This window comes from Mastigocoleus sp. MO_188.B34 (assembly GCF_030065675.1).
Classification (GTDB): domain Bacteria; phylum Cyanobacteriota; class Cyanobacteriia; order Cyanobacteriales; family Nostocaceae; genus Mastigocoleus.
In genome coordinates this window covers 1-44,625 of record NZ_JASJDK010000069.1, presented here as the reverse complement: position 1 = coordinate 44,625, position 44,625 = coordinate 1, and the positions used below count along the sequence as shown (strand labels likewise).

The 44,625-nt window shown below is 36.4% G+C and carries 42 protein-coding genes, 2 tRNA genes, 4 pseudogenes and 1 riboswitch; of the genes and pseudogenes, 23 read left to right on the top strand and 25 right to left on the bottom strand.

The window, feature by feature from the left end:
- Window positions 1–1,058 precede the first annotated feature (1,058 nt).
- The 5 genes and pseudogenes from QNJ50_RS16965 to murA form a co-directional block, all read right to left on the bottom strand.
- A tRNA-Leu gene (locus QNJ50_RS16965) sits at window positions 1,059–1,143 on the bottom strand.
- Window positions 1,122–2,000: a M48 family metallopeptidase gene (locus QNJ50_RS16960; protein WP_300637288.1), complete on the bottom strand. Its 879-nt coding sequence runs from the start codon at window positions 1,998–2,000 to the stop codon at window positions 1,122–1,124. Before QNJ50_RS16960 ends, QNJ50_RS16965 begins: the two co-directional genes overlap by 22 nt.
- Before the next feature lie 336 nt (window positions 2,001–2,336).
- Window positions 2,337–2,576, bottom strand: a complete 240-nt coding sequence (locus QNJ50_RS16955) for a hypothetical protein (RefSeq protein ID WP_300637286.1) — start codon at window positions 2,574–2,576, stop codon at window positions 2,337–2,339.
- 776 nt (window positions 2,577–3,352) lie between these two features.
- Window positions 3,353–4,571, bottom strand: a pseudogene (locus tag QNJ50_RS16950) (IS4 family transposase).
- 821 nt (window positions 4,572–5,392) lie between these two features.
- Complete coding sequence (murA, locus tag QNJ50_RS16945) at window positions 5,393–6,784, bottom strand: UDP-N-acetylglucosamine 1-carboxyvinyltransferase (protein WP_300637284.1); 1,392 nt, start codon at window positions 6,782–6,784, stop codon at window positions 5,393–5,395.
- 638 nt (window positions 6,785–7,422) lie between these two features.
- On the opposite strand from murA, the gene QNJ50_RS16940 reads away from it, so the two are divergent.
- The 3 genes from QNJ50_RS16940 (at window position 7,423) to QNJ50_RS16930 (ending at window position 9,448) form a co-directional block, all read left to right on the top strand.
- Window positions 7,423–7,507 (top strand) — tRNA-Leu (locus tag QNJ50_RS16940).
- 417 nt (window positions 7,508–7,924) lie between these two features.
- On the top strand, window positions 7,925–8,716 hold the full coding sequence (locus QNJ50_RS16935) for an RNA methyltransferase (RefSeq protein WP_300637282.1): 792 nt from the start codon (window positions 7,925–7,927) through the stop codon (window positions 8,714–8,716).
- Window positions 8,717–8,959: 243 nt separating this feature from the next.
- Window positions 8,960–9,448: a hydrogenase maturation protease gene (locus QNJ50_RS16930; protein ID WP_300637280.1), complete on the top strand. Its 489-nt coding sequence runs from the start codon at window positions 8,960–8,962 to the stop codon at window positions 9,446–9,448.
- Window positions 9,449–9,458: 10 nt separating this feature from the next.
- Here the strand turns inward: QNJ50_RS16930 and QNJ50_RS16925 are convergent, their stop codons facing one another.
- The 13 genes from QNJ50_RS16925 to nifK form a co-directional block, all read right to left on the bottom strand.
- The gene (locus QNJ50_RS16925; protein ID WP_300637278.1) at window positions 9,459–9,830 is read right to left on the bottom strand and encodes a hypothetical protein; all 372 of its coding nucleotides are present in this window, start codon (window positions 9,828–9,830) and stop codon (window positions 9,459–9,461) included.
- Window positions 9,831–10,214: 384 nt separating this feature from the next.
- Window positions 10,215–10,637: a hypothetical protein gene (locus QNJ50_RS16920; protein ID WP_300637276.1), complete on the bottom strand. Its 423-nt coding sequence runs from the start codon at window positions 10,635–10,637 to the stop codon at window positions 10,215–10,217.
- Window positions 10,638–11,911: 1,274 nt separating this feature from the next.
- Complete coding sequence (locus QNJ50_RS16915) at window positions 11,912–12,514, bottom strand: CBS domain-containing protein (protein ID WP_300637274.1); 603 nt, start codon at window positions 12,512–12,514, stop codon at window positions 11,912–11,914.
- Window positions 12,515–13,183: 669 nt separating this feature from the next.
- Complete coding sequence (locus QNJ50_RS16910; protein WP_027842155.1) at window positions 13,184–13,483, bottom strand: 2Fe-2S iron-sulfur cluster-binding protein; 300 nt, start codon at window positions 13,481–13,483, stop codon at window positions 13,184–13,186.
- Window positions 13,484–13,752: 269 nt separating this feature from the next.
- Window positions 13,753–14,121 carry an iron-sulfur cluster assembly accessory protein gene (locus tag QNJ50_RS16905; protein WP_300637271.1) on the bottom strand — a complete coding sequence of 123 codons (369 nt, stop codon included), beginning with the start codon at window positions 14,119–14,121 and terminating at the stop codon, window positions 13,753–13,755.
- Between the two features lie 272 nt (window positions 14,122–14,393).
- Window positions 14,394–15,188 carry a HesA/MoeB/ThiF family protein gene (locus QNJ50_RS16900; protein WP_300637268.1) on the bottom strand — a complete coding sequence of 265 codons (795 nt, stop codon included), beginning with the start codon at window positions 15,186–15,188 and terminating at the stop codon, window positions 14,394–14,396.
- Between the two features lie 10 nt (window positions 15,189–15,198).
- On the bottom strand, window positions 15,199–15,516 hold the full coding sequence (gene nifW, locus QNJ50_RS16895; protein WP_300637266.1) for a nitrogenase-stabilizing/protective protein NifW: 318 nt from the start codon (window positions 15,514–15,516) through the stop codon (window positions 15,199–15,201).
- Window positions 15,513–15,734: a CCE_0567 family metalloprotein gene (locus QNJ50_RS16890; RefSeq protein WP_300637264.1), complete on the bottom strand. Its 222-nt coding sequence runs from the start codon at window positions 15,732–15,734 to the stop codon at window positions 15,513–15,515. The genes nifW and QNJ50_RS16890 overlap by 4 nt, the downstream gene beginning before the upstream one ends.
- A gap of 353 nt (window positions 15,735–16,087) precedes the next feature.
- Window positions 16,088–16,564, bottom strand: a complete 477-nt coding sequence (locus QNJ50_RS16885) for a NifX-associated nitrogen fixation protein (RefSeq protein WP_300637262.1) — start codon at window positions 16,562–16,564, stop codon at window positions 16,088–16,090.
- Window positions 16,561–16,974 (bottom strand): nitrogen fixation protein NifX, encoded by a 414-nt coding sequence (nifX, locus tag QNJ50_RS16880; protein ID WP_300637260.1) that lies wholly within the window; start codon window positions 16,972–16,974, stop codon window positions 16,561–16,563. The genes QNJ50_RS16885 and nifX overlap by 4 nt, the downstream gene beginning before the upstream one ends.
- A gap of 75 nt (window positions 16,975–17,049) precedes the next feature.
- Window positions 17,050–18,363 (bottom strand): nitrogenase iron-molybdenum cofactor biosynthesis protein NifN, encoded by a 1,314-nt coding sequence (gene nifN / locus QNJ50_RS16875; RefSeq protein ID WP_300637258.1) that lies wholly within the window; start codon window positions 18,361–18,363, stop codon window positions 17,050–17,052.
- Between the two features lie 192 nt (window positions 18,364–18,555).
- Window positions 18,556–19,935 (bottom strand): nitrogenase iron-molybdenum cofactor biosynthesis protein NifE, encoded by a 1,380-nt coding sequence (nifE, locus tag QNJ50_RS16870; protein WP_300637256.1) that lies wholly within the window; start codon window positions 19,933–19,935, stop codon window positions 18,556–18,558.
- A gap of 246 nt (window positions 19,936–20,181) precedes the next feature.
- Window positions 20,182–21,714: a nitrogenase molybdenum-iron protein subunit beta gene (gene nifK / locus QNJ50_RS16865; RefSeq protein ID WP_300637255.1), complete on the bottom strand. Its 1,533-nt coding sequence runs from the start codon at window positions 21,712–21,714 to the stop codon at window positions 20,182–20,184.
- Window positions 21,715–22,371: 657 nt separating this feature from the next.
- On the opposite strand from nifK, the gene QNJ50_RS16860 reads away from it, so the two are divergent.
- The 5 genes from QNJ50_RS16860 to def all read left to right on the top strand — a co-directional run bounded on the left by QNJ50_RS16860 (window position 22,372) and on the right by def (window position 26,415).
- Window positions 22,372–23,721, top strand: a complete 1,350-nt coding sequence (locus QNJ50_RS16860) for a site-specific integrase (RefSeq protein ID WP_300637253.1) — start codon at window positions 22,372–22,374, stop codon at window positions 23,719–23,721.
- Between the two features lie 66 nt (window positions 23,722–23,787).
- Window positions 23,788–24,033: a dodecin domain-containing protein gene (locus tag QNJ50_RS16855; protein WP_300637251.1), complete on the top strand. Its 246-nt coding sequence runs from the start codon at window positions 23,788–23,790 to the stop codon at window positions 24,031–24,033.
- A gap of 436 nt (window positions 24,034–24,469) precedes the next feature.
- Complete coding sequence (locus QNJ50_RS16850) at window positions 24,470–25,363, top strand: hypothetical protein (RefSeq protein WP_300637249.1); 894 nt, start codon at window positions 24,470–24,472, stop codon at window positions 25,361–25,363.
- A 196-nt stretch (window positions 25,364–25,559) separates the two neighbouring features.
- Window positions 25,560–25,820, top strand: a complete 261-nt coding sequence (locus QNJ50_RS16845) for a hypothetical protein (RefSeq protein ID WP_300637247.1) — start codon at window positions 25,560–25,562, stop codon at window positions 25,818–25,820.
- Window positions 25,821–25,920: 100 nt separating this feature from the next.
- On the top strand, window positions 25,921–26,415 hold the full coding sequence (gene def, locus QNJ50_RS16840; RefSeq protein WP_300637245.1) for a peptide deformylase: 495 nt from the start codon (window positions 25,921–25,923) through the stop codon (window positions 26,413–26,415).
- A 24-nt stretch (window positions 26,416–26,439) separates the two neighbouring features.
- On the opposite strand, the gene QNJ50_RS16835 is transcribed toward def, so the two are convergent.
- Together QNJ50_RS16835 and QNJ50_RS16830 are read right to left on the bottom strand one after the other, a co-directional pair.
- Window positions 26,440–27,393 carry a carbon monoxide dehydrogenase maturation protein gene (locus QNJ50_RS16835; RefSeq protein ID WP_300637243.1) on the bottom strand — a complete coding sequence of 318 codons (954 nt, stop codon included), beginning with the start codon at window positions 27,391–27,393 and terminating at the stop codon, window positions 26,440–26,442.
- Between the two features lie 303 nt (window positions 27,394–27,696).
- On the bottom strand, window positions 27,697–28,110 hold the full coding sequence (locus tag QNJ50_RS16830) for a Fur family transcriptional regulator (protein WP_300637241.1): 414 nt from the start codon (window positions 28,108–28,110) through the stop codon (window positions 27,697–27,699).
- A gap of 337 nt (window positions 28,111–28,447) precedes the next feature.
- Here QNJ50_RS16830 and QNJ50_RS16825 point away from each other — a divergent pair, with 337 nt between their 5' ends.
- From QNJ50_RS16825 to hemB, 8 genes are all read left to right on the top strand, one after another.
- A complete protein-coding gene (locus tag QNJ50_RS16825) occupies window positions 28,448–29,509 on the top strand; it encodes a GTP-binding protein (protein WP_300637239.1) in 1,062 nt (353 codons plus the stop codon).
- 155 nt (window positions 29,510–29,664) lie between these two features.
- Window positions 29,665–30,444, top strand: a complete 780-nt coding sequence (locus tag QNJ50_RS16820) for a GTP-binding protein (protein ID WP_300637237.1) — start codon at window positions 29,665–29,667, stop codon at window positions 30,442–30,444.
- The gene (locus tag QNJ50_RS16815; RefSeq protein WP_300637234.1) at window positions 30,441–31,250 is read left to right on the top strand and encodes a metallophosphoesterase family protein; all 810 of its coding nucleotides are present in this window, start codon (window positions 30,441–30,443) and stop codon (window positions 31,248–31,250) included. The genes QNJ50_RS16820 and QNJ50_RS16815 overlap by 4 nt, the downstream gene beginning before the upstream one ends.
- A 371-nt stretch (window positions 31,251–31,621) precedes the next feature.
- On the top strand, window positions 31,622–32,272 hold the full coding sequence (gene folE / locus QNJ50_RS16810) for a GTP cyclohydrolase I FolE (RefSeq protein ID WP_300637232.1): 651 nt from the start codon (window positions 31,622–31,624) through the stop codon (window positions 32,270–32,272).
- A gap of 16 nt (window positions 32,273–32,288) precedes the next feature.
- Complete coding sequence (locus tag QNJ50_RS16800; RefSeq protein ID WP_366914280.1) at window positions 32,289–32,894, top strand: GTP-binding protein; 606 nt, start codon at window positions 32,289–32,291, stop codon at window positions 32,892–32,894.
- A gap of 29 nt (window positions 32,895–32,923) precedes the next feature.
- A complete protein-coding gene (cysS, locus tag QNJ50_RS16795) occupies window positions 32,924–34,387 on the top strand; it encodes a cysteine--tRNA ligase (protein WP_300637230.1) in 1,464 nt (487 codons plus the stop codon).
- A gap of 50 nt (window positions 34,388–34,437) precedes the next feature.
- Window positions 34,438–35,187 carry a metallophosphatase gene (locus QNJ50_RS16790; RefSeq protein WP_300637228.1) on the top strand — a complete coding sequence of 250 codons (750 nt, stop codon included), beginning with the start codon at window positions 34,438–34,440 and terminating at the stop codon, window positions 35,185–35,187.
- A gap of 105 nt (window positions 35,188–35,292) precedes the next feature.
- Window positions 35,293–36,321 (top strand): porphobilinogen synthase, encoded by a 1,029-nt coding sequence (gene hemB, locus QNJ50_RS16785; RefSeq protein WP_300637226.1) that lies wholly within the window; start codon window positions 35,293–35,295, stop codon window positions 36,319–36,321.
- 455 nt (window positions 36,322–36,776) lie between these two features.
- Here the strand turns inward: hemB and QNJ50_RS16780 are convergent, their stop codons facing one another.
- Window positions 36,777–36,971, bottom strand: coding sequence for a hypothetical protein (locus QNJ50_RS16780; RefSeq protein WP_300637224.1), 195 nt, complete (start codon window positions 36,969–36,971; stop codon window positions 36,777–36,779).
- Window positions 36,972–37,431: 460 nt separating this feature from the next.
- Window positions 37,432–37,582, top strand: a riboswitch (cobalamin riboswitch).
- Between QNJ50_RS16780 and QNJ50_RS16775 the strand changes: the two genes are divergently transcribed.
- The 6 genes and pseudogenes from QNJ50_RS16775 (at window position 37,540) to QNJ50_RS16750 (ending at window position 40,292) form a co-directional block, all read left to right on the top strand.
- Window positions 37,540–37,671: a hypothetical protein gene (locus QNJ50_RS16775; protein ID WP_300637222.1), complete on the top strand. Its 132-nt coding sequence runs from the start codon at window positions 37,540–37,542 to the stop codon at window positions 37,669–37,671. (Overlaps the previous riboswitch by 43 nt.)
- Window positions 37,672–37,675: 4 nt before the next feature.
- Window positions 37,676–38,239, top strand: a pseudogene (locus tag QNJ50_RS16770) (IS630 family transposase); the annotation flags it as partial.
- 121 nt (window positions 38,240–38,360) lie between these two features.
- Window positions 38,361–38,846: pseudogene (locus QNJ50_RS16765) on the top strand (IS630 family transposase); the annotation flags it as partial.
- A gap of 59 nt (window positions 38,847–38,905) precedes the next feature.
- The gene (locus QNJ50_RS16760) at window positions 38,906–39,028 is read left to right on the top strand and encodes a hypothetical protein (RefSeq protein ID WP_366914279.1); all 123 of its coding nucleotides are present in this window, start codon (window positions 38,906–38,908) and stop codon (window positions 39,026–39,028) included.
- Window positions 39,029–39,103: 75 nt separating this feature from the next.
- Window positions 39,104–39,985, top strand: coding sequence for a (2Fe-2S) ferredoxin domain-containing protein (locus QNJ50_RS16755; RefSeq protein ID WP_300637220.1), 882 nt, complete (start codon window positions 39,104–39,106; stop codon window positions 39,983–39,985).
- A 40-nt stretch (window positions 39,986–40,025) separates the two neighbouring features.
- The gene (locus QNJ50_RS16750) at window positions 40,026–40,292 is read left to right on the top strand and encodes a hypothetical protein (protein WP_300637218.1); all 267 of its coding nucleotides are present in this window, start codon (window positions 40,026–40,028) and stop codon (window positions 40,290–40,292) included.
- Between the two features lie 414 nt (window positions 40,293–40,706).
- Here the strand turns inward: QNJ50_RS16750 and QNJ50_RS16745 are convergent, their stop codons facing one another.
- The 3 genes from QNJ50_RS16745 to thrC form a co-directional block, all read right to left on the bottom strand.
- Window positions 40,707–41,036 carry a hypothetical protein gene (locus tag QNJ50_RS16745; protein ID WP_300637216.1) on the bottom strand — a complete coding sequence of 110 codons (330 nt, stop codon included), beginning with the start codon at window positions 41,034–41,036 and terminating at the stop codon, window positions 40,707–40,709.
- A gap of 213 nt (window positions 41,037–41,249) precedes the next feature.
- A complete protein-coding gene (locus tag QNJ50_RS16740; protein WP_300637214.1) occupies window positions 41,250–41,525 on the bottom strand; it encodes a MoaD/ThiS family protein in 276 nt (91 codons plus the stop codon).
- 89 nt (window positions 41,526–41,614) lie between these two features.
- Window positions 41,615–42,919 (bottom strand): threonine synthase, encoded by a 1,305-nt coding sequence (gene thrC / locus QNJ50_RS16735; protein WP_300637212.1) that lies wholly within the window; start codon window positions 42,917–42,919, stop codon window positions 41,615–41,617.
- Between the two features lie 346 nt (window positions 42,920–43,265).
- On the opposite strand from thrC, the gene QNJ50_RS16730 reads away from it, so the two are divergent.
- Window positions 43,266–43,901 carry a Uma2 family endonuclease gene (locus QNJ50_RS16730; RefSeq protein ID WP_300637210.1) on the top strand — a complete coding sequence of 212 codons (636 nt, stop codon included), beginning with the start codon at window positions 43,266–43,268 and terminating at the stop codon, window positions 43,899–43,901.
- 369 nt (window positions 43,902–44,270) lie between these two features.
- Here the strand turns inward: QNJ50_RS16730 and QNJ50_RS16725 are convergent.
- Window positions 44,271–44,625, bottom strand: a pseudogene (locus QNJ50_RS16725) (photosystem II q(b) protein); the annotation flags it as partial.

The following is a 44,625-nucleotide window of genomic DNA, read 5'->3' as shown; positions in this document are numbered from 1 at the left end:
GATTATTTTTATCTCTTAACTCTAGTAATTTAATTGTAGATAGAATAAATAATATTGTATTTGTGTAATTAATCATAATAACTCATACAAGATATGCATATATCGGTTTTATTGCAAATATGATAATTTTAATTTTTGTTGATATTTTAATAATAAAACAGCAAAAAAAAATTATCAATAGTAAGTTTTTTTTTTATCAATAAATTTTGTTGTATAAATAGTCGGAAGATGTATTTATATTCGCCAAGTATATTTTTTTGCTCTATATAGTATTAGTACTTACATTTTCCAGTTTTATTTCTAATATCCGGACAGTTTAGAGTAAAAAATATCCAATGGTTCGCTTAAAAAAATAGATATAAATAGCTCCAAACAGAAAATAATTTGTATTCAAAAGGAGAAAAAAATACATATATTACATCTTTTATTTTGATTTAGGTGCCTAGAGTACAAATAAAATAATAGAAGATAATTTATCAATCTCAGTCTCTTAGTACACATATCAATTACATATATATATATAATTAATATGTCTCTAAATAAGATTAAATTATCCAGACGAGCATCAATTTAATCCCATAAAATATTTAATATCAACGCGATCAGGGCACACACATATATTCTTTCACACGAGAAAAATATCTCTATTTAACTAAAAGCGATTACCTTCAAAATCTATGATTAACTTTTAGTTAGACACAACAAAAAGTAGTATAAGTCAATATTTATAATCTAACCCGCATAAAGACATAAAGTTTGAGTTCGATCGCAAGCGCAGAATATCCTAATAGCTCTGGAGGGTGGGGAGCTTTAATTGATTAATCCACAAGCACAGCACCAGATTTATCAGTGAGAATATTTCTTCCTTTTTTTCCTATCTCCTATTTTTCCTGAGGTTGTTTTTTTAAAGAAACTTGTGAATTTCAAACTGCACTCTTGGTTTTATGCAGGCACTCTAAATAAGAATTTAACTGAGAAACTGAAAAAATATTTGGCTTACCTAACGAAATGTAAGATAAGCCAAATTAACATCCATGACGGATTTATTTTGTTTTAAGTGGGCGGAGAGAGACTCGAACTCTCACGCCTTTATAGGGCGGCAGATTTTGAGTCTGCTGCGTCTACCAATTTCGCCACCCGCCCGCAGAGGCAACTTGGTTATTATAACCCCCAACCTTGTGATTTTGCAACAACTTTTGATATTCTTTGCTGCTTGCCCACCGATCTATTTCCCGCGCCCGTAATACTGGTACCGGATGAGTCAATTGAGCGGTACGTGCAGCCTTAACCATCTCTCCTAGTTCATCTTTACTAATTTCATCATAAGCACGGGCTTGGGCAATAAAAGCATCAAGATTTAACTGGGATGATAATTTGGGTGAACCACCTGCCAATTTCATTAATACTGACATAACTACCTTGGGGTTTTGGGTCGCCAGCAAAGCTGCGCGATCGCAAGTAAATTCTGCACAGCGGATCCATTCTAAAAGTTGGGCTTGAATTGTTTGAGCAATAACTACACCTACGGTGGGTAGGTTCGCAGCAGCCAAGATCAATAAATTTACAGGGGTTAAATAAAGACTGTGGTCACATTTAAGGTGACCCAATTCATGAGCAATTACTGCCTGAATTTCCTCTGGTGTAAGAATATCTATCAGGGAAGTATGCAGCATAACAAAGGGTTGTTTGCCGCGCATTGCAAAAGTATAAGCATTGGGAGCCGGATGCTGTCTTACGTACAATTGGGGTGGTTCAATATCTAGAGTTTGACAAGCATCCAGCAATAAATTGTGTAGATCCGGTAATTGGTTTTTACCAATTAAAATACTAGAAGCGATATTTTCTACATAAAAAACCTGCTCCGCTACCGGTCCTAAAAGATTTCTAACGATCAAATCTATTCCTGGTATTTGCTTGAGTGCTTTTGTTGCCTCTAAGTCTAATGGATGACGAAAGGAATCGGCTCTTAAACCAACCAATTGAGTGTTTAAAGGGTTCATAGCGAAACAAGCTCCCAGTTGTGGAATGTGTTTAATAATAATCCGCCCAATATATTTCGGGAGAAATTAGATACTGCTTGCCAGTCAAGTACAAGTAGTATGTGCATTTTTATTTAGTTTAACTAAATTCTGTAGTTCGCTATGGATGATGTAGCTCAGCGATGAAATCTAAGGGCTGTTTCGTAGTTTTTTCCTAACGATTCTTACCATGATAGATGTATGGCATTGAGAGTGCGATTGCTTTGCACATGCATTTCGTAATTGTCGCAACGGACAAATATATAGCGATTTCTTTTAGAGATGTGAGTTCTGAAGGCACCTCATCAATAATTTATGTTATTTGGATTCATTAACTTGCTCAATTAGTGGCGGTACTTGTGTCCCTTTTGTTGTGTTAGTGTAGGGCTTTTGTGAAATTAATAATCCAAAAACCCCTAAAATACCAGTCACCAAAAAACTTAGAAAACTTAAATAAGCAATAACTAGACCTGTATTCTCGCTGCTATTTTGGCTAATTTGAGACATTTGGCGGAATAACCGCCTCAGTTGGTTATCTGTAGTGTTAGGTTGCTTCATTACTTTTATAAATAAACCAATTGTTGACTATTTTTGCTTGCATGATTTACCAGAATTAGTACCTGTCGCAAAGGTGAGAGAGTCAGGCATATTGCTCATTTGGCGATCGAAATTAGGTGGATAGGGAGAGCCAAAAATTTATTAGTCAAAAGGTAAAGCTATAACTAAGAACTCTAAGACCTTTCGAGTCGGAAAATAAACAAACTCCGCCATCACTTGCCAATATTTAAGTTGCACACAAATCAATACGAAGGTCAAAACATATTTAGTATCAATCACAAATAATTACTTCAAATGTGATTGATTTTAAATCTTAAAGCATTACCAAAACTTTCTTGGGTAAATTTCTTATATTTGCTGGTATCAATTCCATCTTTTCCGCCTGTATCCTATCCTACTTTTACTTAAGATCCCAAGTTTTGTATAAACTTCACGGTTTTTTAATAATTACTTTTTGTTTTTTCATAAATACTGTAAAGACAATATCAATAAATATAAGAAATTAACTAAACAAAGATATAAAATTACCCATATTTAAATCACTCAAGTATATAAAAATAATTTTCATCGACAATATTTTAAGGTTTATTTATGTTTTTATTTTATTGTTACTTCAGCGAATATGTTCTAATCAATAACAAATCCGATTGAACTAATGTTCAAAAAATAAAGTTTTTACAACTTATAAAAGTTTCAGTGAAAAGAAATAATCCTTTTATATCAAGTATTTCAAAGGCTGTAAAAGTATACTTCTTCTGAAGGGGCGACGAAATTGGTTAAAACGTAGATTCTATGAGCCTCATAGCACTTATACCTTTTTGATAATACTTCTGCTTATTGCGATTTAATTTCATTAATTTGATTACTAATTCTATGCAATCATCCTTGAAAGTAACCCAGTTTTGACCATATAAACCAACATAAAAACTACTATGTCTTCGCTCCAAGCGACCATATTCTTTGATACGAGCCACATATTTCTGTATTCCTTTACGTTTAATTTGTTGACCTTGAATAGTTGCCGAAGTGTAAGCGATAGCGAAGCGCTGCTGCAAGCAGAACGCTATCAATAAAACTAATGTTATAAAGCGTTGATTTTGAACGTTAGTGCCTTCTAAGTTGTAACCACATTTTTTGAAATCTCTAAACATTTCTTCTATATCAAATCTTTGCTTGTAGGCTAAAATAGCAGATTCTAGGCTGTCAAAATTGGTTAAAATAAACCATCCTTCTTTTGGTGCCACACCATCAATTTTACGCTTCCACTTACCAGCAACATTAAAACTTATAAAACCACGGGTCTTTGTTACCTTAACCCCTTTGATAAAAAAGCAAGTTCCTGGTACTAATCCCAAATTATTTAATTCAATCCAAATTCCTTCTTTATATTCTACAAACTCATTCTTTTTTAAACGCAAACAAAAATATACACCCGAGCCCTGGAGGTAGTTTGCTAATTTAACAGAACAAAATTCTCTATCTCCTAGTATGCATACTTTATAGTTATTAAAAATCGGGATAACTTTCGATAAAATACTTTGCTGTTCCGTTAGATTGCTACTACCCAATTTTGGCAATAAAGTAAAGTATATTGGAAATGCTCTGTCTTGATGCAGTCGCTCATGGGGGAAACCCCCAAGACCGCGCTGCATCGCTTTTATCCCAAATAACGCTAACCATAAATAAATTTATGCGACACCAACTTGTTCTATCAATTGCTACATAAATTATTTTTCCATCTGTAAAATATGCTTTTAACCATTCTTCAACTATTGGAAACCAAACTTTTTCAATTGTTAGGTTTGGTAATGACAAAAATCTTTGTATTCTTTTTCTTCTACTTTCAAATTTGATTGGTAAAGGTAAAGCACTAGCTAACTTTTCTAGATTTACTTTTTTAATTGACTGTAAAAGGTGAAGCAGAATTTTTAGAAAAATATAATCTGCTAGACTCAATTGACTTTTTAGGTGCGTCTGGTAAAATTTAGGTAACATTTTCAACTGGTAGGTCTTATTGCAAATATAAAGACCTATCTTTTTTACCACACAATGTTACTTGCTATATAAAATAAGGGTTTCAGGCTGTTTCTTCGCCCCTTCAGATACTTCTTACATGGAAATATACATAATAATCATTTTTTAACCATAATAATTATGATAAAATCAATATCTTATTTTTACATATTAGTATTATGGGAGTTTGAGCTTTAAATAAAGTTTATTGATTTTACTTATTGAGTAAAAAATAGTGTGAATTACTTAAGTGAAAATAATTTATAATAGTACAATTTAATCGCTGCAAAAAATAGTCTATACTCGCTATATGCATCCATTTTTTCTTGTAAAATATGAATATATGATATTTTCTATTATCAATTCGGCTGTTGAGTCACAAATGTAATTATAGAAATAAATTAATTTATCTCCGTGTCCTAATACACATATTAATCACATATATATATTTAATTAATATGTCTCTAAGAAAGATAATTAACATGCGTCTGAAAAGACCTGTAAACCTTCGGATATAGTAGGTTATTGTTTAATCCCTAATCACGGGAGTAAGAAGTCTAGCAAGATGGCGATGATTGACGAAATTAATCCTAAAATAGGTTGCCAAAATATATAAAAATAAATAAAAAATATTAAGTTTATTCTGAAAAACATTTGTTCTTTTCTTTTAACCATTCCCTATTACTCATGACCCATACATAAAATAAAAGAGGCAAAAATTGAAGTAAAACCAAATACATAGTTTTACCCCAACAATTTGCCCCTAGATTTCTTGACAATTTATTACTAATAGCTTGTGAATGTTAAGCGGATGTTTTAGAGTTACCGTTAACACTGGCAGTAAATTCTGGTTGTGTTCCAGTTACATTCAAACGCTCAACTTTCGCACCCAATTTATTTAGCTTTTCGTCTATCAGTTCATAACCACGATCTAAGTGGCTTAATCCTTGAATAGTAGTTTTTCCTTCTGCTGCTAGCGCTGCTATTACTAATGCTGCAGTTGCGCGTAAATCAGTACCTAATACTGGTGCACCTGACAATGTTTTTACTCCATGGATCAGAGCGGTATTACCTTTTACGCGAATATCTGCACCCAAGCGATTTAGTTCTGAAGCATGACGTAAACGATTTTCAAAGACATTTTCTTTGATAATGCTTTCACCCTCAGCTAATGCAAGTAAGGACATAAATGGCGCTTGCATATCAGTAGGAAAACCAGGGTGAGGTGAAGTTTCAATATTTGTCGCTTGGAATTTATCTACTGGTAGAATACGTAAAGTATTAGCCGTTTCCTCAACTACAGAAATTCCCATTTCTTGCAGTTTCGCAGTAACTGGAATTAGGTGCTCTGGTATTACTGGAGACAAAATAATTTCTGAGCGAGTAATAGCTCCAGCAACTAAAAAAGTTCCTGCTTCGATGCGATCGGGAATAATTGTGTAGTCCAGAGAATGTAACTCAGGAACCCCATCAATGACGATTTTACTGGTTCCTGCCCCAGATATTTTAGCTCCCATTGCGTTACAGAAGTTTGCCAAATCAACAACTTCCGGTTCGCGAGCAGCATTTTCAATAATGGTTTCACCCTCAGCCAGAGTAGCTGCCATCATTAAAGTTTCTGTTGCTCCTACACTGGGACTATCCAAATAAATCTTTGCCCCTTGAAGTCGACGGCGATTTCCAGGAATGTGAGCATTACAGATACCATGTTCGATTTGAACTTCGGCACCCATTGCTTGTAATCCCCGGACATGAAGATCTACTGGTCGTGCACCAATTGCACAACCACCAGGTAAAGGCATTTGTGCCACTCCTAGGCGAGCCAAAATTGCACCAATTGCAAAAAAACTAGCCCTTAGTTGGGTAACTAATTCGTAAGGAGCTTTGGATGTAGAAAAATCTCTAGCGTTAATATCTAAAACATTACCATTAAGTTTCAGATCCACGCCTAAAGCTGATATAACCTGCATCATTCGCTTGACGTCCGCTAGTAAAGGGACATTGCGAATGCGACAATCTCCCGAACAGAGCAAAGCTCCAGCCATAATTACTAATGCGGAGTTTTTAGCCCCGTTAATTGTGACTCGACCTTGCAAAGAATGCCCACCCCAAATTTCCAAGACTGAGGAGTCTTCTGGTACTGAAGATTTGGCATCTGGTAAGCTGCGAGAAGAATTAATCTGCCTACCCTCCAAAAATACTTAATTTTACATCTTTCAAGTTGGTTTTGATTCTACAGTAAAGATTTTATTTGTCCACATTTTTCTATTACATATTCCTGTATTTAAATAATTTCAAGCTTCTATTTTTGGCTCCATATAACTTAAAAACACTGAAATAATCAAGGTTTTACCTGTATTATTACTTCTCGGTATTCCAGGTTTTTTTCTTGTTAAGGTTTGGCAAAATTTCAGGTAATATTTTTGTGTTTGATGGGAAGGAAAAAGATCCCACCCTTATTGAGATTTTGCTTTTAATACAAAATGTAAATAATCATAATTCATATTTAATCTAGTTAATTCTGTACAAGACCAGTCCCAAGGGAGAATTCATCAGTGACAACTTAGTTTATTCTTAATAGGTTTTAGACCAAATTAAGAACTCAATAAAAACTTATAAAAAAGTACTTCTTGCTTGGAGGCGACTCACTTTACTTGCATGCTCTCCTTAAAACACATGTCCATGACAAAAAAACTATTTCAGCTTGACAAAAATCGATTTTTTTAGTAAAAATAAAAAGTTATCAAAAAATAATAAGTATTTATTTCCAAATTTTACTACTGACAGTTCAGTAAGCAAATTTGTTCTAAGTTGAGGCTATTTATTGTATTCAGCGGGACTGGCGGAATTGGTAGACGCGCTAGATTCAGGTTCTAGTGCCCGTTTAGGGCTTCCGGGTTCAAGTCCCGGGTTCCGCACTATGTAAGAAAAATAAAATCATCCGTTTTTCGGCGTGGAGGCTCCCGCTATATCGTAAGATTAGCAGTGAGAGGAAGCGCCGCTCCTATATAACATTATTGAAAGCTGTTGATTAACCTTTTCTGTTCTTAGGAAGGTAAAGATATTATATTCTTGTGCACAAAAAGTCTCCTGATTTTAGCATTAATTCGCAATGGTGCGGCTTAACAGAACTGGGAGAGTATCAAATTTTTGTAAAGTATTTTGATATTTCTCTAAATTCAAATGTTTATTTTCAAATGTTTATTTATTTTTGTACCTATTTGAATTAAAAGGGTAAATTTTTAATATTCAAGCTACAAGCTAAGCATACTAGCCAAAACATTAAGCTCAAAAATTTCTTATTCCTTAACTCGCAGGTCCTGCTAAATATTCTCGTGTTAACTAGTTTCAAAAATCCTCTGGTCAAACAAGTTCGAAAACTGCATTCAGCAAAAGATAGACATAAACAGCAATTATTTCTTCTGGAAGGAACCCATCTCCTGGAGGAAGCTTGTGCAATGAATTATCCTTTAGTTGCAGTATGTTGTACCCCACAATGGCAAAAAGATCATTTACATTTGTGGAACTTAGTTTCTAGTCAATGCGAACGTGCCGAAGTTGTCAGTGAGGAAGTTTTAAAAATGATGGCGACAACAGTACAGCCTGATGGAATTATAGCAACCGCTAGGCGAGGTTTGCGTTCCCAAGAAGTACCCTTTACTGGTTTACTGCTTGCCTTAGAAACTATTCAAAATCCTGGTAACTTGGGAACAATGATCCGTACAGCAGCAGCTGCTGGTGCATCAGGACTATTACTCAGTGAAGATAGTGTTGATTTAGATAATCCAAAAGTATTACGTGCCAGTACCGGACAGTGGTTTCGTTTACCAATGAAAACAACTTCTAATTTAGAAGCTACTATCCTAAAAGCTAAGCAGGCTGATATGCAAGTGGTGGCGACTCTACCTACCTCATCTTTAAGCTATTGGGATGTAGATTGGCGTAAACCAAGTCTAATCTTGTTGGGAAATGAGGGAGCAGGTCTATCGGATAGTTTAGTTGCAGTTTCAGATATCCAAGTCAATATTCCTTTGGCTTTAGGAGTTGAATCATTAAACGTGGCGATCACAGCTGCTCTAATACTATACGAAGCACAAAGGCAGAAAACACATCATCTCAGGAAATAAGATTACCTCAGGGAGTAAATTCAAGTATTTTTTGCGTCTTAGTTAATAAGAATACAAAAAATATTACTTCAGAGGCGTTGTATTGCAACGCCTCTGGCTTTTAAGAATAATCCTCATTTGATGATTCTGATTCATTTTAGTAGGTAAAACCAAAATCATTTATGGTATTTGGTTTGCAGCTAACACTTATATTTTTCAACTGCTCATATATTAGATATCCACGCATAAAGGAATCTGACCAAAATGTTAACCATCATTGGTTGTGGAAACCTTAACCGCAGTGATGACGCAGTAGGCGTCATCATTGCCCAACGCTTACAACAATTTCTGATTAAATACCCCTACCCTCAAGTACAAATATATGATTGCGGTACCGCAGGTATGGAAGTTATGTTCCAAGCCAAAGGTAGCAAACAGTTAATTGTTATTGATGCAAGCTCAACAGGTTCCGAAGGAGGTACCATATTTAAAGTCCCAGGTTCAGAACTGGAAGCTTTACCGGAACCAACTTATAACTTGCATGATTTTCGTTGGCACAATGCTTTAGCTGCTGGAAGGAAAATATTTCAAAATAATTTTCCCGAACAGGTCGCGGTTTACTTAATTGAAGCAGTAAATCTTAGTTTTGGTTGGGAATTAAGTTCTGCTGTACAAAATTCAGCGGACTTAGTATTTGAGGAGCTAACCGCAACCATTGAAAAAAGGTGTGAAAGCTATGAGTTACAGTTTTAAAGCCTCTGCATTACCAGTAACGATATACCGAAACCTCATCAACTCTGATCTCATGAGGGGTAGTTTTACTATCTGGAGGACAGATACGGATTTTAGCACTGCTTGCCATATTTTTTAGTAAAGATGCCATTGGTGCTACTTTTTCTAAGATCAACCAGTTTGTATTGTGGTTGGGACATTCAATAACTAAAGTCATCGCATTAGCATTATTTTTCATGTACCAACGACAGCTAGATAGTAAGTCTTTGATGGTATCGTCACATTTCTCAAAAAAGAATTTGCCTAGGGAAGACTCTAACTGTTGGCGCAAAACTATATCTGCTGAAGAAAGCTGTGAAGGACACTCATCTTCGTTTTGCCAAAAGTAATTTTGCCAAGTCATTGTCGCTAATATCTCCTTACTAGTGGTTAATTACAATGGTATAAAGGACATGTTTACAGGCCCTAAAAATTTTTAACTTCGTAATCCTAGCATGCACTAGGCTATAGCTGAATCCAAAAAAGACCTGCCAAGAAAAATTTTTCCCTATACGGCGAACTAATTATTCATTTAGCAGTTGGAAACTTTTTCTAGACCGGTGCAGAAAATTCTAGTTTGGTGCAGAAAATAAAGTTATAGCACTATTTTTAGCCTCTGGAATCATTCTAAACACGAAAATTTGTTAGTTAATAAAAATTAACTTTCCGAACCAAGATTTGCACCTACTTGGACTTCACCAATTTTTCAATTTTTGGCAAAGTTTTAGATAAAACACACTTCAGCTTATTAATCGAACAAATACCTAGCTGCTAGTGGCTGCTTTAGCACAGTCATACAATAGCAGCAAAGCCTTCTCCAGTTTAAGAAGCTGGTGAAATCTTTAAACCAAGCATGAATGAAACTTGCGTGGTCAAATATTTTATTACTAAGCTCTGAGCTACTAAACTCTAAATTTCCTAGAAAGCTTGGTAATACAACTTTCTTATTATAATCACCTATAATACATTCATTTTGTTCGATACGATCGATCCCATATCTTAAATCTAAGTCTTTGTTTAAATTCTTATTGTATTTAATGCTAATTTTTATAAACTTTTGATGAATTACTCGGCGAATATGTTGATTTTTATTAATGGATTGTAAATTTGTACCTGGGGAATCACATATAAACCATAAGTACAGCTGATTGTTGATTTTATTTGTAAGCATTTATATCACTAAATTTTCAAATTTATTGGTCGATATCAATTTACAGAAAATCACTCAATTTTGTAGTTTGTCTTGAAGGATCGGTTCGCTTGGAGTTCTGTACGGGCTCTGTTATAAGTTTATGTAATGTGTGATTTGTCAGTTATTGTAATTTGCTTAACAATATTAGAATCATGATTTTCAACTAACCTATCTTCAAATAGTTGTACTAGATTAATTTCTTGTGATTCATGTCAAGCATAATTAATGTGATTCATAGTCATTACTTATTTACTTTGCACAAAGTTATAACTCTATATCAGACGTATGTAACTGATTTTTCAATTCGGAAGTTCATGATTTTTATCCTCTATTCTATTTCCACAAGTTTGGGATTTTCTGGTTCAGAAACTTGACTCTATACTGACCCAAAATTTGACAATCTTGATTTTTTAATTCCCCTATCTAAATCTAAGTCTAGAAAATTTACTTCATATAAACTGTGGAGGTGAAATTAGTGACATAAAAACAAGTGACAATGCCAGTTTTTTTCCTTAAAAGCTATTTGATTCAAAAAATATTTGATAATTATTGGTGATGAAGAATTTTGTGTTTCCTTTCTGAGGAAATTTTGAAAATACACCCAATCTTTAGTATTAGTAAATCTAAAATCCTTACAGATTCATGTAAGAACCTGATTTTGATTCAATATCTACCCTTAAAATTTTCAAGCGAAAATAAACTGAAGTAACTAGAGATAAAACTCGGTAAATTTATATGTATATCCCCTATGAGGAGAGCCAAGGATAATTACTCATTTCTTGCGAAATGACAATATTCACCTTTGAACTTCTCATTTAGTTGAAATATTGAGAACGGCAATTAGGATACTAGGATACTTTTTGTTATTTTATTACTACAAAATTGAGTAGTCTAGAGCAACAGATTACATTATTCTATGAATAATGCTTCTTAGTATAAATAAATTTTTATTATGCCAGTCTTGTAAGTTTTTTCTTTATCACGTATTACTGATATCTGGGAAATAACCTAACTGTATTTTATTTAACTTTTTATCTTACTAATTGAATATAAGTCCTTTGGATAGTAGATAATATATTCATTAAATTGATGATTAAGCAGCTTTTAGAATAAAACAGCAGTACAAAAATGTTGCTTAAACTAAAGTAAAATCTCCTTTTGATTTAAGCAACATTTATAAAAATTATTTTTGGGACAATAAGGAATTTAAACCTCTCTCCAATCAACTCAATTTATTTTGAGGAGGAGAAAATCTAATTTGTTTTTACTAGTTCTCGTTCCTTTTCTTGCTGGAATTTATTTCTAGCTGATATTTCAGGTTTTGGTGCTCCATGGAAACATGCTTCAGCTTGGATCTCATCTACTAAATCCCAAGCTTCGATAGCTTCTTTTGACTCTATTCCTTTGCTGGTAGCAGTTGAACGAGCTTTCAAGATAGCTTTTTCTAGTTCTGCTAATAAGTGAGTTAATTTTGGTTTTTCAAAAATATTGCTCTTGGTAATGATATCGGTAATAGAGACAACTCCTTGTATCTCACCTTGAATCACTGGTGCGCGCCAAATTCCAGTAGTTGCGAAAAGACGTGCTATGTATTCCACCTCTAAATCTGGGTTAACAACAATGCAAGGTTTAGACATTATTTCATAAATGTGTACTTCCTTGGGGTCTTTCCCAAGAGCAATCACTTTAGAACCAATATCAGTTTCGGTAACTATACCGTAAGCATCATCAGAAGTTCTAGGTTCAACAATTAAGGATCTTAATTGTTTGAGTCTCATTAATTTAACTGCTTCTGCTACAGTCGCAGAAGAACGAACTGTAGCAACATTTAAAGTCATAATATCTTTAGCTTTCATAGTCTGAACCCTCTCATTATTGGACAGCAAGTAAGGAAATTAATTAAAGCTAAAAAGTTATGATTGCTCTAAATTTACTCATGAGATATATACATTATTTTGAGTATTTTGCCGAACTGATTAATCTAAAAATAATCCGAATATTACCAATAGATTAGCCATGTGTATTTACAAATATTTTATTTTTATCAATTTAATGAATAAGCAAATACACTAATTCGTAAATCAAATCAAAACTCATCCATAATGTATATATTTAATACCCCTGTGAACTACGTATTCTTCAATTACAAATCACAACATTTAAGCGCAAATACATATTAGCATTGATGAAATGTCCAACACGTCAAACGTTTATGTTTTCTTCCAAAGCTCTACAATATATGACAAAAACATTAAATAAATTACTATTTAAAGATTAATAAGGTATTAGATATAAAAAAAGATTTTTTTGAAAGTAAATCATAAATAATAGATTTTTTTCATGATAAAAATGCTCATAAATACATAATTTTTTTATTGACAAGTGAGTAATTAATAGCAAAAAAAGTCATAGCCTATTACACAAGCCATGACTGAGAAATATTTTTAGGAAAATTTCAGAAATACTCTAGAAAGATTCCAGAAAAAATACATTTAAGCTTTTATAGCCTCAGAGCACAAACTCACTTAGATGAGATAAGGCTCTTGATGAGTCTTAACTGTACAGTTAGAACGAGGATATGTAACGCATAGAAGAGCAAATCCTTTTTCTACCTGTTCGTCATCGAGAAAAATTTGATCGGACTGATCGATTTCACCTTCGACTACTTTACCTACACAACTAGAGCAAGAGCCAGAATGACAAGAGAAGGGTAATTCAATACCACTTTCTTCGGCTGCATCTAGAATGGTAGTTTCTTCATCAACTTCAATGGTGGTGTCAAGGTCTTCTTTTTTGTTGATTAATCTAACTTGGTAAGTAGCCATTAATGAGTTCTCCTCGAATTAGATAGTGTTTGCTTGAATAGATTTAGGAAATTAAGCTCACTATTTCCAATAGTGTTAATTAATCTTGTTTTCCTTCTTCGCTTTGATTGCAGTGAGCGCACATATAGCTGTGATGTACTATCAAAAAGAATTGTGAGGAATAATTATGCTCACTTTTTCTAGTACAGTAAAGCTAATTATTGAATAGTCTAAATAGACAATCAATCTTGGTATTTTGGGAGTACTACTTGAATTGTAGAGAAATAGCTTTAGCTACAAGGTACTCCGTTAGAAGAACAATCTCCTGTTTTAAATGATTTTCCACAGCCACAGGTATCGCTTGCATTTGGGTTGGTAAATTTAAAACCACCTTCCATCACCCCATCTACAAAATCGATGATTACCCCTTCTAATAACGGTGCGCTGTTTGCATCAACATAAACTACTACCTGTCCTTGCTGGATAACCAAATCTTCTGGTTGAGGAGAGCTAGTAACTTCCATTTGATATTCATAGCCACTACAACCACCATTATTCACCCAAACACGGATACCCTTTGATGTTTGGGCATTGGTGTTAGAAGTTTGCAGAAATGACTGCAAACGCGATTGTGCTTTTTCAGTCAGAGTAACAGTCATTGGATATTTACCACTTCAAGGATAAGGATTATGAATTACAATCGCAGGTACAAATTTTAATTTCGTATTTGGGGAGATGTTAGCAATTGTTTGCAAGCAAACTTAAAAGTAAACCTTATTTCAACTAATTCACTCCAACTATTTCCACTTAATTGCTTCAACTTAGTGACTTTATGTAACTCGGTTAATTCAGTCCAATAACTTCAAACCGATGGAGGCTCTTTGTAAGTTGAGTTTGAACAAGTAGTTACTCCCACAACAAATATATTTATTTAAGTACACTTGCTGGTGGTTTCTTCCTCGGAATGTAAATATCTCCAAGGTGCATTATTACCGCATACCTGACAGGAGCGATCACGATAAGAACGACGCTTAGCAAATTCCATCCGAGATAAATCAATGGTGAGTAATTGTGATAATAAAGGTTGGGAAAAACCAGTTATAAGTTTGATTGCTTCCAAAGCTGTAAGACAGGCTAAAGTTCCAGATACTGCGCCAATCACTGAAAAAGCGCGTCTATCCCAATCAGGTTTTTCTGGAAACAGACAAGACAAACAAGGAGTTACACCAGGAATAATTGTGGTTAAGTAAGCTTCCATACTGTCCATTGCTGCTTCTACCATCGGTTTTCGCCAACGCACACAAGCTTCATTTAATAGATTCCGTTCGGTAAAGTTGTGAGCGCAGTCGAGAGCCATATCAGCAGATTGCACCAAAGAATCTACATTTTCTGGGGTGATATAGTCAGAAACTGCTTCTATTTGGACGTCGGGATTAATGGCTTGTAAAGTTTCTTTTGCTTTGGTAACTCTTGGTTTACCAACCCAATCGTGACTCATCAAAATTTGACGATTCATGTCATCCAAGCGTAAGTCGCCACCCCGAACCAGAATCAGCTTTCCAACACCTGCTACCGCGAGATAAAGTGCTGCGGTTCCACCCAATCCTCCCACACCTGTTACCAGAACCGTTGCTGATTTCAGGCGCTTTTGTGCTAGTTCGCCAAAGTTAGGGAGTGTCATTTGGCGACGATAACGTTCTAACTCGGTAGGCGTTAAGTCTACCACTTTGTACCTCCTAATCAGAAGACAGTTCTGTCAGCGTGATTACATTTTTTGGCTTTTGTTTAAACACTTTGAACAGCTTTTGTTCAAGAGGTGTTGAATCTAGAAATATTTGATATGCCTGTTCTAGGGCATCACGATATATACTTAGTTTGTCCGAATTACTAAGTTCGGGATTATTCTCATCAATTTGTTGAATAAATTCTGAGAATTTTTTCAAAATATGTAAACGATTTACATTAATTACTTTTTGATCGTAAGGGAGTTGAAAAAATTCAAAATACTCCTCTGCATCAGAAAGCTGAACGAACTTTTCATAATCCCAACTCATTTGCTTTTCTCCAATTGTTTGAGTTGTTGCTTGAGTTCGGCTAACTGACAATATATTTTATGAGTAGCTTCGGCAACACCCATTAATTTATCGTTATCTGTTGGTAATCCTTCTGCTATATCGTGCAAGTCCATTTTCATTTGACCTGCTTTACTATTGAGGCGTTTTATTTTTGTTTTTAACTCCTCAATATTTATTGGTTCTCCAGCTTTAGTCATAGGCGTCCTAGTTAACACATTTTAGACTCAAATATTTGGGATTTAAATATTTGGATTTCAAATGTTTTCACTTCTATTTAAGTGTTTTGATATCAAACAATTTAAATCAAAAATTTTGAGTTAAAGTAAGTTGCAATATTTAAGTTGCAATATTGAGTTATAAGTTTTGAATTATGAGCTTTGAATTGTTAACTAATTATTTTTATTACACAATTATGATTAATTAATAGTTCAAAACTCATAATCAATAACTCATAACTTGTAAATTACAATATGTAACTTAAGATTTCTCACTCATTCTTTGTAATCGATCAAATTGAGTGTAAAATCTACTAATCATGAGATATAAATACTTATGATTTTCCAACTTCTGGAAATTTTTGTGCTAATTCAACACCTTTTGTGACTAGTTTTTCTCCTTCTTCAGATAATTTTTCCAAAGATTCAAATCCAAATCTATGGGCATCACGTAAAGTTTTTACAACTAATAAAAGACGACCAGCAAATACTAGTGCCCAGCCGAATCCTTCATGACTTAAGTCAACTACAACTTGAGATAATAAACCTGTTTCTTGTTCGATTCTAGCCGCAATAGCTCGGTAAAAAGCGATAATTCTCCCCTGAGTTATTGGGTCAACCTGATCTTGAACAGAAATTTCTCGTTTTTTCTGCTTGCTAACAATAAAAGGTTTAAGCACTAATTCATCTGACCAATTTCGGTAAACTCCATAGGCATCTTGACCGCGAATTTGTTGCACTATTGCCTTAAGAAAAGGACTATTAATAACTTGGTTTTGAGCAGTTCCATTAGTACTATTCACTGAACTCATAAAGTTGCTTCCTCTTCTAATTCTTCTTCAATATTGCGTTTTGTCTTTTTAAGTGCTTTACGCAACCAAGGTGGAGGATTACCTTTTAAGGTTTCAACTAACCTATTAAGTATTTCTTTAATTTCTTCGTCATCTGAGCGTGCTTTGACAGGAGTTACACCTTTTTTAATTAAACGAGCAGCAGCACTCCCACCGATGGCGGAAACATAGAGGATAGTACAATCAACAAGTGCATCTAACTTGGGTACTAATTTATCTTCATTTCCATCTTGTTTGAGATTTCCCTCAAACTTTAATGTTTCCAGAAATGAATATCCCTCATCAGATATTTCGTAAACATCAATCATTTTTGCCCAACCAAAGTGAGCATTAACATGCACCCGATCGCTCGTAGTAAAAGCTATTTTCACTTTCTTCCTCCATCCTGTTTGGGAGTTGTTAACAGTTACCATTGACGATTTACCATTTAGTAGCTAACTGTTTTTTTACCCATTTAAATAATTACTTTTGGCTTCCTCTACTTTTAAGAAGAGATTACCAATTTCAAATAAAATTTGCATTGTTCCGAAATAACCAACTTTGGTATATTGACCAACACCTAAGCGGTCATAAATTGGTAGACCTTGACGATATAAAGGGATTCTTAAATTTTTTGCAATGTTAGCTGCATGGGAATTAGAAACTAATAAATCCGAACCAACAGCTGATTTTTCAAAGTCTTCAAAGTCACCTATAACTACTTGTTCTGTAGATATTTTTTCTAATAAGGGGGAGCGTGTTGTTGTTACTGCTGAATGAATTTCAGTTCCCATAGACTGGAAAAAACAGGCTGTTGACCACAATAAATCTGGTTCTAAAGCTAGAGCAACTCGCTTACGACCAAAGAAAAAGTGAGTATCTAGCATCGCATCTTGGAGCTGACGACGTTGACGCCGATATTTTTCGGGAACGGGATTACCGCTAATATCAACTAATGCTTGGAGAAAATGATCTACTGCTTCAAGTCCTGTTAACTCTGTAAATACCTCATAAGGTATTGCAAAAGCTTCTTCTAAAATCTCTGCTCCACCCCTCATGCTTTCACCCAAAGCTAAAGTAAAAGCAGAACTCCCGATTTTTCGCAGTTGTGTTAATGTGGTTCCACCACCTGTGATTGGACTGTAGGATTCATCGAGATGACCGTCAAGTGAAGCGGAAAGGTCAGGTACGACAACTGGTATCAGTCCAAAAGCAGAGACGATTTCTTTGATTTGCTGTATATCTCCTGGAGTAAATGCCGAACTCACTAATATTGTAATTTGAGACGGGCGAGTTTCTCCAGCAACTGGAAGTTCTTTCAAGGTACTTTCAACAGCTGCAGCATAACCATCCTGTAATGCACCTTTAAAATCCGGTGAAGAAACTAGGATGATTGGTAATTCTTTTAGTTCGGGATGGGACTTACGAAAATCTTTGAGGATACCATCCATGTCGTCTCCTCTAGTTTCTGTCAGTCCTGTGGTACACAAACCAATAATTTCTGGTTCTACTTTTTCCACTAAAGTCAAAATGGCTTGCTCGACATTATCTTCCCCACCCAAAATTGTGGTGACTTCTGTCATCGCTGTGGTGGAAAGAGGAATTGCTTCGCGAAAATGTCGTACGAGTATAACTTTTGCAAAAGCTGTACAGCCTTGGGAACCATGTAATAACGGTATCATGCCTTTTAAACCCAAGAAGGCTAAAACTGCACCCAAAGTTTGACTTTGTTTGAGGGGATTGACAATAACTGGTTTATTAGGAGTAATGACGGTAGCCATTTTTATTTCTTGAAATGAGTGAGTGAGGGGAGATGGTGAGATAAGGGAAAGGTGGGAGATAGGGAAGATAGGGAGGTAAATTAATTACTGAACTGAAATTCTAGTTTCTAACTCCAGAATTTTTACTTCTGACTTCTGCTTGTCTGTCAAGACGTTGTCTGTTCTGAATTCTGACTCCTGACTTCTTCTTCCTTAAACTATTTCTACATCCCAAGGCGCAGGTTTACGTACTTGTTCCCATATGGGACTATAGAGAGCCTCGTCTATTTCCTGTGCCATTTCGATCATACCTTGATACCCTGCATAAGCATGATGTCGTTCTTGGTTGATATCTAAAAATGGGATTCTGGCTTTAAGAGCTGTGTATTGATTTCGACCACCAGCGATTAGCATATCAGCTTGAGTTTCGCGAATGATGCGGAGAATTTCTTGAGGATTACCTTTTTCTAGGGTAATACCATCTTTGCCTAGTAATTCTTTAATTCTTGCTTTGTCTTCTTCCGTACTTTTCTTCGTACTGGTAGCAACTACCTCCATTCCCAAGTCTTTTGCAGCAGAAACAATTGACCAACTCTTAACACCACCAGTGTAAAGAACAACTCGCTTACCCTTGAGGCGATCACGAAAAGGAGCTAATTCAATATCTAATTTAGCGGTTTCTTCGGCAATTAGTTGTTCGGTACGCTCTTTTAATAGAGAATCTCCCAACTTCGCCGCAATATTACGCAAGCATCTATTTATATCTTCAATACCATAAAAAGATTCTTCAATATAAGGGATACCGTAGCGCTCCTCCATTTTTCTCGCTACATTTACCAAGGCTTTAGAGCAAATCATCACATTCAATTTTGCTCGGTGAGCTTGACAAATTTCTTTATAGCGAGCATCACCTGTCATTTTTGCTAAAACTCGAATGCCAAGTTTTTCAAATAAGGGTAAAACGTTCCACATCTCACCAGCGATATTGTATTCACCAATGAGATTAATATCATAGGGTGTGGTAAATTCCGGTTCTGCAGTACCGATTACATGCTGCAATAAAGCTTCACCACCCAAACGGTTTCCTAAGTTTTTGCTACCAACAAAACCAGGGGAATTTACTGGAATGATTGGGATACCAATCTTTTTTGTCGCGACCTTACAAACAGCATCTAAATCCTCACCAATTAATGCTGTGACACAGGTAGAGTAAACGAAAATAGCAGCTGGATTATAGTTTTTATGAATTTCGTGAATTGCTTTATAAAGCTTTTTTTCTCCCCCAAAGATTACATCATTTTCACTTAAATCTGTGGTAAAGCCTTTTTTATAAAGCATGGGACCAGAAGAAAGACTACCGCGACTTCCCCAGGAATTCCCAGCACAGGCGATAGGTCCGTGAACCAGATGAGCCACATCGGTAATTGGTACCAGGGTAATCATGGAACCATCAAAGGAACAACCTCCTTGAGCAGCACCTGGTTGGGCTTGTTGCTTACAAGCTTTATTTTTTTGTTGTTCGTTTTTATGATGATTATGTTCGCATCCTGGCTCATTGAGCAGCTCGTTGATTTTAATTTGGGTAGTATTCATTTCTTTATAAAAGTGCTCGATGGAAGTTGTTCGCCGTTAAATAATATAGTCACAATTTAATCGTTTTTTTACTGTTAGCAGTTAACTAAAATAAGGCAGTTGTCTACTCTGCCTTAAGATTAGAAAAAAGGAGAAAGGAAAAAGGATTTTGCAAATAAATTTTTAATTTTTATTAGTCTTAATTTTTATTTGCGACCTTTTCCTTTTCCTCAAACGACACGCCGCGAGTAGGATTTAACTTAATTCCTAACGAATCAAGTCGAAAGAAATATCGGTCTTAGAAGGAATGTTGGTGTTGCGGTCAATTTCTTCGAAGATCGCGTTAACAACCCAGGTCAAGAGGTTAATTGTACCTTGGTAACCGATAGTTGAATAACGATGTAAGTTGTGACGATCCATGATTGGATAACCAATTCTGATTAGAGGAGTCTTGGTATCACGCTCTAGATACTTACCGTAGGAGTTACCAATCATAAAGTCTACAGGTTCGGTGAACAACAAGGAGCGCATGTGCCACAAGTCTTTTCCGCCCCAGATGGTTGCACCTTTACCGTATTCGCAAGAATCGAGTAACTCTTGCATATCTTTTTCAAATTCTTTATTGGTGTTATGAACCAATACGTGTACAGGTTCAGCACCCAACTCCATTAAGAAGCTGGTTACACCGTATACTAAATCGGGGTCACCGTAGATAGCGAAGCGCTTACCATGGAGCCATGCATGGGAGTCAGTCATGGCGTCAACAGCACGACCACGTTCTTCTTCTAATTCTGCAGGGATGGGTTTACCTGTTAATTCGCTGAGTTGCATTAAGAACTCATCGGTACCGCGAATACCCCAAGGACTAGCAATTTTAACTTCTTGTTTCCATGTCTTGCTAATGAAGTCGCAAGTTTTAGTGGTAGAGTGTTTTTGTAAGGAAACGGTAGCCTTAGCATTACAAGCATCAGCAGCATCTTCTAACTTTGTACCCTTTTGGTACATGTTGAAGTGACCGTCGTTGGGTGAATCAACATAGTCAGAGTTATCTGCTAATAAGGTATAGTCAATACCCATTAATTCAGCAATACGTTTGATTTCCCGGAGGTTACCAACATAGGTATCAAAACCAGGAATCAAGTTAATCTTACCGTTGCTCTTACCTTTTTTACCTTCACTTAAGTTAGCAAGAATGCTCTTGAGCATGTTGTCATATCCAGTGATATGGGAACCAACAAAGCTAGGAGTATGAGCAAAAGGTACGGGATAATCTTCAGGAATTGCACCAGCATTCTTGGCGTTACCGATGAATGCACCTAAGTCATCACCAATAACCTCAGCCATACAGGTGGTGGAAACAGCAATCATTTTGGGCTTGTACAAGGTATAAGCGTTGGTCAAGCCATCAATCATATTGTTAAGACCACCGAAAACCGCTGCGTCTTCAGTCATGGAAGAAGATACTGCGGAGAATGGTTCTTTAAAGTGACGGGTAAGGTGGGTACGGAAGTAAGCCACACAACCTTGAGAACCTTGAACAAAAGGTAAGGTACCTTCAAATCCAGCAGCAGCATAGATTGCACCTAAAGGCTGACAACCTTTAGCGGGGTTAACTGTTAAAGTTTCGCGAGCAAAGTTCTTTTCACGATATTCCCAAGACTTTGTCCATTCAGCAACCCGATCAATTTCTTCTTGACTGTGTCCTTTTTCAAATTCTCTCTTTCTTTCGAATAGCTCTTTATACTCAGGTTGGTGAAATAGTTCTACGTGGTCTTGAATCTTTTCTGGATTCTGAGGCATTTTGTGTCTCCCGTGGCTTAATGAGTAATGGGTAAGTAATCTGTAAGGCGAGGTAAAGAGAGAAGAAAGACAAGGAAATTCAAAACCCAAAATTTAAAATTCAAAACTTTGCACTCCTGAATTATGAATTTTGAATTCCATTATTCCTTGTCCTCCCTCTCTGATTTAACTAATCAAACTAATTTGTTGGTCGAGTTTGTACTCTATTTACTAAGCAGCTTTAGCAGCAACTTTTTCTTTCTTCCAAGGAGCACCAATCAATTTCCAAGATGGGTTGTTGATTGCTAGATCCATGTCACGAGCAAAGATAGCGAAACCATCATAACCGTGGTAAGGACCGGAGTAATCCTTATGATGCTTTAATAATTTTTTGTCATTAAGTGTTCTGGATTGACAAAATCAGTGATCGCTATTGTTTACTGATAACACATTGATTTTTAGACTAAATCTAGGCTAGAGAAACAGCGATGCATGGATGTATCTAGGGACTTACATAATCCTTGTAGAGACGTTACATGTCACGTCTTTAGCTGCGATTCATAAGAAAAATAAATGTAAAACCTATTTTATATAATAGCCACGGATTTTTGATTCATTTTAAGTTTACACAATTAGCCCTTCAACGCAACTACGTTATCGCCACAGTAAAGAAAGAACATGAACACTAAACTGCAACTAGAATTAGAGCTAGTAAATCAACGTTTGAAGTCTGCAAAAACAAAAGTCACCATTAGAGAGTCTAATGGAAGTCTGCAATTACGAGCGACTTTACCTCTTAAACCAGGAGATAAAAACACAAAGGGTACGGGAAACAAGCAATATAACATCAGTTTGAATATTCCCAGCAATTTTGATGGACTCAAAACAGCGGAGGAAGAAGCATATGAGTTGGGAAGGTTAATTGCTCGCCGAACTTTTACGTGGAATGATAAATATCTAGGTAAAAAAGCCAGCAAAAAAGATTTAGATTTTAAAACAATTGGAGAATTACTTAAAAGATTTGAAGAAGAGTATTTTAAAACTCACAAACGTACAATTAAAAGCGAACATACTTTTTTCTATTATCTTTTCCGAACCAAGCGTTTTACTAACCCTAATGATTTAGCAACTCCAGAAAACTTGATTAACTCAGTTGCAAGAGTAGATAAAGAATGGGCTAGGTATAATGCAGTAAGAGCGATATCTGCATTTTGCACGACATTCAAAATTGAAATAGATTTATCTAACTATTCTAAAAAGCCCGAGAGTAATTCCCGGAATATACCCTCTGATGCAGAGATATCAGCAGGATTTATCAAATTTACTGATTATCTCGAAAGCAGGGGAAAACAAGTTAATCAAAATGTTCAGGATAGTTGGAAATTATGGCGATGGAGCTATGGAATGTTAGCAGTTTTCGGCTTGCGTCCCCGAGAATTATTTATTAATCCCAATATTGACTGGTGGCTAAGTAAAGAGAATGCAGACTTGACATGGAAAGTAGATAAAAACTGTAAAACAGGAGGAAGACAAGTATTACCCTTACATCGAAAATGGATTATAGATTTTGACTTAAGAAATCCTCAATATTTAGAGATGCTAGCGATCGCCAGTAAAGATAAAAAGAACCATGCAGAGATAACTGGTTTAACTCAAAGAATTAGTTGGTGGTTCCGAAAAATTGGACTAGATTTTAAACCCTACGATCTGCGTCATGCTTGGGCGATTCGAGCCCATATTTTGGGAGTTCCAATTAAAGCTGCAGCGGATAATTTAGGACATAGCGTGCAAGTTCATACTCAAACTTATCAGCGTTGGTTTTCCTTAGATATGCGGAAATTGGCGATTAATCAGGCTTTGAGTAAGAAAAGTGAGATTGAAGAGATTAGAGAGGAGAATACAAAATTAAAGATGGAAAATGAAAACTTAAGGCTTGAAGTTGAAAGCTTAAAAATTGAGAGATTAAAAATTGAGAATCAGAGAAACTTTAAATTAGAAGAGATTAAATTACATAAGTGCATAAGTTAATATTGCTCACCACTATGAAAAACCACAATCATACGAAAAAATAATCAATATTTAAGGAGCCTACAAATGCACGGTTCTAAAGAAAACGTCCACCAAGATGTCATTCGGATTATTGCTTCTTCAGATAACAGTTTTGATGATGCAGTCAAACAAGGTATTAAAGAGTTAAAGAAAGGAAAGTTTCATCAAGACTTAAAATTTGTCAGTTACGAAGTGGTTCAGTTACAGGGGACTATCAAGGATACTGAAAAATCATGTGAAGCTGAATTTTATCAAGTTGTTTTGGATGTGGCTGGTGTTCACAAACACTAACACAAAAAAGAAATTACTTTAGACATCTCCGAAAAAGAATATAAAAGCCTTATGTAGTCAGGGGTGATATCTCATTTCTGGAGATGTCTTTTAAATGACATAAGCGTGATATCTTTCTATTCTAGTCTCTAGGGTGCATGATCGCGATCGCGGGAATGCACCTTAATATATATCAAATATCTGACAAAACCTTATCTTCACCATCAATCCAGAACCACTGATTCTGAAGGATGTAAAGTTACTGCAAGTGTAAGCAGAAATATAATTTTCATGTAACTCGCGGAGTGCAAGTAAGATTTATAAAAGCGGTGTTGTGTTATTTCGTTATCGGGTAAAGATCAGAGATAGCCTTCACGATGTCATAATCTTAAAATATTCTTCAATAAGAGCAAATACTTAAGTAATAATGATAATCATTATTTTAGGCAGTTAATTCATGCCTGAATATTTCACTCAAAAAGGAGATAAAATGTCGCTAAATTTTAGTGAAAATCTCGTTGAGAAAGCTGTTGCGAAGGAAGACATATCCAATTATTCCCCAAGTATAGGAGAAACTTTAGCTTCATCAAATAGTATATCCGCGATCGCAGGGGAACAAGCAATACCAGTGAATCAGCTTCCTCAGTCTTGGCAAGATATTTACTTAGGGAAGTCTAACACAAAACTTTCTGACCCGGAATCATACGTGAAGATGGCGCAACTATTTCTTCACAAAATGTCTCGTGGGGATGTAGATCTATTCAATGACTCAGAAAGTTTAGAACACTTAAAGCCTGCTTTTTGTGAAATATTTGGCAAACTTGCTTGGGAAGCTCTCGATTTTTATGGTGAAGACTTTAAAGTCGACCAGTATCCTAACTTTGATTCGATAGAAAAAGAGCTTCCTCCCGGTGAAGATTACGCCGAACGTCAGAAAATTGTAGAAATTGGTAAAGCTCTTTTTGCAGAGTTTGGATACGATCTCCCAGCTTCTTTTTATCGAGTACACCTCGCTCCCATCTACAGAGAAGATGTTTCAGAAGTGCGTCCATTGAGGTTTTCTGAAGAAGACAGAAAGAATGCTCGTGCTTGGGATGCTTCTTTGCACGGACAAAAGGTATTCCCTATTCAGTTAATGGTGCAAAGTATTTCTTCCAAACATGGATTTTTCCAGGAACATGGTTGTGGATGCAACCATGCAATGGCTAGGGTTGGAGCTACGGATACCTCTTTTGAATATCAAATTCGCCCCGAAATGCGGACTACCTGGATTAGAGATTTTATTTGGACGATATGGTATGAGTATGCGTTCTTTAAATTTACACCTGTAACCAAATTCTTGGTTGGTTAAGTACTTATTGAACACTAGTCATCAAACAAAATAATTTGAGTTTCCTGAAGAGCATATATTTATTCTTCAGGTTTTCTTACTTTTCCATTACATTTTTATAATTGATTTTTTATATGATAAAACTTTAATAATCAATTATATTTTTCTCTGAGCACCATGATAAATTTAAATTAGTTTAAATAGTTGGATTTTCATAATGTTTAAATCATCACAATCTAGTTATCCCAGTCAATCTAAAATGCTCAAAAATTTGTTGTCTGAGGCATACAAAACTGCAAAGCAAGGATTATGTGGCGATCGAGTTCTTGCTCAAAAAGAGACTGTAGATTACAGATTAGGAATATGTGCAACTTGCGATAAGTTTAATGCAGAAGAAAAGCGTTGTACTCTCTGTGGTTGCTTTATGATGGTCAAAGCTAATCTTGAAGCTTCTAATTGTCCGGATAATAAATGGTAAGAAAAAATATTTTTTCATTTGCTAATAAAATTAATTAAAAAAATAAATTGCTTCTGGTTATATATATAAATTTTGCTGTTTTATCAAGAGTAAATTTGTTATGGCGATTCAAAATATCATAGAGTATCCCAATTCATTGCTTAGAAAAAATTCAACAAGGGTGACAAAATTTGATTCAGAATTTCAAACTTTGGTAAATGACTTAATTGAAACAATGCTTCAACAAGATTCGATGGGTTTGGCTGCGCCTCAAATTGGAGTTTTACAAAGAGTTTTTGTTCTTAATCGTCAACGTATATTAGGTAGAAAAAATCAGGAATATCAGCCTAATAATATTTTGTGTGTTGCGAATCCAGAAATAAAGTGCAAGGAGTGTTTAATTGATTCACCTGAGGGATGTTTAAGCATTCCTCAACAACGGGGAATAGCAAAGAGATTCGAGCGAATACAGCTAAAGGGTGTAGATAGAAACGGTTATCCTCTTTCTATTCGCGCTGATGGTATGTTGTCTATTCTGATTCAACATGAGATCGATCATCTTGATGGAATTTTGTTTATTGACAGAGTTATTGAAGAGGTTGAAGCTCTCTTTTAAAACATCACCCCAACCTTAAAAAATCTAAGAAACCGAACTTAATGCTTTAACTTGCTTAAGTTGTTGTTGTTTCTGCAAATTTTCTTTCCATCTGAGCACTCGTTCCCATCTTTGTGTGGGGGAACTCAATTCCCTTACGAGAATTTTATCAATAATTCCGCTGAAAATGTCTTTTCCAATTTCATCTTTGAGCTCGAGAGGATTTTTCCCGTAAACAGAAGGTATAAAGGGTATTGTACCAATAATTTTGTCACTGTTTTGGGACTCAAAAGCCTCAACTTCTGGGAACTGATTTAGACATTTGTTCAACACATAAACTACGGGAATCTGCAATTCTTCGTCAATCGCCCGGATATCCTCAGAAATTGCTACAGAATCAGGAGTCGCCTCTACTACTACTACTACCACATGGGCACCTATAGGTAAACCAAATCTACCAGCGTCTTCTCCTCCTCCACAGTCAACAACCACAACCCCATTTGTACATAACGCTAACCAAGATTTTAGTGGATTGAGCGTCGCATGAGAACAACGAGTCGAGTAAAGTTCTTCCTTGTGCAATGCACTAGTCCCAACTGACATTAAACCTAGTCCATCAGTCACATATCTTACATACTTTTGAGTGAACCAGTCAGCAGGATTAATAGAAAATTTTTGAACTCGATCTAGGGGATAACTGTAAAAATCGCGGTAAATTATCTCTGGACTGAGTCCCTGAAACTCATAGAAATCCTTCTCTGCTTGAGTCATCAAGGGTAAATTTTTGAGTTCTTCTTCCGCATTTTCTAGATAATGAGAAGCAAGATAGCGCGAGAGAGATCGATTTGGATCTGCATCTGCAACTATCAAGGATTTTCCTAAACTTCTCAAAGCTTGAATCATACCCAGAGAGGTAAAAGTTTTACCTGTACCACCTTTACCCATTAAAGCAATTACAAGTTCGTCACCATAGGAACTATTAGAATCGGTGAGTTGCATAAAACTTCCTAGACAAAAAATTATTCTTTGAACAAAGATATTATGATAATCATTATCTTTAAAAACAACAAGTCCATTTTGAGGTACACAGAATGAGGTGGTATCTAAATTATCTGAGCATGTTTGGTTTATTTGTAGGCTTGACCCTATACTATATGTATAAGACTCCTTTCACAGAACCCCCTACAGGCGTTATCGAGAGGTTAAAAGTACCTAGAAAATGAACTTTGCTACTATTGGTACCATACTACCGAACACTATTACTGAATTAAGAAAAGGTTAATTTAGAACGAGACGTAAGTGCTATAGATGTTGGGGATATTTATTTTTTTCCCTCTCCTGGGAACACAGAGGACACAAACCGTAAAATTCCAAGGTATGATAAAAAACTTTGAATGGTAAGGATTGATATATTCGACCTTCTAGTTCCTTAATCGGACAAAAATCTAAAGGAATTGAGTCACCACAATCTACGCAGGTGACATAATGTAGATCCCGATCTACCAAACTGTAAAGGGATTCACCATTCAATTTTGTACGGCTTTGTACTAAGCCACATTTTTTTAATGCTTCTAGGGAACGATACACCGTAGCTAAACCCACGTGTGGATTAGAAGAACGCAATTTAATATACAAATTTTGAGCAGAAATCTGAGTATCAAGCTTTTCTAGCAATTTGATAATCTTCTTTTGATATTTAGTTAGTCCAGTTTTCATTATGAAGATTTATTGAAATGTGATGTAATTTTGTACAAAATACTCATTGCGGTTTTTCTTCATACTTTAGCTTGCTAAAAATAACTTTTGCGCTAATATGATAACGATTCTCATTATATTTTAGTGCGAGCAACTCATTAAATCAATCTCAAAATAATTGGAGCAAAGGAGGTGGTGCAAGGATCGAGTTTTTTCTAAAAAGATATCCAAACTATAAATTCCACCTCCATCCTCAAGGGTTAATCGCACAGAATTAATTAGTGCGTAGTGCGCCTTTATAAACAGGCTTTCTCCTACGCCGTAATATATTGCTAAATATTTTCTGAAAGGAGAAAATATGACTCAAATCACCGTACCCAAATCTGAAGTAATTCCCGATATCCCTAAACGGGGAATGCCTATTACGATTATTACAGGATTTTTAGGTAGTGGTAAAACCACATTATTGAATCAGATTCTTAATAATAAACAAGATTTGAAAGTCGCCGTACTTGTGAATGAATTTGGCGATATTAATATTGATAGTCAACTGCTCGTCTCTACAGATGACGACATGATGGAATTGAGCAACGGTTGTATTTGTTGTACTATCAATGATGGTTTACTTGATGCTGTGTATCGAGTTTTAGAAAGGGAAGACCGTGTTGATTACATGGTTATAGAAACAACAGGTGTAGCGGATCCACTGCCAATTATTTTAACATTTCTCGGTACAGAACTGAGGGATTTAACTAATATTGATTCTATCCTCACTGTTGTTGATGCAGAAGCTTTTAATCGCGAACATTTCCAAAGTGAAGCTGCTTTAAAACAGATAACTTATGGAGATATTATTCTTCTGAATAAAACTGACCTTGCGAGTAAAGAAAAACTGGCGGATTTAGAAGGTTTTGTTTATGAAGTTAAAGCGGGTGCAAAAATTCTCCATACAACTTATGGTAAAGTAGCTTTGCCATTAATTTTAGATGTGGACTTAACCCCCAAAGATGAGTATTCTTCATTAATTGAAGAAGATACTCACGATCATCACGCTCATGATCATCATGACCATGACCATCATGATCATGACCACGAACATCACCACCATCACCACCATCACCACTCAGGTCATTTAGAAAATGATGGATTCGTTTCCATTTCTTTCCAAAGTGAACGACCTTTTGATGTCCATAAATTCGAAACATTTCTCGGTGAAGAAATGCCGCAAAATGTATTTAGAGCAAAGGGTATTCTTTGGTTTAGTGAGAGCGATCTACGCCACATATTTCAACTCAGTGGTCCTCGCTATCAATTAGATGCTGATGAATGGATGACTGCGCCCAAAAATCAAGTAGTTTTTATCGGTCGTGACTTGAACCGTGAGGAAATATATTCCCACCTGAATAATTGTTTAGTATAAATTTAAAAGTCACAATCCAGGATTCACAATCTAGGAGTAATACTCATATATATAGCATTACGCTTTCGGATTAAGGCGTTTTCCTATTCTCTGTCCCCTTTAAAGCAAATGGGTAATTGCTTTTTTTAATTACCCATTCCCATTACCCAATTTCTATGAATTTACCTCTAATTACCGTTGTTGCAGGTCCTGCTGGTTCTGGAAAAACTGCTTGGATTTCTCAACAAATCCAAGATACAAGCTCTGTAGAAGATAAACATATTATTTACTTCAGTCCCGGGACTGGTAATATTTCTATAGATAAAAACCTTATAGCTGCTGATTTTCCTAGCATACAAGTTTTCGAAGATGGTCAAGAAATGGATTTGCTTAAGCAGATTCCAACAGCTAAAGCAGTTTATATGGAAGTAGGATTTTACTTGGAGTTGCAAAGCTTAACACAAATACTAGATAGTTTACCCTACCATTCCATAGCTGTTTTGCCATCTCATCTCCAAGATTCTGAATATCATGCTTGGGCTGATGAAATCATTCCAGGGATACCAGCTAAAACCGATTCATCTAACCATTTGTGGCGAGTAGGAACTAATTCTCAAGTAATTGATGAAGATAGTTTAGAGGAGTTTTGGTACGAATTAACTCACGGTGCTTATGGTAACGTTACCCGCGCTAAAGCAATTTTTGACGTTAATGACGGTAGGAGCATTTACTGTGATTTTGTTGCGGGTATACCCCAAACAGATTTTTTGGAATTGAATCTACCCCGTCACCTGGAAGGTAGACCAGAACGTTTTAGTGGTATTGAAGTTGTGGGAGAAAACTTAGATGAAGTAACTTTGAAGCAAACTTTATCTGATTGTTGTTTATCAGATTCTTTGATTAAGCAATATCAGCAACAAGTTAAGCAGATGTTATTAGAGGGAATTCAAGCATGAAACTAGCCGTAATATCATGTCTTCATGGCAATATTGAAGCTTTAGATGCTGTGTTATTAGACATAGAAAAACACAAAGCCGAAAAAATCTTTTGTTTGGGAGATTTAGTTGGATATGGTCCTTATCCCAATGAAGTGGTTGAAAAAATTCGTTCTCTGAATATTCCCACCTGTGCTGGTTGTTGGGATGAAGATATCGTTGAAGGTTTGAATGCTTGTGATTGTAGTTATCCTTCTTTATTAGCAGAAAAACGCGGTATTATTGCCCATGAATGGACTAATAAACAGATAAAATCAGAAAACCGTGATTTCTTAGCTCAGTTACCTCATATTCTCAAAGAGGACAATTTAGCCTTTGCTCATGGAAGTCCCCACAGCAACCACGAATATTTATTACCAGAACTCGATGCATTTGTAGCCTTAGAACGGGTAATTTCATCAGGTGCTGATGTACTTTTTTGCGGTCACACCCATCGACCTTACTTCCGTAATTTAGATTCTGGTCATTTAAAAGTTCGAGTTGAAAGTAAAGATTTATCCGAGAAAAGAAGTTTTACTGCGACCCTTAAAAAAATTATTAATGCAGGTTCGGTGGGAGAACCAAGACATGGAAGACCAAATGCAACTTACGTCATTTATGACACTGACACCCAAGAGGTGACATTACGAGAAGTTGCTTACAATTATCAAAAAACCTGTGCAGCAATTCTTGACAAGGGATTACCCGCAATTTTTGCTTGGCGTTTGGCGCGGGGAATAGAGTTTGCAGAACGCGCAGATGACCCAACTCATGTTTGTACTAGGTAGGGAATTGTTTAATATTACATAGTTTAGCTGCAACTTCAGAATCTACTGATTTCTTACAAAAATATGGTGGTAAAACTGTCAAACGACTGTGGAAGTGTGTCTCTCGCCCAACTGTAGCCATTAATAGAGTTAGTCGCAATTTGGATAGGAATGAAATTCATTCTCAACTTAACAATTGTTTACTATAATTTAAATAGTGTTAGTAATTATTGCTTGTTGCATAGTTAGTTGAAGAACTGTAGATACACTCTACGGTTAGATTTTATTTGTCTAATCCCTGGGGGTGATATTCTATTGTGTCTATTTTCGTAAATATCAACTAATAACTAATAAGTAATGATTGTTGACTAAAAAGCAATTAAGTTAAAATAATGACTTTATCTTTCCGTCCCGAATTAAATTCTGTCGAGCAAGTTGTTTCATCTTTGTCTACACAAAATAGACCAACTGTTACAGATGAAGAAATGACGCAGGCTGTGAGAACCTTGCTACTTGGATTAGGAGAAGATCCAGATAGAGAAGGACTCAAAGATACTCCTAAAAGAGTCGTGAAAGCTTTACAGTTTTTGACAAAGGGATACCATGAGTCTTTGGACGAACTGTTAAATGGTGCAGTATTTACAGAAGATGCCAATGAAATGGTATTGGTCAGAGATATTGATATTTTCAGTTCCTGCGAACACCATATCCTACCAATTCTTGGTCGCGCTCACGTTGCTTATATTCCGAATGGGAAAGTGATTGGATTATCAAAAATTGCCCGCATTTGTGAAATGTACGCAAGACGTTTACAAGTACAAGAAAGATTGACTTTACAAATAGCTGATGCGCTCCAAGGTTTGCTCAAACCCCAAGGTGTAGCAGTTATTGTAGAAGCTAGTCACATGTGTATGGTAATGCGTGGCGTACAAAAACCTGGTTCTTGGACTGTTACCAGTGCTATGCGTGGTGTATTTGCTGAAGATGCAAAAACTCGCGAGGAGTTTATGAATTTGATTCGACACAAGGCTAATTTTCATTAATATATAATTTTAGGCAATGGTCAACCAAAACTCGCCATTGCCTGCTACCCTAATTTTGGGGTTTGCGGGTAGTGGAAAAACTAGTTTAATTCAACATCTGAGTAATCAAACTGGGACTGCTGTAGAACATATACAAAGTGGTTCTTCAGAACTCGCTAGTGGTTGTATCTGCTGTACTGGACTCAAAGATTTAAAACAGTTAATTAAAGATTTACTTGTTGGTAGAGAAAGTGGAAAAACTGAATGCCAGCAATTGTTTATCGAAGCTGGTCACGAAACCGATCCAATTCCGGTTATCAGAACAATTCGACAATCTTTTTCTCCAGAAAGTATTTTTTTGAAAGAAGCGATTACAGTAATTAATGCAGCAAACTATCCACCTACAGATGCAGAACGTTACTTAGTTACGAATCAAATATTCTTTGCCGATAAAATAGTAGTCAATCACTGCGACCGCGCAACTGACGAGCAAATAAATAAATGCCATAAGCATATTCGTGGAGTAAAATGGCAGCCAATATTTAATTCTATTCAAGGAATTGTTAACACTAATGATTTTTGCGTGTCTTCAACAGTAGAAGCATCTGCGGGTGTTTCTACTGTAATTTCTTTTTCCTCCTAAATTTATTGATAAAAAAACTGATAATTGACATGGCTCTGACAATATACAATACCCTCACCCGTCTTAAAGAAACCTTTCAACCTTTAGAACCAGGAAAGGTCAAAATGTACTGCTGTGGTGTCACGGTGTATGATTATTGTCATCTGGGTCATGCAAGGTCTTATATTGTTTGGGATACGGTGCGACGCTATTTAGAATTTAGCGGTTATGAAGTGCGTTACCTGCAAAACTTTACCGACATTGATGACAAAATACTTAATCGCGCTAAGTCTGAGAATACATCAATGGAAGAGGTTTCTCAAAAGTACATTCAAGCTTACTTTGAAGATATCCGTCGCTTAAATGTCATCGATGCATCTGAGTATCCCCGTGTGACTGAAAATATCACCCCTATTCATCAGTTGATTGCAGAATTAGAACGAAAAGACTACGCTTATGCGGTAAATGGAGATGTTTACTACAAGACAGAAAACTTTTCTGAATATGGCAAACTTTCTGGTAAGCATTTAGAGGACATGCAAGCTGGGGCAAGTGGTAGAGTTGATTTAGAAGACTTATCTGGAAAGAAGAAACATAAACCATCTGATTTTGCCTTGTGGAAAGCAGCAAAACCGGGAGAACCCGCTTGGGAGTCACCTTGGGGAATGGGAAGACCGGGATGGCACATTGAATGTTCGGCAATGATTCGTGCTAATTTGGGAGAAACCATTGATATTCATGGTGGTGGTGGTGATTTGGTATTTCCCCATCATGAAAATGAAATCGCTCAATCAGAAGTAGTCACGGGTAAACCGCTTGCTAATTACTGGATGCATAACGGTATGGTGACTGTGAATGGTGAAAAAATGTCCAAGTCTCTAGGTAATTTTACGACTATTAGAGAATTACTTGACCGACCAATAGACCCAATGGTTATCAGATTATTTGTACTGCAAGCCCATTACCGCAAGCCTTTGGATTTTACAGAGGATGCTATTTCTTCCGCTCAGAATGCTTGGGAAACTCTCAAAGCTGGTTTGTTATTCCGACATCAGTATGGCGAACAATTGGGATGGAAGGAAACAAATCTAAATCCAAAAACTGAATTGCAAAATTCTCAGATAAATAGCTTTCAAGTAGCAATGGATGATGATTTTAATACACCTGGGGGATTAGCTGTATTATTTGAACTAGCTAAAGAATTGCGTCGGAATGCTAATTTAATTACTCATCAAGGTAATACTGAAATTCCTTCAGAACAGTTAAAGCAAATGTGGCAAACTTTAGTGACATTAGCAAAGGTTTTTGGACTTGAAATTTTATCCCCAGCAGAAAATAAAAACCCATTAGAAGTAATTAGTAATGAAGAAATTTTAGCTTTAATTGAGCAACGACAAGATGCACGTCAAAATCGTAACTTTGCTTTATCCGATTCTATTCGTAATCAATTACAAGCTGTAGGAGTAAATTTAATCGATCAACCTAATGGCAAAACTCGCTGGCATCGGAAGTAATTGTGATAAGTTACATAATCTAAAATCTAAAATCTAAAATCTAAATTACTATGAAGTGGGCAATTTTAAGTGGTATTGAAGGTAATTTAACGGCTTATGAGGCGGTGATGGCGGATATTAAACCTCAAAGTCGTTATATACAAGCTTTATATATTCTGGGAGATGTGGTTGGACCGACTCCTGAATCTGAAAAGTTGGTGGAACGTTTGCGTAAGTCACAATCTGAAGAGTTAGCACCACTTATTTGTAAGGGATGGTGGGAAGAGCAATGTTTAATATTGCATGGTTTGGCTGCAACTTCAGAACCTACTGATTTGTTACAAAAATATGGTGGTGAAACAGTCAAACGACTGTGGGAGTATGTTTCTCGTCCTACTGTAGAGTGGTTGCGAAACCTTGATTTTGGTTTTTTTGAATTAGATTCTTTGTTAATTCATGGTACAACCGTATCTGTGGATGAAGAATTAACTCCAGAAACTTCTCCTGTGGTCATTTTAGACCGGGTGGCGCGAATGCAAGCAAATCATTTATTTTGCGGTCGTTCAGGTCTAACTTTTCAGTACAATTTAGAAGCTGGTTCTATCGATACTGGAGTAACAACTCTCGATAGTCAAACACCCAGCCAAACTATCAATATTACTCCCCGTATGGTCGTAGGTGTAGGAAATGTGGGGAGAAACCCAGGAGAAGCGACCTATACTCTCTACAACCCCAATACAAATCAAGTCGAATTTAAGACTGTTCGTTACGGGGTAAACAAGGGTTTTGGAGCTAAAAAAACAACTGTTAGGTCTAATTAGTTTTTCGCTATTTGCTATTTAATTGCTATATTCGCAGAAAACACGAAAAAATATGTCACGAAAACGATTATCATTGTCTTTGTTCGATAATCATTATTTTTCATCATGTCGTCAGAAAACCCCACCCCAAATAACACCGAATCGGAATCTGATGCTCAAGTTTTAATTCAGCGTCCTCGCCGTTTGCGTCGTACTCCAGCTTTGCGTCGCATGGTGCAAGAAACTCAACTCACTGTAGATGACTTAATATATCCAATGTTTGTCATGGAGGGAGAAGACCAAAAGGTGGAAATCTCCTCCATGCCGGGATGTTACCGCTATACTCTAGATTTATTACTCAAGGAAATCCAACAAGTTTATCAATTGGGAATAAATGCGATCGCACTATTTCCCTTGATTCCGGAAGCTAAAAAAGACGAATTTGGCGTTGAAAGTTACAATCCAGACGGTTTGGTGCAAACAACTGTCAAAGCGATTAAAAAAACTGTACCAGATATAATTGTAATTACCGATGTTGCCCTCGACCCCTTCAGTACTCAAGGTCACGACGGTATTGTTGATGATAATGGAGTCATTTTAAATGACCCCACTGTAGAAGTGTTGGTGAAAATGGCAGTTTCCCAAGCAGAAGCTGGTGCAGATATTGTCGCACCTTCCGATATGATGGATGGTAGAGTCGGTGCGATTCGTAAAGCTTTAGATGCAGCAGGTTGTTTTCACGTAGGGATTTTGGCATACTCTGCTAAATATGCTTCTAGTTATTATGGACCATTCCGGGATGCTTTGGATTCGGCACCGAAATTTGGCGATAAGAAAACTTATCAGATGGATGCAGCTAACGCCAGAGAAGCTTTAAAGGAAGTGGCGTTAGATATTGCAGAAGGTGCGGATATGGTAATGGTAAAACCTGCTTTGGCATATATGGATATTATTTGTCAGGTAAAAGCAGAAACAAATTTACCCGTCGCAGCGTATAACGTCAGTGGGGAATATGCCATGATTAAAGCTGCTGCACAACAGGGTTGGATTGATGAGAAAAAGGTGATTTTAGAAACTTTGACCAGTATGAAAAGGGCTGGTGCAGATTTGATTTTGACTTATTTTGCGAAGGAAGTTGCTTTGATGTTGCATTAGTTAATTTTGGTGTCTTGGCGATCGCTTCCAAGACACAGATTTTATCACTCTGCGATCTGACATTTTTTATCTAACTACAAGTTTGACAGCATCAAATTGGACTTTCTGAGCGCCATTGAACGAGTCTAGTGGGATTATTTACAACTGAAAATTTATCTTCTAATTCAAAGCCCAGGAAGACACGCGGTAGAAGCGCGTAAGAGTACCGTAGGTAATGACCTTGCGGGACCTTGCGGGTTACGTGTCGTAGACATAGGCGCGGGCTAACACGCTACGCTAATACGCCACGAACAATCCCTCTTTGGCTAAGATTTTGGAGTTCTTGTTACCCCGCCAAAAAGATTTTTAATAATTATAAAAAATATTTGATTAATACTTTTACTTTGACATCCTCTAGAAAAGGATGTAAAAGCATTTGTTACACAATATGCAGGTTATTTTTTTAGAGATGTCTACTATTTTTTAGATCGCAAGCACTTACTCGCGACTCCATTACATTTATCTCCATATTTAGGACATCCGGTAGCATAAGTCTCCCGTTGTGATATCTCTTGACAGTATTGACAAATGAAGTTGTAAACCCTGGTATGGATAATTCGGTCATGTGCTTTGACATTATATTCCCGGACATGAATTTTTTTGCTTGGCATAGTTTTAATAAAAATGGTAAGTGGGCAATGATAATGATAATCACTCAAGGTTTGACAAACATCAAAGTAAAAAAAATAGGGATAAAATTTCTATGGTTATTACCTTACAAACTAAAATTGTTGAGCAAAACAAGAAAATACAAATAAATAAAGGAGATTCGGGGATTTTTCGATTTTCATTAGTCAACAAATTTCTCTATTTGCACGTTGGTTGACAAGTAAAAAACAAGCATAAAAGCTAATGTAACATAAATAGCGAGAAATGATAATGATTATCATTTTGGTCAGCAATATTAGCTGTTGAGTGTAAAATGTGCTAGTCTATTAGGACTTACGCAACTGGCATATTTTCTTGTAGGGTGCTGTGACACTTTGTTTGATTGTTAACGGAATAATAAGGTTGAAGTGTCACGCACCACCTGTGTATTGTGACAATTGCGTAAGTCCTGTCTATGTTCAAATCTCAAATCAACTATTCGGTTCTAGTGGGGAGCAGCCATTAGAGGTAACGGGGAAAGTTCGGTGTAAATCCGACGCTGTCCCGCAACTGTGATGAGACTAACAAGATATGCCTCTAAGTCAGAATGCCCGCCAATGGTTAATCAAAAACATCTATACTTTGCACGGTCATAACTTGCGTTTTTCTCTCAAGAGTAATAATCTAGAAAGGGTTCACAAGGGAGGAAAAAGCCAAGGTTGAGAATATGATTCACTTGGAATTTAAGGAAGAGGAAAAACAAGCACTTTCTTATGAGCGATTTAATCACCCTCATCCCCGAGTACAGAAGAAGATGGAAGACCTCTGGTTAAAAAGTCAAAAACTACCTCATCATCAAATTAGCTGTCTTTGTGGGTATCTCTGGTAATACTTTGCGAGGTTATTTTCGAGATTATCAATCAGGGAGAATAGAAAAGTTAAAAGAAATTAATTTTTCTCGCCCACAAAGTGAGCTAGAAAATTATCGTTCAACTTTAAAAGATTATTTTGAATCACATCCTCCAGCTACAATAAATGAGGCGATATTAACCATTGAATTGTTAACAGGAATCAAACGTAGCTCGACCCAAGTAAGAAAATTTCTGAAATCAATAGGAATGCGTTGTTTGAAAGTAGGACAGATCCCGTCTAAAGCTGATACAGAGAAACAAGCAGAGTATCAAAAAAACTTAAACCAAGACTAGAAGAGGCAAAGGCACTCAAAAGAGCAGTTTTTTTTGTAGATGCGGCTCACTCCGTCATGGGAGCTTTTTTAGGAATGATATCATGTCCGGCTGATTACTTGTGATATTGCCATCTATGCAAAAATTTGAAAACTCTTTCTCCCCCCTGCTCCCTGCTCCCTGCCCCCTTGCAGTTCTAATGATAAGTCTTTAACCGGACATGATATGATTTGGTGTTTTCAAAGAATCTTTATAAAATCTCCTTCTGGTCGCAAAAGATTTAATGTGTTAGGAGCATTAAATGCCATCACCCATGAAGTGATTACGGTCACAAATGACACCTATATTACAGGTACGCAAGTATGTGAGCTTTTAACAAAATTAGCAAACTTAAAATTAGCAGTTCCCATTACTTTAGTTTTGGATAATGCTCGGTATCAAAAATGTAAATTAGTTCAAAAAATGGCTGATGATTTAGGTATAGAGTTACTATATCTACCTCCGTATTCTCCTAATTTGAATTTGATTGAGAGACTGTGGAAATTTGTGAAAAAGAAATGTTTATATGGCAAGTATTATGAAAATTTTTCTCAATTCTCTACGGCTATCTCTAATTGTCTGGATGAAGTTAATTTGAAGTATAAGAAGGAACTTGATTCTTTGCTGTCCTTGCGATTTCAGACTTTCGATAAAACTCAGATTATGAACGTGTAAGGTATAATACAGAGTCTTGACCTGGATACATAACTTTTGATTTTAAAGTTAGAGTGCCCTTGAGTAATAAATTTGTTGTTACTGGGAGTTTAGATAATATTTTTAACCAGAGATATCAATTATTCTCTGGTTTCCCCGATGCAGGTAGAGTTTTTCAGGTAAGTGTAAATGCTAAATTTTAGGTAACATGATGAAATAAACGTATCATCTATATTGGTACGTTTTTAATAACTAGTAACTGCAAGTTAAAAATTATCATGAGTGAGTTTAATCCTTGGGTAGCACCATTAAATCGTACCGTCACCGAACCTTTATCAACAGGAGGATATATAGAATATGAAGAATTTGATACCAACTGTGACGTTTTATCATCACTTACTTACACATTATTTCAAAAAAATTGGCAACAAGTAGGGGTAGGACATATTGTTCAAGGAGGTGTATTAGAATTAGAATTTAATGCTGCACCTAAAATTTGTATTTTATATGATGGATATCTTACCGTAGTCACAGAAGGTTGGCATCTTCACCTATGTATTGAAGCAAATTTAGGTGGTCCTCATTGTAAGACACCACTGGAATTAAGACAACAACGTCAAGTAAACCGTGCGGCTTTTTATCGACGTTTTAATGCAGAAGGAAAGCCTAGAAGTTGGGGAATTGATTTATGGAATGGTGCGGGAGAAAATTTGATGACAATCTTTTTACCTAATCCCTATGTAGAAGAAGAAAATTTATTACCAGAAGGGAAACCTAACCTCAATAAATTAGCTTTATACCAAGAATTACGAGAAATTTATGTGTTAGGGAAAAAACCAATCCCTTTTGATAAAAACCCTTTAAAACATCCCTATATATCCGTGTGTACTTCTACCCGTTGTCTTCCTTCCCAAAACTGGAAACTAACTTTTGAAGCACTAAAAGCAGGAGTTGAAAAAGCAGATTTGGATATCGAAGTGAGAACTTCTGGCTGTTTAGAAGTTTGTAGACTTGGTCCAGTAGTATTTTATTCAGAAGATAGGACTTGGTATACTCGTGCTAATCCCCAGGTTGCGGAAACTATTGTGAATCAACATTTGGTGAAGGGGGAAAAGCTAGCTACACATTTATATCCACCGGAACCAAAATCGAATCATTAGCTACTGGGTTTAAATGTAGTAATTGCTGTCAGGACTACTAATGAAAAGTATTATTTTTAAGTCAGTAAAGGTGTTCACTTTTGTGATTAGATTGGTATTGGTTGCAATTTTAGCGATCGCCTGTAATAATCAAACTATTTCTTCCGCTAAAACACTAGACAATCAAGAAGAAATATGTACTCAAGATTATAATCCCAATACTGACTACTTCCCTGAAAAAATTACTGTAGATTATGCTATCGGTTTTAATGTAGATTATCGCAAAAATTATAAAATAGTCACAGTTAAAAATCCCTGGCGTAGCTAAAAAAGGCTTTCAATATATTTTAGTCCAATGTGGGACACCAGCACCAGAAGGCTTTACATCTAATCAAAAATTAGGGTAGAAGTGGTAAATGCGATGGTCGGAGACCACTCATACCCTTCCAGGGAAGGCTACGCCAACGGAGTATCGCGCCAACTGAATTGGCAAGTCAAGTACAGAAATGCTGTATCAAAATGTCAATCTGTCTATGAGTTAATTCAGTTTCTAGATCGAATCACTGAAAATTAAGAATAAACCATTTGATTTATTAATACTAAGTTGCATTCTGTTGTAGTAGTTCGAGTTGGTGAGATTGCTTACTTCCGCTCCGCGACCGTCGCAATAACAAAATACTATCTTTGAAAGCAACTTGGTATTAGGATAGAAATATTGAATGAGATTATTAATCCTTTCGATTTAACTTTCGTACAAATATAAGGCTATGTGTATCTCCACGTTGCCTGTAGCAGGCTTGACTTCATCGAATAGTACGAAAATAGTATCATTACCGTAGCGTAATCTAATTTCATTTACTTTTAGCGGATAGACATAGGTTTCACCACCTGAAAAATAACACTTGCATACTGCATAGTTAAAGTATGCATTTGTCAATGGGGTTACATCATAAGAGTGTTTTAAAATTTCTAACCATGAAAGACCTGCTTCAATTTCCAATCCATTTTCCGAGTAGTGTGTACCAGGAATTATCTTTGCTTCAATTAAAAAAGATTGAGATACGTTTACCATGTTGAGAATTCCTCATATTATTTATGGTCAAAATATCACATTGAATTTATCTGCCTAGAAAGTTAATAAATCAATACTTAATAAACCAATACTTAATAAGCTTTCCTCAACATAAGTGAACCCCAAGTTCTCAACCTCAGAATTGGGAATAATAAACAAGAGCCCCAATTTTTTCTAAAAATCAGGGTTCTCAGGGTTTCCAATAAAAATTAATTAACCACCAGCAACAGCAGGGACAATACTGACTTCATCACCATCTTTAAGAGATGTCGCCGCACCATCTAAAAAACGGATATCTTCGCTGTTTACGTATAAATTGAGAAATCGTCGTGGTTTCCCTTGCTCATCACATAATCTGGCTTTGATTCCCGGACAAGCTTCTTCTAAGGAGTCAAATAATTCGCTAATGTTGTTACCACTACATTCTACGGTAGCTTGGTTATTACTAAATTTTTGCAGGGCAGTAGGAACTAAAACTTTGATGGACATAGTGGGAAGATAAACTATAAATTATGCGGTGTGAAATGTAAAGTATCAGGTTTAAAGAAATTTAGCCTCTATACTTTACAATTCACCCCTTAAACGAGGACTTGTTGCCATTCCAAGCGATCTAAGGTGCGAGAACGCTCTAATGCTCGCTCGAAACTATCGAGTTTTGCTTCAATGGTTAAAGGCTCTCCAATATAGCCTTGGACAGCTTCTTGGGTTTTCAAACCATTACCAGTAATATAAACCACTGTGGTTTCATCTGGATCAATTTTGCCAGCTTCTACTAATTTTTTCAGTACAGCAACTGTTGTACCGCCAGCAGTCTCAGTAAAGATGCCTTCGGTTTCTGCTAGGAGTTTTATGCCTTCGATGATTTCAGCATCGTTGACTGATTCAATATTACCGCCAGTTTTCTTGGCAATTTCTGTAGCATAAATACCATCTGCAGGATTACCGATGGCAATTGATTTGGCGATAGTGTTGGGTTTAACTGGCTGAATAAAGTCTCTATCTTCCTTAAAGGCTTTGGCGATGGGGGAACAGCCCTCTGCTTGTGCGCCACTAAATCTCACTGGCTTGTCTTCTACTAAGCCAACTTCTACAAATTCGTTAAAGCCTTTGTAAATTTTAGTAAATAAGGAACCGGATGCTAGGGGAGCAACTATATGGTCTGGTAGTTTCCATCCTAATTGTTCGGCGACTTCAAAGCCCAATGTTTTAGAACCCTCTGAGTAGTAGGGGCGCAGATTAATATTTACAAATCCCCAGCCGTGGGTATTGGCAACTTCCGAACAGAGGCGGTTAACTTGGTCGTAATTACCTTCAACTGCCATCAAGGTAGGATTGTAAATTAAGCTACCCATTACTTTCCCGGCTTCTAAGTCAGCAGGGATAAATACACAGCAATCCAAACCGGCATGGGCAGCGATCGCAGCAGTAGAATTGGCTAAGTTTCCAGTACTGGCACAGGAAACGGTGGTAAAACCTAGTTCTTTTGCCCTAGTTAAAGCTACTGACACCACCCTATCTTTGAAGCTCAGGGTGGGCATATTCACAGCATCATTTTTGATATATAAATTCTTCAGACCCAGACGACGGGCTAAACGGTGGGAACGAACCAAAGGAGTCATTCCCGTACCCACATCAATGGGATTCTCACTAGCTACAGGTAAAAACTGACGATAACGCCAAATAGACTTTGGCCCATTGGCAATGCTCTCGCGGGTAACTGTACGACGGAGGTTGCTATAGTCGTAGGTTACTTCCAAAGGTCCAAAGCATAATTCACATACATGGCTTGCCTGAAGTTCGTATTCTGCACCACATTCTTTACATTTGAGATTTTTGAAAGTTGCGGTGGAACTTTGACTTTGATTTACGATCGCCTGAGTCATAATCAGTTTTCCCTGGATTTCCTTCAGCTATCGCCTGATAGTATCACGAGTAAAAATACCCGTCAAACATACCCGACTAAAATGGTCGGGTATGCTTTTTGTAAGTAGGTTGATTGTGGCTGAAAACCTTGTTGTTAAGTAGATGGACAAAAATATTTACAGTCATTGCGTAAAGCCTACGGCATAGCTGCGCTTACCGCGTAGCGTGTCCGTTGGCGTAGCCGCCCTGAAAGGGCTAGGATAAATTTTGATATTAGTTAGTTATCAGTTGTAAGTTTGAAAAGTATACTTAATTGGTCACTGATTACTGACTGCTATTGATGGCTCACTGATACTGCGAGGAATTATGCTGTTAACTAAACGTCGCGCTGACCGGGTAGTTCTCTACAATATCAGTTGGCAACAATTTGAGAATTTATTAGTAGATTTAGGTGAAAGTCGAGCAGCTAGGGTAGCTTATGATGATGGCGCATTAGAAATTATGACCCCATTACCAGAACACGAATATTACAAAGAAATAATTGGTGACATCATCAAAGATACAGCTGAAGTTTTAGAATTAGATTTTGAGTGTTACGGTTCAACTACCTGGAAAAGAGAATTAAAAAAAGCTGGTATAGAATCTGATAATTGTTTTTACTTCCAAAATGAAGCCTTAATTCGAGGTAAGCTGAAGTTTGATTTAAATCAAGACCCACCTCCAGATTTAGCTTTAGAAATTGATGTTACTAGTAAATCATTAGATAGGTTTCCTATTTATACACGGTTAGGTGTACCTGAAATTTGGTGTTATGACGCTGGAGAAATCAAAATTTACCAATTGCAAGGTGAGGAGTATACCCAAACGAAAACAAGTTTAGTGTTTCCTAATTTGAATATTCCAGAAATTCCATCACTAATTGAAAGATACCGCATGGCAGGAAGACGGGCTTTCCGACAAGCAATTAGGAAATGGGTAAGGGGACAGATTGGTGACGCTTAAGTGGAAAATACCTGGGTGAAGTACCCAACAGTTCCTAATCCTCTGTTTGCTGTTTCCCCAGAACCTGCAATAATTCCTTAACGGTATAAGACAATACGGTTCAGTTAAGGCTAAAAGACAGATTAGTAATAGTCCGCATGTCATTGCGACGGTCGCGGAGCGGAAGGAAGCAATCTCACCAACTAGAACTACTACGACAGAATGCAACTTAGCATAATGTGAAATTTGGGAGCTTCGACTCGTTTTCCAATACCTCTGTGTTTTGGCTTTTTAGCAAGAAACTTTGATACAGGTTTTTTACCAAAACAGACAAACCAAAAACGCCCCCCGTTTCCGGAGAGCGTTTTTAATTATATCGAGGCTAAATTATTAACCGTTGATTGCAGGAGCACTCATTGCAACGGTCTCAGACTCACCAGCAGCCAAGTCTAAGGGGAAGTTGTGAGCATTACGCTCGTGCATTACTTCCATACCTAAGTTAGCGCGGTTGATTACGTCAGCCCAGGTTCCGATGACACGACCCTGAGAGTCAATTACGGATTGGTTGAAGTTGAAACCGTTGAGGTTGAACGCCATGGTAGAGATACCTAGAGCGGTAAACCAGATTCCAATTACAGGCCAAGCAGCTAAGAAGAAGTGTAAGCTACGGCTGTTGTTGAAAGAAGCGTATTGGAAGATTAGACGACCAAAGTAACCGTGTGCAGCTACGATGTTGTAGGTTTCT

Coding starts and splice junctions, on each gene's coding strand:
- def (WP_300637245.1), top strand. CDS start 25,921: ATGGCGATTCAAAATATCATAGAGTATCCCAATTCATTGCTTAGAAAA.
- QNJ50_RS16730 (WP_300637210.1), top strand. CDS start 43,266: ATGCTGTTAACTAAACGTCGCGCTGACCGGGTAGTTCTCTACAATATC.
- QNJ50_RS16740 (WP_300637214.1), bottom strand. CDS start 41,525: ATGTCCATCAAAGTTTTAGTTCCTACTGCCCTGCAAAAATTTAGTAAT.
- QNJ50_RS16820 (WP_300637237.1), top strand. CDS start 29,665: ATGAATTTACCTCTAATTACCGTTGTTGCAGGTCCTGCTGGTTCTGGA.
- QNJ50_RS16890 (WP_300637264.1), bottom strand. CDS start 15,734: ATGACTAAAGCTGGAGAACCAATAAATATTGAGGAGTTAAAAACAAAA.
- folE (WP_300637232.1), top strand. CDS start 31,622: ATGACTTTATCTTTCCGTCCCGAATTAAATTCTGTCGAGCAAGTTGTT.
- QNJ50_RS16905 (WP_300637271.1), bottom strand. CDS start 14,121: ATGACTGTTACTCTGACTGAAAAAGCACAATCGCGTTTGCAGTCATTT.
- nifE (WP_300637256.1), bottom strand. CDS start 19,935: ATGAATACTACCCAAATTAAAATCAACGAGCTGCTCAATGAGCCAGGA.
- QNJ50_RS16780 (WP_300637224.1), bottom strand. CDS start 36,971: ATGCCAAGCAAAAAAATTCATGTCCGGGAATATAATGTCAAAGCACAT.
- QNJ50_RS16925 (WP_300637278.1), bottom strand. CDS start 9,830: ATGACTTGGCAAAATTACTTTTGGCAAAACGAAGATGAGTGTCCTTCA.
- QNJ50_RS16910 (WP_027842155.1), bottom strand. CDS start 13,483: ATGGCTACTTACCAAGTTAGATTAATCAACAAAAAAGAAGACCTTGAC.
- nifN (WP_300637258.1), bottom strand. CDS start 18,363: ATGGCTACCGTCATTACTCCTAATAAACCAGTTATTGTCAATCCCCTC.
- QNJ50_RS16885 (WP_300637262.1), bottom strand. CDS start 16,564: ATGAGTTCAGTGAATAGTACTAATGGAACTGCTCAAAACCAAGTTATT.
- QNJ50_RS16850 (WP_300637249.1), top strand. CDS start 24,470: ATGCCTGAATATTTCACTCAAAAAGGAGATAAAATGTCGCTAAATTTT.
- QNJ50_RS16775 (WP_300637222.1), top strand. CDS start 37,540: ATGCCTCTAAGTCAGAATGCCCGCCAATGGTTAATCAAAAACATCTAT.
- QNJ50_RS16790 (WP_300637228.1), top strand. CDS start 34,438: ATGAAGTGGGCAATTTTAAGTGGTATTGAAGGTAATTTAACGGCTTAT.
- QNJ50_RS16920 (WP_300637276.1), bottom strand. CDS start 10,637: ATGCTTACAAATAAAATCAACAATCAGCTGTACTTATGGTTTATATGT.
- QNJ50_RS16815 (WP_300637234.1), top strand. CDS start 30,441: ATGAAACTAGCCGTAATATCATGTCTTCATGGCAATATTGAAGCTTTA.
- QNJ50_RS16750 (WP_300637218.1), top strand. CDS start 40,026: ATGAAAAGTATTATTTTTAAGTCAGTAAAGGTGTTCACTTTTGTGATT.
- nifK (WP_300637255.1), bottom strand. CDS start 21,714: ATGCCTCAGAATCCAGAAAAGATTCAAGACCACGTAGAACTATTTCAC.
- hemB (WP_300637226.1), top strand. CDS start 35,293: ATGTCGTCAGAAAACCCCACCCCAAATAACACCGAATCGGAATCTGAT.
- QNJ50_RS16835 (WP_300637243.1), bottom strand. CDS start 27,393: ATGCAACTCACCGATTCTAATAGTTCCTATGGTGACGAACTTGTAATT.
- QNJ50_RS16800 (WP_366914280.1), top strand. CDS start 32,289: ATGGTCAACCAAAACTCGCCATTGCCTGCTACCCTAATTTTGGGGTTT.
- QNJ50_RS16845 (WP_300637247.1), top strand. CDS start 25,560: ATGTTTAAATCATCACAATCTAGTTATCCCAGTCAATCTAAAATGCTC.
- thrC (WP_300637212.1), bottom strand. CDS start 42,919: ATGACTCAGGCGATCGTAAATCAAAGTCAAAGTTCCACCGCAACTTTC.
- QNJ50_RS16955 (WP_300637286.1), bottom strand. CDS start 2,576: ATGAAGCAACCTAACACTACAGATAACCAACTGAGGCGGTTATTCCGC.
- QNJ50_RS16825 (WP_300637239.1), top strand. CDS start 28,448: ATGACTCAAATCACCGTACCCAAATCTGAAGTAATTCCCGATATCCCT.
- QNJ50_RS16745 (WP_300637216.1), bottom strand. CDS start 41,036: ATGGTAAACGTATCTCAATCTTTTTTAATTGAAGCAAAGATAATTCCT.
- QNJ50_RS16860 (WP_300637253.1), top strand. CDS start 22,372: ATGAACACTAAACTGCAACTAGAATTAGAGCTAGTAAATCAACGTTTG.
- QNJ50_RS16960 (WP_300637288.1), bottom strand. CDS start 2,000: ATGAACCCTTTAAACACTCAATTGGTTGGTTTAAGAGCCGATTCCTTT.
- QNJ50_RS16830 (WP_300637241.1), bottom strand. CDS start 28,110: ATGAAAACTGGACTAACTAAATATCAAAAGAAGATTATCAAATTGCTA.
- QNJ50_RS16755 (WP_300637220.1), top strand. CDS start 39,104: ATGAGTGAGTTTAATCCTTGGGTAGCACCATTAAATCGTACCGTCACC.
- nifW (WP_300637266.1), bottom strand. CDS start 15,516: ATGAGTTGGGATTATGAAAAGTTCGTTCAGCTTTCTGATGCAGAGGAG.
- cysS (WP_300637230.1), top strand. CDS start 32,924: ATGGCTCTGACAATATACAATACCCTCACCCGTCTTAAAGAAACCTTT.
- QNJ50_RS16915 (WP_300637274.1), bottom strand. CDS start 12,514: ATGAAAGCTAAAGATATTATGACTTTAAATGTTGCTACAGTTCGTTCT.
- QNJ50_RS16930 (WP_300637280.1), top strand. CDS start 8,960: ATGTTAACCATCATTGGTTGTGGAAACCTTAACCGCAGTGATGACGCA.
- QNJ50_RS16855 (WP_300637251.1), top strand. CDS start 23,788: ATGCACGGTTCTAAAGAAAACGTCCACCAAGATGTCATTCGGATTATT.